This is a genomic window from Hydrogenoanaerobacterium sp., from assembly GCF_032017025.1.
Classification (GTDB): Bacteria; Bacillota; Clostridia; order Oscillospirales; family Ruminococcaceae; genus Hydrogenoanaerobacterium.
In genome coordinates this window covers 1-57,671 of the sequence record NZ_DALZQO010000018.1, presented here as the reverse complement: position 1 = coordinate 57,671, position 57,671 = coordinate 1, and the positions used below count along the sequence as shown (strand labels likewise).

At 46.8% G+C, this 57,671-nt stretch carries 57 protein-coding genes and 2 tRNA genes (1 of these 59 running past the window's edge); 23 read left to right on the top strand and 36 right to left on the bottom strand.

The window, feature by feature from the left end:
- A protein-coding gene (locus RTV33_RS11240) for a DUF2500 family protein (RefSeq protein WP_312644311.1) crosses the window boundary here: on the top strand, window positions 1-286 show its 3' portion. 38 nt of this gene lie to the left of the window's left edge; 286 of the gene's 324 nt are visible here — the last part of the coding sequence; its start codon lies beyond the left edge, outside the window; it ends in the stop codon at window positions 284-286.
- 53 nt (window positions 287-339) lie between these two features.
- Here the strand turns inward: RTV33_RS11240 and RTV33_RS11235 are convergent, their stop codons facing one another.
- The 10 genes from RTV33_RS11235 to RTV33_RS11190 all read right to left on the bottom strand — a co-directional run bounded on the left by RTV33_RS11235 (window position 340) and on the right by RTV33_RS11190 (window position 10,970).
- On the bottom strand, window positions 340-540 hold the full coding sequence (locus RTV33_RS11235; RefSeq protein ID WP_312644310.1) for a hypothetical protein: 201 nt from the start codon (window positions 538-540) through the stop codon (window positions 340-342).
- A 20-nt stretch (window positions 541-560) separates the two neighbouring features.
- Window positions 561-1,574: an ABC transporter permease subunit gene (locus RTV33_RS11230; protein ID WP_312644309.1), complete on the bottom strand. Its 1,014-nt coding sequence runs from the start codon at window positions 1,572-1,574 to the stop codon at window positions 561-563.
- A gap of 14 nt (window positions 1,575-1,588) precedes the next feature.
- A complete protein-coding gene (locus RTV33_RS11225; RefSeq protein WP_312644308.1) occupies window positions 1,589-3,097 on the bottom strand; it encodes a sugar ABC transporter ATP-binding protein in 1,509 nt (502 codons plus the stop codon).
- Window positions 3,098-3,189: 92 nt separating this feature from the next.
- The gene (locus RTV33_RS11220) at window positions 3,190-4,221 is read right to left on the bottom strand and encodes a galactose ABC transporter substrate-binding protein (RefSeq protein WP_312644306.1); all 1,032 of its coding nucleotides are present in this window, start codon (window positions 4,219-4,221) and stop codon (window positions 3,190-3,192) included.
- Window positions 4,222-4,509: 288 nt separating this feature from the next.
- Entirely contained in the window at window positions 4,510-5,499 is a 990-nt protein-coding gene (locus RTV33_RS11215) for a substrate-binding domain-containing protein (protein WP_312644304.1), read from the bottom strand.
- Window positions 5,468-7,252, bottom strand: coding sequence for a sensor histidine kinase (locus RTV33_RS11210; RefSeq protein WP_312644302.1), 1,785 nt, complete (start codon window positions 7,250-7,252; stop codon window positions 5,468-5,470). The genes RTV33_RS11215 and RTV33_RS11210 overlap by 32 nt, the downstream gene beginning before the upstream one ends.
- Before the next feature lie 120 nt (window positions 7,253-7,372).
- Window positions 7,373-9,007: a response regulator gene (locus tag RTV33_RS11205; protein WP_312644300.1), complete on the bottom strand. Its 1,635-nt coding sequence runs from the start codon at window positions 9,005-9,007 to the stop codon at window positions 7,373-7,375.
- A gap of 127 nt (window positions 9,008-9,134) precedes the next feature.
- Entirely contained in the window at window positions 9,135-9,488 is a 354-nt protein-coding gene (locus tag RTV33_RS11200; protein ID WP_312644298.1) for a hypothetical protein, read from the bottom strand.
- A gap of 51 nt (window positions 9,489-9,539) precedes the next feature.
- Complete coding sequence (locus tag RTV33_RS11195; RefSeq protein WP_312644297.1) at window positions 9,540-10,016, bottom strand: DUF4358 domain-containing protein; 477 nt, start codon at window positions 10,014-10,016, stop codon at window positions 9,540-9,542.
- A 45-nt stretch (window positions 10,017-10,061) separates the two neighbouring features.
- Window positions 10,062-10,970 carry a GDSL-type esterase/lipase family protein gene (locus RTV33_RS11190; protein WP_312644296.1) on the bottom strand — a complete coding sequence of 303 codons (909 nt, stop codon included), beginning with the start codon at window positions 10,968-10,970 and terminating at the stop codon, window positions 10,062-10,064.
- Window positions 10,971-11,427: 457 nt separating this feature from the next.
- Here RTV33_RS11190 and RTV33_RS11185 point away from each other — a divergent pair.
- Window positions 11,428-11,502, top strand: a tRNA-Thr gene (locus RTV33_RS11185).
- 102 nt (window positions 11,503-11,604) lie between these two features.
- A complete protein-coding gene (locus RTV33_RS11180) occupies window positions 11,605-12,081 on the top strand; it encodes a GNAT family N-acetyltransferase (RefSeq protein WP_312644295.1) in 477 nt (158 codons plus the stop codon).
- Window positions 12,082-12,205: 124 nt separating this feature from the next.
- On the opposite strand, the gene groL is transcribed toward RTV33_RS11180, so the two are convergent.
- Window positions 12,206-13,834, bottom strand: a complete 1,629-nt coding sequence (gene groL, locus RTV33_RS11175; RefSeq protein WP_312644294.1) for a chaperonin GroEL — start codon at window positions 13,832-13,834, stop codon at window positions 12,206-12,208.
- A 50-nt stretch (window positions 13,835-13,884) separates the two neighbouring features.
- Window positions 13,885-14,169 (bottom strand): co-chaperone GroES, encoded by a 285-nt coding sequence (groES, locus tag RTV33_RS11170; protein WP_312644292.1) that lies wholly within the window; start codon window positions 14,167-14,169, stop codon window positions 13,885-13,887.
- A 362-nt stretch (window positions 14,170-14,531) separates the two neighbouring features.
- Between groES and RTV33_RS11165 the strand changes: the two genes are divergently transcribed.
- The 3 genes from RTV33_RS11165 to RTV33_RS11155 are packed head-to-tail and all read left to right on the top strand — an operon-like array spanning window position 14,532 to window position 17,033.
- On the top strand, window positions 14,532-15,158 hold the full coding sequence (locus tag RTV33_RS11165; protein ID WP_312644291.1) for a trimeric intracellular cation channel family protein: 627 nt from the start codon (window positions 14,532-14,534) through the stop codon (window positions 15,156-15,158).
- Window positions 15,155-15,838, top strand: a complete 684-nt coding sequence (locus tag RTV33_RS11160) for a lysoplasmalogenase (RefSeq protein ID WP_312644289.1) — start codon at window positions 15,155-15,157, stop codon at window positions 15,836-15,838. The genes RTV33_RS11165 and RTV33_RS11160 overlap by 4 nt, the downstream gene beginning before the upstream one ends.
- Window positions 15,839-15,869: 31 nt before the next feature.
- A complete protein-coding gene (locus tag RTV33_RS11155) occupies window positions 15,870-17,033 on the top strand; it encodes an iron-containing alcohol dehydrogenase (RefSeq protein WP_312644287.1) in 1,164 nt (387 codons plus the stop codon).
- Between the two features lie 37 nt (window positions 17,034-17,070).
- Here RTV33_RS11155 and RTV33_RS11150 read toward each other — a convergent pair whose 3' ends face one another.
- Complete coding sequence (locus tag RTV33_RS11150) at window positions 17,071-17,724, bottom strand: hemolysin III family protein (RefSeq protein ID WP_312644285.1); 654 nt, start codon at window positions 17,722-17,724, stop codon at window positions 17,071-17,073.
- Window positions 17,725-17,894: 170 nt separating this feature from the next.
- Here RTV33_RS11150 and RTV33_RS11145 point away from each other — a divergent pair, with 170 nt between their 5' ends.
- On the top strand, window positions 17,895-18,437 hold the full coding sequence (locus RTV33_RS11145; RefSeq protein WP_312644283.1) for a DUF1836 domain-containing protein: 543 nt from the start codon (window positions 17,895-17,897) through the stop codon (window positions 18,435-18,437).
- A gap of 45 nt (window positions 18,438-18,482) precedes the next feature.
- Here the strand turns inward: RTV33_RS11145 and RTV33_RS11140 are convergent, their stop codons facing one another.
- A complete protein-coding gene (locus RTV33_RS11140) occupies window positions 18,483-18,707 on the bottom strand; it encodes a DUF896 domain-containing protein (protein ID WP_312644281.1) in 225 nt (74 codons plus the stop codon).
- 110 nt (window positions 18,708-18,817) lie between these two features.
- Window positions 18,818-19,201: a desulfoferrodoxin family protein gene (locus RTV33_RS11135; protein WP_396327379.1), complete on the bottom strand. Its 384-nt coding sequence runs from the start codon at window positions 19,199-19,201 to the stop codon at window positions 18,818-18,820.
- A 405-nt stretch (window positions 19,202-19,606) separates the two neighbouring features.
- Between RTV33_RS11135 and RTV33_RS11130 the strand changes: the two genes are divergently transcribed.
- From RTV33_RS11130 to RTV33_RS11105, 6 genes are all read left to right on the top strand, one after another.
- Window positions 19,607-20,242, top strand: a complete 636-nt coding sequence (locus tag RTV33_RS11130) for a cytidylate kinase-like family protein (protein ID WP_312644279.1) — start codon at window positions 19,607-19,609, stop codon at window positions 20,240-20,242.
- A gap of 308 nt (window positions 20,243-20,550) precedes the next feature.
- Window positions 20,551-21,747, top strand: coding sequence for an ABC transporter substrate-binding protein (locus RTV33_RS11125; RefSeq protein ID WP_312644278.1), 1,197 nt, complete (start codon window positions 20,551-20,553; stop codon window positions 21,745-21,747).
- Window positions 21,748-21,982: 235 nt separating this feature from the next.
- Window positions 21,983-22,867, top strand: coding sequence for a branched-chain amino acid ABC transporter permease (locus tag RTV33_RS11120; protein ID WP_312644325.1), 885 nt, complete (start codon window positions 21,983-21,985; stop codon window positions 22,865-22,867).
- Window positions 22,868-22,877: 10 nt separating this feature from the next.
- Window positions 22,878-23,963, top strand: a complete 1,086-nt coding sequence (locus RTV33_RS11115) for a branched-chain amino acid ABC transporter permease (RefSeq protein ID WP_312644277.1) — start codon at window positions 22,878-22,880, stop codon at window positions 23,961-23,963.
- Window positions 23,960-24,733, top strand: coding sequence for an ABC transporter ATP-binding protein (locus RTV33_RS11110; RefSeq protein WP_312644276.1), 774 nt, complete (start codon window positions 23,960-23,962; stop codon window positions 24,731-24,733). The genes RTV33_RS11115 and RTV33_RS11110 overlap by 4 nt, the downstream gene beginning before the upstream one ends.
- A 21-nt stretch (window positions 24,734-24,754) precedes the next feature.
- A complete protein-coding gene (locus RTV33_RS11105; RefSeq protein ID WP_312644274.1) occupies window positions 24,755-25,459 on the top strand; it encodes an ABC transporter ATP-binding protein in 705 nt (234 codons plus the stop codon).
- Between the two features lie 16 nt (window positions 25,460-25,475).
- Here the strand turns inward: RTV33_RS11105 and RTV33_RS11100 are convergent, their stop codons facing one another.
- Window positions 25,476-26,219 carry a DUF3298 and DUF4163 domain-containing protein gene (locus tag RTV33_RS11100; protein WP_312644273.1) on the bottom strand — a complete coding sequence of 248 codons (744 nt, stop codon included), beginning with the start codon at window positions 26,217-26,219 and terminating at the stop codon, window positions 25,476-25,478.
- A 228-nt stretch (window positions 26,220-26,447) separates the two neighbouring features.
- Between RTV33_RS11100 and RTV33_RS11095 the strand changes: the two genes are divergently transcribed.
- The gene (locus RTV33_RS11095; RefSeq protein ID WP_312644272.1) at window positions 26,448-26,717 is read left to right on the top strand and encodes a zinc-ribbon domain containing protein; all 270 of its coding nucleotides are present in this window, start codon (window positions 26,448-26,450) and stop codon (window positions 26,715-26,717) included.
- A gap of 101 nt (window positions 26,718-26,818) precedes the next feature.
- On the opposite strand, the gene RTV33_RS11090 is transcribed toward RTV33_RS11095, so the two are convergent.
- Window positions 26,819-27,925 (bottom strand): HD-GYP domain-containing protein, encoded by a 1,107-nt coding sequence (locus RTV33_RS11090; protein WP_312644270.1) that lies wholly within the window; start codon window positions 27,923-27,925, stop codon window positions 26,819-26,821.
- A 344-nt stretch (window positions 27,926-28,269) separates the two neighbouring features.
- Window positions 28,270-28,345, bottom strand: a tRNA-Ala gene (locus RTV33_RS11085).
- Between the two features lie 333 nt (window positions 28,346-28,678).
- Between RTV33_RS11085 and RTV33_RS11080 the strand changes: the two genes are divergently transcribed.
- Window positions 28,679-29,365, top strand: a complete 687-nt coding sequence (locus RTV33_RS11080; protein WP_312644269.1) for a VTT domain-containing protein — start codon at window positions 28,679-28,681, stop codon at window positions 29,363-29,365.
- Window positions 29,366-29,454: 89 nt separating this feature from the next.
- Here the strand turns inward: RTV33_RS11080 and adhE are convergent, their stop codons facing one another.
- Entirely contained in the window at window positions 29,455-32,076 is a 2,622-nt protein-coding gene (gene adhE, locus RTV33_RS11075; protein WP_312644267.1) for a bifunctional acetaldehyde-CoA/alcohol dehydrogenase, read from the bottom strand.
- Between the two features lie 285 nt (window positions 32,077-32,361).
- Window positions 32,362-34,164 (bottom strand): LTA synthase family protein, encoded by a 1,803-nt coding sequence (locus RTV33_RS11070; RefSeq protein WP_312644265.1) that lies wholly within the window; start codon window positions 34,162-34,164, stop codon window positions 32,362-32,364.
- Between the two features lie 355 nt (window positions 34,165-34,519).
- On the opposite strand from RTV33_RS11070, the gene RTV33_RS11065 reads away from it, so the two are divergent.
- Window positions 34,520-34,915, top strand: coding sequence for a hypothetical protein (locus RTV33_RS11065; protein ID WP_312644263.1), 396 nt, complete (start codon window positions 34,520-34,522; stop codon window positions 34,913-34,915).
- A 51-nt stretch (window positions 34,916-34,966) separates the two neighbouring features.
- Here the strand turns inward: RTV33_RS11065 and RTV33_RS11060 are convergent, their stop codons facing one another.
- Window positions 34,967-35,686, bottom strand: a complete 720-nt coding sequence (locus RTV33_RS11060; RefSeq protein ID WP_312644261.1) for a hypothetical protein — start codon at window positions 35,684-35,686, stop codon at window positions 34,967-34,969.
- A gap of 269 nt (window positions 35,687-35,955) precedes the next feature.
- Window positions 35,956-36,954 carry a hypothetical protein gene (locus RTV33_RS11055; protein ID WP_312644259.1) on the bottom strand — a complete coding sequence of 333 codons (999 nt, stop codon included), beginning with the start codon at window positions 36,952-36,954 and terminating at the stop codon, window positions 35,956-35,958.
- A gap of 335 nt (window positions 36,955-37,289) precedes the next feature.
- Here RTV33_RS11055 and RTV33_RS11050 point away from each other — a divergent pair, with 335 nt between their 5' ends.
- The 3 genes from RTV33_RS11050 (at window position 37,290) to RTV33_RS11040 (ending at window position 39,955) form a co-directional block, all read left to right on the top strand.
- Window positions 37,290-38,054, top strand: a complete 765-nt coding sequence (locus RTV33_RS11050; protein ID WP_396327374.1) for an ABC transporter ATP-binding protein — start codon at window positions 37,290-37,292, stop codon at window positions 38,052-38,054.
- A complete protein-coding gene (locus RTV33_RS11045) occupies window positions 38,047-38,853 on the top strand; it encodes an ABC transporter permease (RefSeq protein WP_312644257.1) in 807 nt (268 codons plus the stop codon). The genes RTV33_RS11050 and RTV33_RS11045 overlap by 8 nt, the downstream gene beginning before the upstream one ends.
- A 94-nt stretch (window positions 38,854-38,947) precedes the next feature.
- On the top strand, window positions 38,948-39,955 hold the full coding sequence (locus tag RTV33_RS11040) for an ABC transporter substrate-binding protein (protein ID WP_312644255.1): 1,008 nt from the start codon (window positions 38,948-38,950) through the stop codon (window positions 39,953-39,955).
- A 101-nt stretch (window positions 39,956-40,056) separates the two neighbouring features.
- Here RTV33_RS11040 and RTV33_RS11035 read toward each other — a convergent pair whose 3' ends face one another.
- Both RTV33_RS11035 and RTV33_RS11030 read right to left on the bottom strand, forming a co-directional pair.
- On the bottom strand, window positions 40,057-41,628 hold the full coding sequence (locus RTV33_RS11035) for a recombinase family protein (protein ID WP_312644253.1): 1,572 nt from the start codon (window positions 41,626-41,628) through the stop codon (window positions 40,057-40,059).
- Between the two features lie 21 nt (window positions 41,629-41,649).
- Entirely contained in the window at window positions 41,650-41,778 is a 129-nt protein-coding gene (locus tag RTV33_RS11030) for a hypothetical protein (protein WP_312644251.1), read from the bottom strand.
- Between the two features lie 158 nt (window positions 41,779-41,936).
- On the opposite strand from RTV33_RS11030, the gene RTV33_RS11025 reads away from it, so the two are divergent.
- Entirely contained in the window at window positions 41,937-43,217 is a 1,281-nt protein-coding gene (locus tag RTV33_RS11025; protein ID WP_312644249.1) for a glycosyl hydrolase family 18 protein, read from the top strand.
- Between the two features lie 49 nt (window positions 43,218-43,266).
- Here the strand turns inward: RTV33_RS11025 and RTV33_RS11020 are convergent, their stop codons facing one another.
- The 4 genes from RTV33_RS11020 to RTV33_RS11005 form a co-directional block, all read right to left on the bottom strand.
- Window positions 43,267-44,820 (bottom strand): ABC-F family ATP-binding cassette domain-containing protein, encoded by a 1,554-nt coding sequence (locus tag RTV33_RS11020; protein WP_312644247.1) that lies wholly within the window; start codon window positions 44,818-44,820, stop codon window positions 43,267-43,269.
- A 92-nt stretch (window positions 44,821-44,912) separates the two neighbouring features.
- Window positions 44,913-45,428 carry a hypothetical protein gene (locus RTV33_RS11015; RefSeq protein WP_312644245.1) on the bottom strand — a complete coding sequence of 172 codons (516 nt, stop codon included), beginning with the start codon at window positions 45,426-45,428 and terminating at the stop codon, window positions 44,913-44,915.
- 79 nt (window positions 45,429-45,507) lie between these two features.
- Window positions 45,508-47,658: a ferrous iron transport protein B gene (gene feoB / locus RTV33_RS11010; protein WP_312644243.1), complete on the bottom strand. Its 2,151-nt coding sequence runs from the start codon at window positions 47,656-47,658 to the stop codon at window positions 45,508-45,510.
- A gap of 114 nt (window positions 47,659-47,772) precedes the next feature.
- Window positions 47,773-48,012 (bottom strand): FeoA family protein, encoded by a 240-nt coding sequence (locus RTV33_RS11005; protein ID WP_312644241.1) that lies wholly within the window; start codon window positions 48,010-48,012, stop codon window positions 47,773-47,775.
- Window positions 48,013-48,117: 105 nt separating this feature from the next.
- Between RTV33_RS11005 and RTV33_RS11000 the strand changes: the two genes are divergently transcribed.
- Both RTV33_RS11000 and RTV33_RS10995 read left to right on the top strand, forming a co-directional pair.
- The gene (locus tag RTV33_RS11000; RefSeq protein WP_312644239.1) at window positions 48,118-48,561 is read left to right on the top strand and encodes an iron dependent repressor, metal binding and dimerization domain protein; all 444 of its coding nucleotides are present in this window, start codon (window positions 48,118-48,120) and stop codon (window positions 48,559-48,561) included.
- A 122-nt stretch (window positions 48,562-48,683) separates the two neighbouring features.
- Window positions 48,684-50,021, top strand: a complete 1,338-nt coding sequence (locus RTV33_RS10995; RefSeq protein ID WP_312644238.1) for a sodium-dependent transporter — start codon at window positions 48,684-48,686, stop codon at window positions 50,019-50,021.
- Between the two features lie 315 nt (window positions 50,022-50,336).
- Here RTV33_RS10995 and RTV33_RS10990 read toward each other — a convergent pair whose 3' ends face one another.
- On the bottom strand, window positions 50,337-50,912 hold the full coding sequence (locus tag RTV33_RS10990; RefSeq protein WP_312644237.1) for a uracil-DNA glycosylase: 576 nt from the start codon (window positions 50,910-50,912) through the stop codon (window positions 50,337-50,339).
- Between the two features lie 212 nt (window positions 50,913-51,124).
- On the opposite strand from RTV33_RS10990, the gene pduL reads away from it, so the two are divergent.
- A complete protein-coding gene (gene pduL / locus RTV33_RS10985; RefSeq protein ID WP_312644235.1) occupies window positions 51,125-51,700 on the top strand; it encodes a phosphate propanoyltransferase in 576 nt (191 codons plus the stop codon).
- Window positions 51,701-51,781: 81 nt separating this feature from the next.
- Here pduL and dhaM read toward each other — a convergent pair whose 3' ends face one another.
- The 7 genes from dhaM to RTV33_RS10950 form a co-directional block, all read right to left on the bottom strand.
- Window positions 51,782-52,159 (bottom strand): dihydroxyacetone kinase phosphoryl donor subunit DhaM, encoded by a 378-nt coding sequence (gene dhaM / locus RTV33_RS10980; RefSeq protein WP_312644233.1) that lies wholly within the window; start codon window positions 52,157-52,159, stop codon window positions 51,782-51,784.
- Window positions 52,160-52,795 carry a dihydroxyacetone kinase subunit DhaL gene (gene dhaL / locus RTV33_RS10975; protein ID WP_312644232.1) on the bottom strand — a complete coding sequence of 212 codons (636 nt, stop codon included), beginning with the start codon at window positions 52,793-52,795 and terminating at the stop codon, window positions 52,160-52,162. It lies immediately after the preceding gene.
- A 14-nt stretch (window positions 52,796-52,809) separates the two neighbouring features.
- A complete protein-coding gene (gene dhaK / locus RTV33_RS10970) occupies window positions 52,810-53,796 on the bottom strand; it encodes a dihydroxyacetone kinase subunit DhaK (protein ID WP_312644230.1) in 987 nt (328 codons plus the stop codon).
- Between the two features lie 32 nt (window positions 53,797-53,828).
- A complete protein-coding gene (locus tag RTV33_RS10965) occupies window positions 53,829-54,182 on the bottom strand; it encodes a DUF1667 domain-containing protein (protein WP_312644228.1) in 354 nt (117 codons plus the stop codon).
- Entirely contained in the window at window positions 54,179-55,447 is a 1,269-nt protein-coding gene (locus RTV33_RS10960; RefSeq protein WP_312644226.1) for an FAD-dependent oxidoreductase, read from the bottom strand. The genes RTV33_RS10965 and RTV33_RS10960 overlap by 4 nt, the downstream gene beginning before the upstream one ends.
- On the bottom strand, window positions 55,440-56,891 hold the full coding sequence (locus RTV33_RS10955; RefSeq protein WP_312644224.1) for an NAD(P)/FAD-dependent oxidoreductase: 1,452 nt from the start codon (window positions 56,889-56,891) through the stop codon (window positions 55,440-55,442). The genes RTV33_RS10960 and RTV33_RS10955 overlap by 8 nt, the downstream gene beginning before the upstream one ends.
- 109 nt (window positions 56,892-57,000) lie before the next feature.
- Window positions 57,001-57,669 carry an MIP/aquaporin family protein gene (locus tag RTV33_RS10950; protein WP_312644222.1) on the bottom strand — a complete coding sequence of 223 codons (669 nt, stop codon included), beginning with the start codon at window positions 57,667-57,669 and terminating at the stop codon, window positions 57,001-57,003.
- Window positions 57,670-57,671: the final 2 nt, after the last annotated feature.

Below are 57,671 nucleotides of genomic sequence, written 5' to 3'. Positions count from 1 at the left end.
CGCAGCTGTGGTGGTACTGCTTTTACGCAAGCGGGACGGAAAAGAACAGGTTGTGCAGGCTAAGGTATCGGCCAAACAAGCAGTGCCCCATAAGCCGCGCGGAAACGATGATGATTCGTTGCCTACCGATTATGTGGTAACCTTTCAAGTGTTGAACAAAAGCCTTCCCTTGATTGTCAACCGCTCTTTTTTTGATTCCGCTCAAATCGGTGCGCAAGGCAAATTAACCTTTAAAAAAGATGTTTTTGTTGAGTTTGAAGATGATAATCCAAGAATTTATCGCTAAATCATGTAAAAAGCCGTACCCTTTCTAAAAAGGGTACGGCTTTTCTTCTACAGTCAGGCGGTTCTTCCGGCTACTATGCCCAGAACCACAGTCACAACCACTACTGCAATCAGCAGCTTAATGATAATGTCTAGAGTTTGTACCGAAACAGGAATTTTGTCATAAAACCGCTCTTTGGCGTTTTTGAACTCCGGCCCAGACGTTGCTCTACCGCCGTCCTCCTGTTCTTCGGGCTTTGGTGTGTTCTCTTGCATTACCGCTCCGCCCTCCTGTATTATTTCTTCGCCAGGTATTTTCTCAGGTCAAGCGCAACAGCGATGATAATAACGAGACCCTGTACAATGTAGGTGTAGGATGTCTCCACGCCCATGAACTGCAGGGAGATCTTGAGCAGCTCAAACACCAGTACACCAATAAGAATACCCGATACTCTACCTACACCACCGTTGGTGGAAACACCGCCGATGGTACAAGCTGCAATTGCCTCGAGCTCGTAGCCCGCACCCATGTTAACCGAGGTACCACCTGATTTTGCAGCCAGCAGGAAGCCTGCCAGACCATAAAGGATAGCAGCGAGCATATAGATGAGAATTTTGGTTTTGCTGGTGTTTACACCCGCAACCTCAGCAGCATTCTCGTTACCGCCGATGGCATACATATACTTACCGTGGCGGGTTTTGTTGTAGAGAAACCACATAAAGCAGCCACACACTGCCGCAATGATGAGCAGGTAGGGCAAAAATTTAAGATTCAACAACTTGCCGGATGCAATTGCGGTATAATTTGATTTCAGTCCACCGATGGGCTTTGCCCCGGTGTAGACTAAGCAAATACCGTAAACCAGTGTCTGCATACCAAGGGTTGCGATAAACGGAGGTACCTTCAAAAAGCTGATAACCGAACCGTTTATAATACCGATGAGAGCACAAATAGCAAGCACAATAACGAGCACCACAGGAATGGGCAGGTCAGGCAGATTGGGGAAAAACCTGTCGCTGTAATCGGGCTTTTGCAGCAAAGTAGCCGCAATGCAAGCACCCAAACCAACAACACGTCCTGCCGAAAGATCGGTGCCTTTGGTAATCAGACAGCCGGAAACACCAAGAGCGATGATAAAACGCACCGCGGTGTTCACCGAGAGGTTTGAAAAGTTTGCACCGGAAATAAAGTTTGGCCGGAGAATACCAACCACAACCGCAACGCCGATCATTAAAATAGTAATCGCATTGTTTTCTAAAAACGCTATGACTTTTTTTCTGTTGTATACTTTTTTCTCTGTAGCATCCATATTTATGATCCTCCTTATGAAAACTTAGTAGCTAAGGCCATGATATTTTCCTGATTCGCAACATTTCCATCCACAAAGCCACTGACCTTACCGTCACACATAACCATAATGCGGTCAGACATGCCAATCAGCTCACTCATCTCAGAAGATATCATAATGATGCTTTTGCCCTGCTTTGCAAGCTCGGCAATAATGCAGTATATTTCGTATTTCGCGCCTACATCAATGCCTCGGGTGGGTTCGTCCAAAATCAAAACGTCGGGGTCGTTTGCCAGCCAGCGGCTAATAATAACCTTTTGCTGGTTGCCGCCGGAAAGCGACTGAATGAGCGTTTTGCTGCTTGGGGTTTTAATCGATAGCTTTGCAACATTATCTTTTACAAGCTGCTCGATCTTTTTGTTATTTAATACAAAGCCCATGTCCAAGTATTGGTCCAGCGAAGCAACCGAAACGTTATCTGCGATAGACAGTACACCGAAAATACCGGTTGCACGGCGGTCCTCTGTCAAAAGCGCAATGCCTTTTCGAATTGCATCCTGCGGGCGATTGATTTTAATTTCTTGATTTTTATAATGAATACTGCCCTTAGAATGGCAGCGAATTCCGAACAATGCTTCCATCAGCTCTGTACGCTGCGCACCTACCAAGCCGCCCACACCCAAAATCTCGCCTTTGCGAAGTGTAAAATTCACATCTCGGAACGACTTGGGGTTAATGGAAGTAAAGTCTTTAATCTCAAACACCACTTCAGCGGGTTTGTTTTCACGCGGCGGGTAAAGGTTGGTGAGTTCACGTCCCACCATTTTTGTAATGATCATGTCTGTTGTAAGGCTTTTCGCATCCCATGTACCGATGTACTGTCCGTCACGCATAATGGTGACTTCATCGGAAATACGAAGAATCTCGTCCATCTTATGAGAAATATAAACGATTGATACACCCTTGGCCTTCAAGGTTGCAATAATGTCAAACAGCGCTTCCACTTCATTCGCTGTCAGGGAAGATGTCGGTTCATCCAAAATTAAAACCTTACAATCTGCCGAAACTGCCTTCGCAATTTCAACCGATTGCATTTGTGATACCGAAAGGCTGCCAAGCTTTGCTTTAGGGTCAAAGTTCATTTTGACCTCTTTGAGTAGCCTTTCTGTATCTTTGTACATTTTGTCGTGGTCAATTACAGGGATGCCAAGCACCCTCTTCATAGGGTAGCGCCCCACAAAAATATTCTCAGCCACACTTCTCTCAGGAATAGGCTGTAACTCCTGGTGCACCATGGCAATACCGCGGTTCAGCGCATTCATAGGGTCAGAAATGGTAATCTTTTCGCCCTCATAATACAGCTCCCCACTGTCCATTTTGTAAATACCGAACATGCATTTCATCAAGGTGGATTTACCCGCGCCGTTTTCCCCCATCAACGCATGAACTGTACCTGGCTTCAGTTTGAGATTTGCGCCGTCCAAAGCCTTAACACCAGGGAAGGTTTTGACGATATTGCGCATTTCCAAACGATACTCCGACATAAACCGGCCCCCTCATCTTTCAATCTTAAAAAATTGCGTGTGCGCTTATAACGCACACGCAATCCTCTAAATACCAATTTGTAAAGCGATGATTATTTCACAACTTTTACGTAGTCTACTGTGTAGTTTTTATCCAATTTCTCACCGGCAATTGCTTTAACAGCAACGTCAGCTGCAGTGTGAGACTGGCCAATGTGGTCGTTCAGAACAGTACCGGTCATGGTGCCGTCTTTAACCATCTGCTGGCACTCTTCAAGAGCGTCAACGCCTACCAGGTAGATATCTTTGCCAACGGTGCGGCCGTTTGCTTTGATAGCCTCAGCAGCGCCGAGAGCCATGCCGTCGTTGTTACAGAAGATAACATCAACTTTTGCGCCATGCTGTGTCAGAGCTGTGTTAGCAAGCTCCTGACCTTTTGCCTGATCCCAGTCGCCGCGCTGCTCAAACAGTTTCTCAACTTTAATGCCAGCATCGGTAAGCGCTTTGATGGAGAACTCAGTTCTGTACTGAGCGTCAACGTTCTCAGGGTCGCCCATGATCATAACATAGGAAACAACGCCGTCGCCGTTCATATCGCCTTTGTTCTCGGTAGCAGCAATGATCTCGCCCTGGAAGGTACCGGACTGACGAGCATCTGCGCCAACGTAAGCGATTTTATCCCAGAGACCGAGGTCGTCAGCGGTAGGCTCACGGTTGATGAACACTACAGGGATATCAGCTGTTTTGCACTTCTCGATAACAGTTGCAGCGGAAGAGGACTGAACCAGGTTGCAGATGATGACATCTACTTTGTTTGCGATAAAGGTATCGATCTGGTTGGTTTGCTCTGCCTGATCGCCTTTGCCGTCAACAACGGTTACATTGTATTTTACGCCGTCTTTGCTCAGGTCTTCTTTCAAGTATCTTTCCAACTCTGTGCGGTACAGGGTCATAAAGTTATCATCGAATTTGTAGATTGCCACACCAACGTTGACCTCTTTTGCAGCGGGAGCTTCGGAGCCCGCAGAGGAAGCAGCTGAGCTCTCAGCTGGAGCAGAAGAAGATGCAGTGCCTCCGCAAGCAGCAAGAGACAACATCATTGTCAGTGCGAGAACCAATGCCAATACTTTAGTAAATTTTTTCATTGGAAATACTCTCCTTTACGATTTCATTCTATCGATCCTAAATCCTCCATAGGTTAAAATACTGAAACGGGATTTTGACTCTTCCCGAGGCAGTTCTATTTTCAACCTACGTGTCCATTATAGCAGGCAAAAAGCTCGAAAAGAAGTAAATTTCATTCTCATTGTGTTAGAAATCATACGATTCTATTTACAAAATAATCTTTTACGCCCTTATTTTGTTACCATTTTTTAACTATTGTATTAATTCCTGTCTAAAAAGGACGAACGGCAAATACAAAATAGTCTCTGTTATTTTGTATTACTAAACGGAAACAGCAGCTTTTGATTTTCGGTATTGTACATATTTTCGGCGGTTATTACTTTCGTGGCGGTATCGATGAATGCCTCGTGCTGTTTGCTTTTTTTGTAGCCGATCGCTTTCTGTACACCAATATAACCCATAGCAAACGGATTTTGCACAATCAGACCGTCAAAGGTGCCACGCTCCAGCTGCTCAATGGACTTTAGGTTGTTGTCAAATCCAATCACCGCAAGCTTCGCAGCATCCACTTTCAGTTCTTCCAATGCCTCACCTACACCCAAGGTCGTCCACTCGTTGAAGGTGGCAATTGCATTAATCTCAGGGTGTTCGGCAAGCATTTCAATCGTCGCCTGTTTCGGGCTCTCAATATTGGAAAGGGTGTAGCGAATCTGAACAACCTCCATGTCGGGGTACTTAAGAATTGCATCAAGGCAACCGCGCTCGCGCTGCATGCCGTTGGCACTGCCCTCTTCAAAGTTGATAATGCCTACCTTGCCCTGATAGCCGGTCAGCTCCGCAAGCTTTTCGCCCGCCTGTACACCCGCCAGAGTATTATCTGTGCCAATCATCATAATATTCTTATCCGAGTTGATGGGGCTGTCGATACTGATGATGGGAATACCCGTGTCTATCACGCGTTCCGCCGCCTTTACCGATTTATCAAAATCACAGGCCGAAAATACCACTGCATCCATTTCGTTGTCAATGGCCCATTGCAGCATCGCGTTTTGTGAGTTGTAGTCCTCCTCGGTTTCTGGGGCCTTTATGGTCACATTTACGTTATATTCATTCGCAGCGGCCTGTGCACCCCGAAATGCCGTCTTCCAAAAGTTGGATTGACTGGATTTTGCAATAAACATAATGTTCATTTTGGAATGATCGCTTTGCGTAAATGTGGATAGAGTGAACATGAGGAAGGCAATTATAACCACTGCCGACACTGTTTTAATGAATAGCCTCATTGGTTTGCTGTTCATTTTCGTCCCCCCTTATTTTTGGAATGCGGATATTAACCGTGGTGCCCTCGTCCAGCTCACTTTCAAACGACAGACCGTATTCCCTGCCAAAGTAGATTTGGATACGATGGTGCACATTTTTAACACCGATGCCATAACTGTTGGATGATTCAGATTCGAGTATGTTTTGCAGCACCGACTCCGGCATGCCCAAACCGTTGTCGATAACCTGCATGAGAATGGTTTCACCGCAATCTTTGATGCGGATGGTGATCTTGCCCTTGTCCACCATCCGATCAATACCGTGGTAGATGGAGTTTTCAATCATCGGCTGCAAAATGATTTTAAGCGATTTGCAGCTTTTAATATTCTCGTCGGCCTCAATCGAGTATTCGAACTGGTCCTTGTAGCGAATCTTCTGGATAATCAGATAGCTTTCGGCATGCTGCAGCTCATCTTTGATGGTAATAATCTCATTGCCCTTGCTGATGCTAATGCGAAACAGATTGGCAAGCGCCTGTACCATAATCACCGCGCCCTTGCCATCATTCCGTTCGCACATCCATAAAATAGAGCCGAGGGTGTTGTATAAAAAATGCGGGTTAATCTGCGCCTGCAATGCCTTAAGCTCGCTTTTGCGCAGCTCCTGCTCCTCCGACTTAATGCGCTCCATCAGCTCGTTGATACGGTCGATCATATGGTTAAAGCTGTGCCGCAGGCGGCTGACCTCATAGAAGCTGTCCTCGTAGGAATGTATGGTGAGGTCGCCCTTCTCCACCTTATCCATCGTCTCGGTAAGGCGCACAAGCGGCTTGGAAATGCGCCTCGACATCACAACTGCAATCATAATAACGAGTATGATCGCAATGACAAACAGCCTGCCGAGAAACCCGATTACCTCGATGCGCGTTGCTTCCGCATCCTCTAAAAAGCTGATACCCACCAGCTTCCAGTCGGTATGCTCAAGCGAGCGGATAACCACAACGCTGTTGTTTTCCGCCTGCACATATTCACCGTCCGCCTTGCCGCTGATGAAGCTGATATCTTCATTCTTGATATTGGAATAGATCATCTGCTGCTGCGGGTGATAGATGATATTATCGTTCTCGTCCAGAATAAACACATAGCCGCGCGAACCAATGGTGATGCTACTGCAGTTTTCTTCAATGGAGTTGAAGTTCATATCAATGGTAAATACCGCATTGCCGGTAATGTTGCTGTTGTAAAGGTCTACCTTACGGCTAAGGGTTACTACCCAGTTGTACTTGCCTTTATAGATGTTTTGCACATGGGGCGGTGAAAAGGTATACGGTGTGTAAGACTGCATTGCCGCGCGATACCAATCTTGCTCGGTGATGTTAATGTTGTTCTTTACCTCAAGCCCGTGCGGGGCTGCAGCAACCACATTGCCGTTTTCGTCAAATACGGTCATCGAGACTATATCGTCGCGAAGCTTATATGCGGTATTCAAGGTATCTACCACAGTTTGCTTGTCCGAAATAAAATAGGTGTTCATATCCGTAATGATACGGTCCGAAACATCCATGGTGTTGTTGATGTACGAGTTAAGTGTCATCATCACCTGATCTACCACCTGTACCGAGTTGGTGATGACGTTTGCTGTAAGGGTATTATTGAACTTGATAAACATCACGATAGCAACGGTAATCATCGCAGCAAGTGCAAAAAGGCTAATCCAAAAGCTCAGTACAAACTGAACACTGGAAAGGCTGTTGGAAAACAGTTTCTTAATCTTTTTTGCCGACAGTTTCACAGCGCCACCCTTTCTTATCCTACTAATTTGCAATAACAAAGTCGTTTATCGCTTTTTACTCCGCAACCGTTTTGCCGCGCCCGAAAAAACCTACCTTGTCGTTCGCACTCTATCTGCGGTTTACGGTGCATTTGAACCGCCCGATGAGGCTTCCGCAATACCACGGCGCATTTCATTGGGGGAAATTTGAAAATACCGCTTAAAGCAGTAACTGAAGTAGTGCTGGTCGGTGTATCCGGTTTCCTGAGCAATCTCAAATATCTTTTTGTTGGTGGAAAGCAGCAGTTCCTTTGCATTCTCCATACGAATTTTAATTAGCACATTCGTGAAAGAGTCACCGGTTGATTTTTTGAAAATAGAACTAAAATAACTTGGGCTGATGTGCAGCTGCTCACTGACCGATTTAAGCGACAGGTCGGATGCCTGATAGTTTTTTTTGATGTATTCGTAACCCTTGCCCGCCAAAATATCGGCGCTGTCCTGCCGCTGCAGGTTGATGTATTCCATCACACGGTGGCACAGACGCTCAAACCACAATTTCACATCATCAATGCTTTCGTGGGTAAAAATATCGGTGATAAAGTTCAAGTTATTCCCCACGTTGAGGTCAAAATCCGGAATCAAGCTTTTGGCGGTTTTCACCACCACCGAGAACATCTCGATGATATAGATCTGATAATCGGAAATGGTAGCCTTATGACGGCGCATGTTTTCAAACATCCTGTTGATAAACTTCGATACCTGCTCCTTTGTTCCTGTTTTAAGGATGGACTTCAAGGTGGTCTCGTTGCTTTCATCAAACAAGAAGCGCACCTTGCTGTCCGGCTCAATGTCGCCGATATGAATAATTCTGTTTCTGCCGAGTATCAGCCGGTAATCCAGCGCGGAGAGCGCACTTTCATAAGCCAGCCGAATTTTGCTTACCTCGTCAAATTTTTCGCTGACGCCAATGGTAGAAGAAATACCGTAAAAATGTTCCATATTCTGCTGAATTTCCAACATCAGCATATCACTGTTTGCGTCAATTGTTTTGCGGTTGTCTGAAAGTATCGTAACAATATGGTCCAAATGCCAAAAGGTTTCATTGTGTGCATAGCGGTCTGCTATCTGCGTAATGAGCTTCGATATCGATGACATCAGCAAATCGGTGTCATCAACGCCCAATGTATTGGTTTCGAGCGAATGCCTGCTGGGCTTGGTAACAAAAACAAGATTGCATTCGCCGTCAAGTTGCAGCCCCAGCTTTGGGAAAGTGACTACAATGTATTCTTTGGTGAGTCCGCCCGCCACCAGCGCATGCAAAAAGCCCATGCGCATAATTCGCCGATCGGTTTCGTAGTTTTTTTTCATTCGCTCAATATCACGCAGGGCATCGCGCTCTTCGTCGAGTTTTTTGCGGATAGAGGTAAGCGTTTTGCTGAGGTTGTCTGCCGAAATAGGCTTGAGCAGATATTCCATAACATTAAACTGAATTGCGGTTTTCGCATATTCAAAATCGTTAAAGCCGGTGAGAAAAACAATTTTGGTAATTGGGTTTTCTTCTCGCAGCACTTTCACAAATTCAATGCCATCCATGAACGGCATTTTAATATCGGTAATAATCACATCGGGATTCAGGCGCTGAGCAACATCCAGTGCTTCGCGGCCATTTTCAGCCTCGCCGACCACCTCAAACCCAAGCTCGTTCCAGCAGATGGTTTCAAGGATCGCCTTGCGCACATCATATTCATCATCGACAAGCATCAAAGAATACATAAAATCCTCCAATCACTGTTCCACTATGGAATCAGATAAATCTTACTGTAACAACGCAGGGTTGTCAACCGGCAGAATAAAAAAACAGAGCGGACATAGCAGTCCGCCCCGGTTGTTTCGAGGTGTATTATAAGGGCAGAATATGGTTTACCAGTACAATGGTGAGCAGTGCACTGAAGGTGCCGCATAAAATCATATACATGCGTCTGCCTCGCTGCGACCCCATGTTGCCCGCAAGCAGCCCGTACAGTACACAGGCAATCACGAGCCCCGCTACATCAAACGAGACATGGAACAGGGAGCTTGACAAGGTGGGGAACCAACTATCCAGCAGGCGCGAAAGCGGACTGCCAAGCAGATGAAATATAGGAACCGTTATCAGCGGGAGCACGGCCACCGCCTGCCCGGTTTTGCCTGTCCTAAAAATGATGTATCCCATCAGCAAAATTAAAACAACAATTACCCAGCATTCCACTACCATACTCTTCGCCACCTCCCTTTATAGTCTCTCATTCTTTGTTCTATTATAACATCAGCGAAGTTGTTCGTCTACAATCTTCTGTGCCGCTGCCGCGTCATCTGCAACAACCAGTACCACTACATTGCCGCTTGTTTCCGTCACAGCATCGGTAATTTTTTTCACCTCAGCGGGGACATAATCCTCAAACTGCAGCTTTAAATCTTCAAGGCGGGTTTGAATGGCTGTTTCAATTTCTTTTACGCTGGCTGCGTCTTTCGCCTGAAACACTGCAATTTCCTCAGCGGTTGCACCGGAAGCACCTTTGTACATTTTAAAGCCATTCAGCGTGCTTGCATCAATGGTGGGGTAAAAATCACCCAGACGCGATTCGGCAATCTCATTCATCTCGTCCTGGAACGTCAGCCCGCTTTGCAGTGCCTGTGCCACGGCCGATACATCAACCTCTGCCGCTGCTTGCTTGCCGCAGCCCGAAAGCACTGCCCCTATCGCTAAAATTACTGCTAAAACGGTTGTAAATGTTTTTTTCATCGTTATGTTCTCCTTATGTCTGCGGCGGCAAAACGCCGTTGTAATTTAGCCCTGTACCGTATGTGTTTTGAGATAATCGAACCAAACCTGATAATATTTTGAGGTAAAATGCATGCCGTCGTTTGGGCTTGCCTCGTTTGGCAGCGCACCGTTTGCATCTTTAAATGCCTCGGCAACATTCAAATAGTGCAGCCCCAGCTTTTCGGTAAGTGCCAGAATATCGGCATTGTATTTGTCGATCTTGCTGTTAGCATAGGCGGCATCTGAGTCGGACTTCGCCTTGGTAACCGGCAAAATCGACTGGATATAAATAGTTGCATTGGGATGCTGCGCCATCACGTCGCGTAGGAACTCCTCGTAGTACTCAATGAACAATTCCTGCTCGATCCATGCAAGGCCGTTGGAGCCAAGCATAATATAGATTTTCTCTTTATCGGGGTAAGCTTTCATTGCATCCAGAATGGTAACCAGTTCGCCTGAACTGTCGCGATATACCTTTTTGTAGCGTATGGTATCGGGATTGATACCGGTATGAGAAATTACCGTGGTGTTCTGCATAATCTGGTAAGACAAAATACCGTTGGTAATGGAGTCACCCACAAACATCGCGTCATCAAAATAAGAGCTGTTCACACGCTCGCTCTCGGGTACCATAACCGATGAATCGAGCTCAGGTACCGACTCGGGCTCACTGCTTGTTTCTTCCGGCTTAGACGAAGCTATCTCCTCCGTACTGCTTGGCTGCGAAGAAGATGATACTGCAGATGATGAGCTTGATGATGGCTGATTGGATTGTTTTGCCTCAAGCTTTGCCTGATCTCCGCTAAGTGTTTGCCATGCATACGCTCCTGTAAACGCGATTAACGCCGATATTACAACAATCACCAGTGCCGCTGTAACAGCAGATGGTTTTTTCCGATCTCGATTTACAAATACTTCGCGTTTTTTTGCCATAGTTCTTCCCCTTTGTAGTTCGTGCTAAACCAGTCTGCATTTCGGACTGAATCGATTATTTATTATACTACAACTTCATAAGCTTTACCATTGATTTTTTGTAAATTCGTTCGGTTAAAAGATTTTTTTGCATTGTTGCTTAAAATTGCACTTTCCACCAGTTTTCCACAAAAACAAAATTATACGCATAGTAATCCACTTTTTCCACTGCTTTTTTAACCGGGAGCTGTTGATTCCTGTGGAAACGCCCAAGCTATAACGTTTTTTCGGTGGAAAGAACGGTGGAAAGGGTTGAAAGTGTAAAGTCTCAGAAATACAAAATTTACATTCTGTATTTAATTTTTACAACTTTGTTTTGGCTAACTACTAAAATAATCTTGACTGAATATAAACAGACAGGTATAATATATGGTACGTGTTAATATGGTAGCGCCGCAAAAGCGGAGCAACTTAATACGCTGGTGTGGCTCAATGGCAGAGCAGCTCATTCGTAATGAGCAGGTTGTCGGTTCGATTCCGACCACCAGCTCCAAAATTATCAGGTTAAAAAAGATGCAGTTTATGTCTTTTTAACCTGATTTTTTTATATCATACTGAATAAAGGCTATTTCTATTTGTTGGGAGATTACTGCATATGAATCAAACAATAATACTGCGGGAGTTCTGTGATGAAGATGTACCGTTGTTTAAAAAATGGCTCTATTTGACTCATGTTGCCGAATGGTATCATGACCCACTGGATTGGATTGACGAAATTGAAAAAAGAAATAGTGATTATACGTGGCTGCACCATTTCATTGTTGATGTTGATGGAAAACCTATCGGTTTTTGCCAGTATTACGAGTACTGCAACAGCGGTGAGGATTGGCATGGAACTATTGAAATTGAAGGCGCCTATAGCATTGATTATATGATTGGTGATACTTCTTATCTGAAAAAGGGTCATGGAAAAGCCATTATCAAGCAACTAATTGAAATGATTCGCTCCTATGAAAACGCCAAACGTATCCTTGTACAGCCAGAGCCTGAAAACAAGCCATCCTGCAATACGCTATTGTCCTGTGGTTTTTGTTTTGATGAAACAAACGGAATTTATATCATGGACTTGTGAATCGGATGAGCATACACCCGCCTGCATCTATTTTGACCTAATGACACAAGCGAAAAGACCATCCGCCTCGGGGCAGATGGTCTTTTGTTGTGTGTTGTGTCTGTTTTGCACTCGGTGCTTTATTTTAGTACATACCGCCCATGCCGCCTGCCGGCATTGCAGGTGCGGGGTTTTCCTCTTTGATATCAGTAACCAGGCTCTCGGTGGTGAGAACCATTGAAGCAACGGAAGCTGCATTCTCCAGAGCAGAACGTGTTACCTTGGTCGGGTCGACAATACCAGCGGGAATCATGTCACAGTACATCTCGTTGTAAGCATCGTAGCCGTAGCCAACTTTGCGGGAGCGTTTGATTTTGTCAATGATGACAGAACCGTCAACACCTGCGTTGACTGCAATCTGGCGGATAGGCTCCTCCAGCGCTTTTGCTACAATTTTAACACCTGTTTTCTCGTCACCGTCGCAGTTGTTGAGAACCTTTTCAACAGCCGGGATTGCATTGATGAGTGCTACGCCGCCGCCTGCAACAATGCCCTCTTCAACCGCAGCCTTGGTTGCGGCTAGAGCATCCTCAATGCGGAGTTTCTTCTCTTTCATTTCAATCTCAGTAGCAGCACCTACTTTGATGACAGCTACGCCGCCAGCCATTTTTGCAAGACGCTCCTGCAGTTTTTCTTTGTCAAACTCAGAGGTTGTGGTCTCGATCTGAGCACGGATTTGAGCAACGCGTGCTTTGATTTCGCCCTGATCGCCGGCACCGCCAACGATGATGGTGTTCTCTTTCTGAACCTTAACCTGACGGGCACGGCCAAGCTGATCCATGGTGGTTTCTTTCAGCTCCAGGCCCAGCTCCTCACTGATAACCTGGCCGCCTGTCAGCGTAGCGATATCAAGAAGCATCTCTTTGCGTCTGTCGCCAAAGCCGGGTGCTTTTACTGCAACACAGGTGAAGGTGCCGCGCAGTCTGTTGACGAGCAGAGTGGTGAGAGCCTCTCCCTCAATGTCCTCAGCGATGATAACCAGTTTTTTGCCGGACTGTACAATCTGCTCAAGCAGGGGAAGAATCTCCTGAATTGCAGAGATTTTCTTATCTGTAATGAGAATGAGAGCGTCGTCGATGACCGCTTCCATCTTATCGGTATCGGTAACCATGTAGGGCGAAACATAGCCGCGGTCAAACTGCATACCCTCTACAACTTCGCTGTAGGTTTCGGCAGTTTTGGATTCCTCAATGGTGATGACGCCGTCGGCAGAAACCTTGTCCATAGCCTCGCTAATCAGGGTGCCAATGGTCTCATCGCCGCAGGACACGGTAGCAACTCTCGCAATGTCTTCCGAACCGGAAACCATTTTGGAGTTTGCAATTACAGATTCAACAGCAGCGGTAACTGCTTTTGCCATGCCTTTTTTAATAACCATAGGGTTTGCACCGGCAGCAACGTTTTTCATGCCCTCGCGAACCAAAGCCTGTGCGAGCAGGGTTGCGGTTGTGGTACCATCACCGGCAGCATCGTTGGTTTTGGTAGCAACCTCTTTCACAAGCTGTGCACCCATGTTCTCAAATGCATCCTCAAGTTCAATCTCCTTGGCGATGGTTACACCGTCGTTGGTGATGAGAGGAGCGCCGAATTTTTTATCAAGAACCACGTTGCGTCCTTTGGGGCCAATTGTAATTTTCACAGTGTCAGAGAGCTTATCAATACCGGCCTGAAGCGCTTTTCTAGCCTCTTCACCGTAAATAATCTGTTTTGCCATTGTAAATTCCTCCTAATAATGTAAGTATGTTGTTGGTTTGGGGGTTCTGCCTACTCTACAATTGCAAGAATATCGTCCTGACGAAGAATGGTGTACTCAACACCGTCAACTTTAACCTCGGTGCCGGAGTATTTGCTCATCAAAACCTTGTCGCCCGCCTTCAGGTACATTTTTACTTCTTTGCCGTCTACGACGCCACCCGGGCCAACTGCTATAACCTCAGCCACCTGTGGTTTTTCTTTTGCTGCGCCGGCAAGAATAATACCGCTCTTGGTGGTTTCTTCTGCCTCAACCATTTTGATTACAACTCTGTCTGCAAGAGGTTTAATTGTCATTGTTTACTCCTCCAATTATATAAATTATTTTTAAGACAAACTATTTAGCACTCTTTATATCTGAGTGCTAAATACTATTCTAATCATTTTTATGGAAAATGCAATAGGTAAATCGAATTTTTCAAAAAAAACTTAGATTGTTTACATTTCTGTAAACAATTCAGGGGTTTCTGCAAAAAAACAACCGCTGTCTGTAAAAAAACGAACCTTGTCTGCAATTTTTACACGAGGTACGGAAATCGGGTTTCATTCCGATTGCACTTCCTTTTTGGAAAGTTTACGGCGGTGTATCGAATTATATTGCATTTTTGCAGGTTATGTGATGAAATAGAAGTAGGTTTTTTTGAAGGATGGAAAAGTGAATGGATGTTTTAACAGTACTGGAAAGCATTGGCATATTTGCCTTTGCAATGTCGGGCGGATATGTGGCAATACAAAAGAACATGGATTTGTTTGGTATTTACCTGCTTGCCATTATTACCGCAATGGGCGGCGGTATCACCCGCGACGTGGTAATGAGCCGTGGAGTACCGGTGTTTTTTTCAAGCTATCGGTCGTTCTTTATCATACTAATCGCTGCGACATTGGTTATCTTTCTAAAAAACTATTATAAGTGGTCGTTTGTCATTACTATTATGGACGCAATTGGTCTAGCGGTATTCACGGTAGATACCTGCGTGAAGGCAATTGCCTCGCATTATAATCTGCTTGCTTTTGTGTTTGTGGCGGTGATTACTGCAGTTGGCGGCGGCGTGATACGCGATGTACTATGCAGCCGCGTACCGGTGATTTTGCGCAAAGAGATTTACGCGACGGCATCGCTGGCAGGGGCGCTGCTGTTCTGGGTTTTGTACCGTTTTGTCGGTGTGCTTATCGCATGCTACATTTGCATTGCGTTTATTATTGCATTCCGGCTTGCAAGCGTATATTTTCGCTTTAATCTTCCTAAAATCAAGCAAAAAGCTTCTGAAAGGAACTCGGTATCATGATCACCTACCTACTTCTACCGGTGATGCTGGTCAGCCTGAGTTTTTACATCTATTCGGTTTACCGCTGCCGCTTGCGCACCCGTGTGATCTCCAAAGCAATTACCAGCACTGTGTTTATTGCTGTCGCGGTGCTTGCTTGCTGGGCCGGCAACAGCAACCGCAGCTATTTTGCGTTTATTCTTACGGCGCTGATCCTGTGCACATTTGGCGATGTGTTTCTTGAAATATCCAAACACGATGCTCTCGGTATCAACTACTTTGTTTATGCGTTGAGTGCATTTTTTGCAGCGCACGTCGCTTTTTTGTTCTTGTTCTGCCGCTTTACGGGGGTATACCCGCTTGATTTTTTTGCAACCGCAGCAATCTTGATTGTACTGGTGGTTGCAGCCAAGCTGATGCGCCTTGATTTTTTCAATATGGAAAGCTACGTGTTTGCTTATGCAATTGTGGTGACATTCATGTTCGTCAAATCACTGTCGCTGATCTACGGCGGGCACTCCTATTCGGTACGCAATGTACTGGTGGCATCGGGCGCAGGGCTTTTTCTGCTTTCCAACGCGGTTTATTCACTGGTTCTGTTTCGCAAAAAATCACATCCCGCGCTGCGCGCAGTGAGTGCGGCGGTTTATTACACCGGCCAGACACTGATTGCGCTGAGCGTGCTGTTTGCGGGCGGATAATATTATTTTATATATAAAGGAGTATTTTGCAATGATCAACTTTACTTTTTACAACCCTGCACGTATCATCTTCGGTAAAGGAACCGAGGAACAGGTTGGCAGTGAAATGAAAAAACTCGGCAGCCGCGTGCTGTTTGTTTATGGCGGCGGCTCCATCAAACGCATTGGCCTGTACGACAAAACAGTCAAAGCTTTAAAAGATAACGGTATTTTCTTTGCGGAGCTTGGCGGCGTACAGCCCAACCCGCGCCTGGGCCTTGTAAAAGAGGGGATCCGCCTGTGCAAAGAACATAATCTGGATTCCATTCTGGTTGTCGGCGGCGGCAGCGCTATCGACACCGGCAAGGCGGTAGCAGCAGGTGCCTTGTATGACGGCGACGTGTGGGATTTCTTTGAGGATAAAGCAAACGTACAGCAGGCGCTGCCGATCGGCGTTGTGCTTACCATTCCCGCAGCAGGCAGCGAATCGAGCAGCGGTGCTGTTATCACCAAAGAAGAGGGTCTGCTCAAGCGCTCCTTCGGAGGCGAGTGCCTCATCCCCAAATTTGCAATTATGAACCCCGAATTCACCTATTCCCTGCCCGCCTACCAAACCGCCTGCGGTGCATCGGACATTCTCGCCCACTTGATGGAGCGCTACTTTACAAAGGTGGATCATGTAGACTTCACCGACCGCTTGATTGAGGCAACGATGAAAACCATCATCAACAACACCCCGCTGGTGCTGGCAAACCCCACCGATTACAATGCACGCGCCGAAGTGATGTGGGCAGGTACCATCGCACACAACAACCTGCTGAACACAGGGCGCATTGGCGACTGGGCTTCGCACAACATTGAACATGAGCTGAGTGCAATTTACGACATTGCGCACGGCGCAGGGCTTGCCATTGTTTTCCCCGCATGGCAGAAGTATGTGTGCCACGACGATATGGATCGGTTCGTGCAGTTTGCGGTTCGCGTATTTGATGTTGACTTTGCCTTTGGCGACAAAGAGCTGATTGTTGCAGAGGGCATCCGCCGCTTGGAGCGTTGGTACAAAGAAATTGGCATGCCAACCCGCTTAAACGATGCTTCGATTGATGACAAAAACCTACGCGTAATGGCTGAGAAATGCTGTGCAAACGGGCTTCAGGGCAACTTTAAAAAGTTGACCGCCGATGATGTTTATGAAATTTATAAGCTTGCCTTGTAGCAGGCACAAAAAAGAGGACGCAATTGCGTCCTCTTTTTTATGCGATATAGAAATACACGAGCAGAAAATGAAAGATGCTGCCAACCAGCACGAAAATATGAAAGAGCTCATGAAAGCCAAAACGCTGTGAGATGTTCGGCTTTTTGATCATATAGATAATGCCGCCAATCGTATAGCTTACACCACCGAGAATGAGCAGCAGCAACGCGCCCGGGCTCATACGTGTAAACACCGAGACATCAATGAGTATTGCCCAGCCCATTACGAGGTACATTGCTGTTTGCAGCCAACGCGGTGCGCCGAACCAACACAGCTTAAGGATAATGCCAACCGCCGCAAACGCCCAGATAAACACCGTAAACGCCACATTGCGTGGGCTTGGTAAAAAGTTCAACATAATTGGCGTATAGGTACCTGCAATCAGCACAAAGATCATAGAATGATCTAGTTTTCGCAGTACCAGCACTGTTTTACCGCTGGCGTTGGAAAAGTGATAGACGGTGCTTGCGGTATACAGTGCGATCAGAGATAAGCCAAACAACGCTGAGGATAGAATTTTCATCAGCGAAATTTCCGAAAGCAGGGTGGTTTTCACTAACAGCAATGCTAGCCCCAGCCCTGAAATAATTGCCCCCAGTAAATGCGTAAAGCTACTGATCGGGTCTCGCGCTCTTTTTAAGTAGTTTGTCATATTACAGTCACAACCTTACAATTTTACTATATAGTTATTATAACTACCTAATATCTATAATAATACCACTCAATGCAGAAATATCAAGCTCATGTTGAAAAGTTTACAATTATGCTGTAAACTAAAAGTTAATAAAAGCTGTTTTGCACCCAGCTGGAGGAGGAATTAAAGTGGAGCTACAAAACATCAATCTCGACAGTCTTATCGATAAGGTTCTGCAAGACAGCGACATCCGCGCTGACGAGATACCCGATATCGACCTGTATATGGACCAGATCATCACCTTGTTTGAGAATAAAGTATCGGGCAATAAACGCCGCCCTGAGGACAAGCTGCTCACAAAAACTATGATCAACAACTACAGCAAAGAGGGGCTGCTGCATGAGATTAAGGGTAAAAAATACTCGAAAGAGCACATTATTCAAATGCTGCTGATCTACAATTTGAAGCAGACACTGTTGATACAGGACATTAAATCGGTGTTAGGCGCGGCAAGCAGCAACGGGCAGATTCCCGAGCTGTACAGCCGTTATCTTTCTATTAAAGAAAACCTACGCAAAGAAACACCTGCACTGCTGCAAAAGCTTATGGTGGAAAGCGAATTTGACGGGCTGGATGAAACACAGAAAAAGCTTCTGCTGGTGCTGGCAATGTCATCTGTCGGCAATTACATGAAGCGTCTCTCTGAAGGGATTATTGACAATTGCTTTTAATGTATGCATGCAAAAAGCCCCGCGATGTTGATCGCGGGGCTTTTCTCAGCTGTGTGGGGTATTTGATTTTTTAGGTGATATTTTTGTTTTATTGCCATGCTCGTCTACTACTACAATGCTATCAAGCTGTACTTTCAAGCTTTCGCGATAGGCTTCAATATACTTTTGCCGCAGCACCTGCTGTTCGTTCTTTTCCTGCTCAGTCAGGTCTGTTTCGCGCGCCTTGCGTGCCAGCTCATTAATACGGTCAATCATTTTTTGATCAATCATGTGCTTTCTCCTAAACGATATTGATTGCCTTTAGTATACCACGCAGTATGCTTTTGAGCAATAAAAAGCAGCCGCCGAAAAAACCGGCAGCTGCCCTTTGTAAGTCAAAATCAGATCTCTGCTTTCCACAAGCCATGAAGGTTGCAGTATTCAAATGCTGCTACGGGCTTGTCTCCTTCAACCAGGGCAAAGGTTGCCTCCGGTGCGCCGCCTACCTTGAGCTCTTTACGCTGTCCTCCCTGCTCGGTCTGCAGGTAAATCCAAGCGATGTGGTGCTCCTCCAGCATGGGGTGAGCCACACTGCCAACCTTAACTGTTACTAGATTGCCACTTACCTCTACAACAGGAACATGTTTTTCCTGAGCCGCATCAACAGTGTTCGGCTTTAGTTCGTCCATCTGCTCGCCGCAGCAAACCATTCTAACACCCGAATTGTTGATCATACCAACCAAATTTCCACAATGTTTACAGATAAAAAATTTGTGTTCACCCATGATAAGTTCCTCCTTAAAATTTCATATTATTGCTCTATGTTTGCAAACAATACTAAATTGATGCTCATTTATAGTATAACAAATATATCACAGAAATGAAAGATAAAAAATATAAATTTTATGCATCTTCTTAATTTATTGTACATTTTACTGCTTTGTGCCGGCGCAGGTATCCTGTGCCATGGCATTCTGCACCTCTTTTTTTGTATATTGAATCAAGCGCTACACGTATCACAAGGCTTCGGTTGGCCCACAATAGGCACGCTGCATAAGTTGTTGCTTATTGCTTGCAATTTCTGTAAATATCAGTTTCGCATTAGCAAATGATTGTGCAAGCTACCCTTGATTTTTCTTTAAAAAAGGGTACAATAAAGATAAGAAAATACTTTGAAGGGCGGGGATTTTATGAAGCACAATACCATCATCACCATCAGCAGACAATTTGGCAGCGGAGGCAGAGTAATTGGCAAAATGCTTGCAGAACGTCTCGGTATTCCCTTCTATGATAAGGAGCTCATTTCGCTTGCCGCAAAGGAGAGCGGCTTTGATGAGGATGTGTTTGAAAACGCGGATGAGCAAGCGACCAGCAGCTTACTCTATTCGTTATCGCTCGGCATGTATTCCTCTGCAGCGGGGCGCGCAGATGGACTGAGCGGTATGACGCTCAACGATCGTGTGTATGTTTTTCAATCCAAGGTAATACGTGAAATCGCATCAAAGGGGTCTTGTGTGATTGTAGGGCGCTGCGCCGATTATATTCTGGCCGATAACCCCGATGCAATTCATGTGTTTATTCATTCCAATTTGAACAGCCGCGTAAAACGCGTCATCGATCGCTATAATGTTCCTGCGGATAGAGCAGAGCATATCGTGCTAAAAACCGATAAGCGCCGTGCCACCTACCACGATTACTATGCGGGTGCCAAGTGGGGGCGCGCAGAGAATTATCACCTTGCGTTGAACAGCGATTTCATAGGTTTTGATAATGCTGTTGAAATTATAGCATCTTTTACCGAGTACCGTGCACGCCGTGGTGAGTAAATACAAAAAATGATATTTTTCGTCAGACAGTCCAAAAGACTGTCTGATTTTTTGTTTATAAGTGTAAAAAAGCGCCATCTGTTATAAATCTTTGTTAAATTTTTGTGCATTTTATGAATATACCTAAAAAAGCACAATGAAAGCAGGATATGATTAGACAAATAAGATATTGTTTTCTCACTTCAATTGCTCTATAATACTAACAAGCATTACGCTTTATCACTGTAATGTGCGCAACTGTTGAAGTTTAACTCATGAAAGTGATACCGCATAGAGCGAATACGATCGAAATAAGGAGGATCTCAGACATGAAAAAGTTATTAGCAATGGCGCTCGCCACTGTTATTGCCGCAGGAATGTTTACCGGCTGTGCTCCCAAGCCCGCCGAAAGCAGTGCTGATTCCGCCGGTACTAACAACACAGAATCTTCTGCTCCTGCCTCTGGCGAAGCAATTAAATTGGGCGTACTTGCCCCCCTCACCGGCGAGGTTTCTGTTTACGGTGTTGCAGCCAAAAACGGTATTGAACTTGCTGTTGAAGAAATCAACAAAGCAGGCGGCGTATTGGGCAGCCAGCTTGAGCTGATGATTGAGGACGAAAAAGGCGATGTTTCTGAGGCTGTAAACGGCTACAACAAACTGATGAGCAAGGGCATGGTTGCACTGCTTGGCGACGTTACCTCTAAACCCACCATGGCAGTTGCAGAGCTTGCTGCCGCCGATGGCTTGCCGATGATTACCGCCACCGGTACCGCACTTCCTATTACCACCTATGGCCCTAACGTTTTCAGAACCTGCTTTACCGACCCGTTCCAGGGTAGAATTATGGCGAAGTTTGCCGCTGAAAACCTAAAGGCAAAAAATGTTGCTATTGTCTACAACACCTCCGATGACTACTCCACCGGTTTGGTCGCTGCTTTCGAGGAAATGGCTGCTTCCAAAGGCGTTACCATTGTGGCAAAAGAAGGCTACGGCGCTGATGACAAAGACTTTAAAGCGCAGCTTACAAAAATTGCAGCTGCAAAACCCGACGCTTTGTTTGTACCCGACTACTATACCAAAGTTGCTCTGATTGCTACTCAGGCCCGTGAGGTTGGTTTTACCGGCCCAATGCTGGGTGCTGATGGATGGGACGGCGTTCTTGGCACGCTCGACGAGGCCAACCAATCTGTCGTCAACGGCTGCTACATCTCCAACCACTACTCCGCGCAGGATACCGACGCGAAGGTTGCCGGATTTGTAAAAGCCTACACCGAAAAATACGGCGAAACCCCGAACGCCTTTGCTGCCCTTGGCTACGACACCGCTTATATGATGGCGCAGGCAATTACCAACGCCGGCAATACCGATGCACAGGCAATTGTTGATGCAATGAAAGCAATTGAGTTTGACGGCGTGACCGGTCACATTACCTTTGATGCAGACAACAACCCCATTAAAGATGCTACCATTCTGAAGCTTATGGATGGTGCGGCTAACTTTGATTCCAAAGTTGCTGCCGAATAATCATTCTTTAACACAATGCAGATGGGGCAGAGCAAAACATGCTCTGCCCCATACTTGTATTTATTCCGGTTTTAGTATAATTATTTTGAATATACTATTTTTGACTAATTTTTAACTTTTTATGGAGTTTTGCATTAAAAAGGTGTAAAATAAAAGTTACGACATTGTTTTGTCACAATGTAGAAATATTTTAAACATCCTGCATGGAAAGGTAAGGTGCCAAATGGACGACTTAATTTTATTTATCAACCAAATCATCAATGGAATACAGGTTGGCAGCATCTACGCTCTCGTCGCATTGGGCTATACGATGGTATACGGCATTGTAAAGCTAATAAACTTTGCGCATGGAGATTTTATTATGGTAGGTGCCTATGTCTCTCTGTTCTCCATCCCGCTGCTTCTTGGTATGGGGCTGCCCGCGTGGCTTTGTGTTATCTTTGCTGTCGTCACCTGCTCCCTGCTGGGTGTTGTCACAGAGCGTGTGGCCTATAAGCCGCTGCGCAACTCACCGCGTATCACCGCACTAATCACCGCAATCGCGGTAAGCCTGCTGTTACAGAACCTGTTTATGCTAATATTCTCTTCTTCTCCCAAGCCATTCCCCGCAGTATTTGACAAAAACCAGTTTAACTTAGGCGGTGTTCAGTTCAGCGGTGTAACGGTCATCACCATTGTGGTTTCGATTGTCACCATGCTTGCCCTGCAGATGTTTGTAAAAAACACCAAAACGGGCAAAGCAATGCGCGCGGTGTCTGAGGACGGCGGCGCATCCATCCTGATGGGCATCAACTCCAACACCACCATCTCGGTTACCTTTGCTATCGGCTCGGGCCTCGCTGCAATCGCGGCAGTAATGTACTGTTCAGCCTACCCTCTGGTAGACCCTTACATGGGCTCTATGCTGGGGCTTAAAGCGTTTATCGCGGCGGTACTTGGCGGCATTGGTATTATTCCGGGCGCAATGCTCGGTGGCTTTGTGATTGGCCTTGTCGAGAGCATGACCAAAGCATACATATCCTCCCAACTGGCAGACGCTGTCGTGTTCGGTATTCTGATTATTGTGCTTTTGGTAAAGCCGACCGGAATTCTGGGCAAAAACGTTGGAGAGAAAGTGTAGGTGACCACCCATGAAAACAAAAACTGAAAGGCCTGCTTTGGGGCAGGCATTAAATCGAAAACAAACTTATCAATCGTATTTGGTGAACTTGGTTGCGGTAGCTGCGCTGTTCGTAGTGATTTCCTCTCTCATTTCCACCGGTATTATTGATAAATACATATCCGGCGTAATTATGCTTGTGATGATCAACATCATCCTTGCCGTTTCGCTCATCATCGCCACCGGCTTGCTGGGACAGATTGCACTGGGGCATGCAGGGTTTATGTCGGTTGGTGCATATTCTGCCGCACTTTTCGTAAAGTACGTGCAAAGCACCGGAATTGTACTGATTGATAAAGCGACCAAATCGCCTACTGCTGCCGGCTTTGGCTTTTTCCTGCTTTCGCTGCTGATTGGCGGGCTTGTCGCCTCCGTTTTTGGTCTCATTGTCGGTATTCCGGCACTGCGCCTAAAGGGCGACTACCTTGCTATTATTACACTGGGCTTCGGCGAGATCATCCGCGTTATTATCGAAAATGTATCGTTCACCGGCGGCGCACAGGGGCTGCGCAGTATCCCCCGCCTTGCAAGCTTTAACAGTGTGTACTGGGTAACAGCCGCTGTTATTGCCATCATCTTTGCATTTGCACGTTCTCGCCATGGCAGAGCCATCAAGGCGATTCGCGAAGACGATATCGCGTCTGAAGCGTGCGGCGTTTCCAACACCTACTATAAGGTTATGGCGTTCACCATGTCTGCCTTTTTCGCAGGTATTGCAGGTGCTATTTACGCACAGCAGATGGCAGTTTTGGGCGCAAAAACCTTTAATTTCTTAAAATCCATCGATATTCTCGTTATCGTTGTGCTCGGTGGTCTGGGCTCGGTTACAGGCTCTATCGTTGCAGCACTTGGCCTTACCGTACTGCCCGAGGCACTGCGCAGCTTCTCGCAGTACCGCATGCTGGTGTACTCGCTGGCACTTATTGTTGTCATGATCTTTAAGCCCTCCGGCTTGTTTGGCACCTACGAGTTCTCGCTCTCTAAGCTGCTCAAACGCCTGAGCGGCAAGGCACAGCCTAAAGAAACGAAAAACAGAAAGGACGGTGCTAAGGTATGACAGATGCAGTATTAAAGGTAGAACACCTCGGCATCACCTTTGGCGGACTGAAAGCGGTTGAGGATTTTCATGTTGAAATCGGCAAAAGCGAACTGGTGGGGCTTATTGGCCCCAACGGCGCGGGCAAAACCACTGTGTTCAATCTGCTCACCGGTGTATACCATCCCACCGAAGGGGCTATCTATATCGACGGTAAATCTATGACCGGCAAAAAACCTCACCAAATGGTTGCCGCAGGAATCGCAAGAACCTTCCAGAACATCCGCCTGTTCAAAGAGCTTACCGTACTGGAAAACGTCAAGGTGGCGTTTAATCAGAACATGAAATACTCCGTTTTGCAGGGCATTCTGCGTACCGCTGCCTACTGGAAAGAGGAAGCCGCTGTGGACGAAAAAGCACGTGAGCTGCTTCGTGTGTTTAAGATGGAATCATATGCCGACCATGTTGCCGCTAACCTCCCTTACGGGCAGCAGCGCAAGCTGGAGATTGCACGCGCACTGGCAACAGGTGCAAAGATCTTGCTTTTGGATGAGCCAGCAGCGGGTATGAACCCCACTGAAACCGTTGAGTTAATGGACGCTATCCAAACGATCCGCGAAAAGTTCCAAATCTCTATTTTGCTGATAGAGCACGATATGAGCCTTGTTATGAGCGTGTGTGAGCGCATCGTGGTAATCGACTACGGTCATATCATCGCAACAGGCACACCGTTTGAAATCGCGAACAATCCCAAGGTGATCGGAGCCTATCTGGGCGCTGATGATGAATAGAGAAAGGGGCGGTGATATCGTATGCTGAAGGTTGAAGATTTAAACGTGCATTATGGCGCAATCCATGCAATTCATGGGGTAAGCCTTGAAGTAAACGAAGGTGAGATTGTCTCACTGATTGGTGCGAACGGTGCGGGTAAAACCACCGTTCTGCACACGATAACAGGGCTGAAAAAGCCTACCTCCGGTTCGGTGGTGCTCGAGGGGAACGATTTGTTTGCCATTGAGCCACAAAAAATTGTAAAGCTTGGTATGGCGCATGTACCCGAGGGTAGACGTATTTTTGCCCAGATGACGGTTGTAGAAAACCTTGAAATGGGTGCTTTTATCCGAAATGACAACGCTCAGATTGAAATGGATATGGAGGCTGTGTTCCTGCACTTTCCGCGCCTAAAGGAACGTGCCAAACAGCTTGCCGGTACCCTTTCGGGCGGTGAGCAACAGATGCTGGCAATTGGGCGTGCACTGATGAGCAACCCAAAGATTTTGCTGATGGATGAGCCCTCTATGGGGCTTTCGCCGCTGCTGGTAAAAGAGATCTTCCATATTATTCAGGAGCTCAATGCGGGTGGCATGACCATTCTGCTGGTGGAACAAAATGCTAAGATGGCGCTTTCGATTGCGAACCGCGCCTACGTACTGGAAACCGGCCATGTTGTTATGAGCGGTGATGCAAAGGAAATGCTGCAAAACGATAAGGTTCGCAAAGCTTATCTTGGTGCTTAAAGCGCGTATATACGTGTTAAAACGGGCTGTAACCAGAAGGGTACAGCCCGTTTCTACCGCCCGGGTATGCGGAAAATTTTCGGCATCTGGGACGCAGAACGACTCCCCTGTAATATGGAATGGTAAACCTGGGGATTCCACTTGAGTACGGTGCAATGTCATATTGCTGAAAGTAAATAACAACACCTTTGTTGGTGAGGTAAAAGCTGTCCTCATCAAAGGTGTTCGCAACATTTTCTTCGTAGTTCTCAAAATAATAATTTTCGCCGTTCGCAATTTGTTGGGCAATCTGAAGGTTTATCTGTGTTATTATGTAGTGCCTGTAGTTCACGGCTTGAGTGAATAGCTGCCAAAGCATAATGCGGTGGGCACTCTGCAGGTTCCATGAGTCGGAGTACTGAATTGTGTTGCCATGCGCGCCGCCCGTATACTCATACTGCTGAAAATACATACTCACTGTGCAATCGTGGTTGTAGGTTACGGTATAATTCAAAATCGCCTCATACCCCATAAAGGGAAATCCGTTTTCAACGGAATATTCATATTGCTCTACCGCCATTTTAAACAGCTTTTTTTGGCAATGCTTTTGAAATTCCAGCGCCTTCGTTTTGTACCTCAGGTTCATTCGCCTTACCGCCGATTGAAATTTCATGGATGCAAACTGAGGATACTCAATTTTGTAGCTTAGCATCAGCTGCCCATTGTAATACAGTTTTTGCTGAATGATAATACTGTTAATCTCAACGCTATCGTACATCATGATACAATCCCTCCTACCAGTAACATATGCCGTATCGGGAAAGATTGATAGTAAAAACAAGCTGTTACCCTAAGTTTTAAATAAAATCGGCTTATCCGGCTTCTCTGCAGCAATACATAGCATTTCATTTAATTTTTCACTTGACAAAGGCTACATTTAGCTATATACTCAAAGATAGTGCTGAACTATACAATCAGCATATATTTTAAAAACGAGGTATATCATTTAATGAATCAAGACAAAACCTTGACCTGTAAAGATTGTGGCGCAGAATTTATCTTCACTGCCAGTGAGCAGGATTTTTATGCTGAAAAGGGTTTCACCAATGAACCCCAGAGATGCAAACCTTGCCGTATTGCTCGCAAAAATGGCGGAGCTCCACAAAAAGAAATGTTTACAACCAGATGCGCATCCTGCGGCTGCGAAGCAAGAGTTCCTTTCCAGCCCAGAGAAGACCGTCCTGTTTATTGCAGCGACTGCTTTTCAAAGCAAAGATAATTTCTGCCTTAAATAAGAACTAAAAAATCCACCCCTATGGGGTGGATTTTTATTTTGTAAACCATACCTTGTGGCCTATAAAACAGATTTTCTGCTCGTGGCTAAACAAAAAGAACCTCGGGTATTTCCATTTCATCATCAGCCACACCGCTGATCGTTACATTTAAATAGGTGTTGCCTATGTCGGCAAGGTCAATTTCTGTACCCGTATATTCTTCGGGAAGCAGCACACGCACTTTAGGACGTAAAATATTCTGAGACGAATTCTGTATCACAACAGCCAAAAATCCATTGCTCAATTTTACAACTGTTCCCAGCGGGTACACTGCGATTATTTTTAAGAAAGACTGTAAAAGCTCAAAATCAAAATGAGTATCTGCGCAGCCCATCATATATTCTATCGCATCGCCGGAGGTCCACGCCTTGCGGTAAGATCGGTGCGAGGTGAGCGCGTCATATACGTCCGCCAACGCCACAATCCTCCCATATAGAGGAATCTTCTCCCCGCTAAGCCCCTGTGGGTAGCCGGTTCCGTTAAACTTTTCATGGTGGCTTAAAATCCCTCTGAGCACCGATGAAGATATTTGATGGCAGGGGCTCAGCCGGATAACCGCTTTATCGGGATGGGTTTTCATCAATTCAAATTCCTGCGGTGTAAGAACACTCTTCTTATTGATGATTTCCAGCGGAATATCCGTTTTACCAATATCATGCAGCAACCCGCACATACCCAGTTCTGTCAATATCGAACGGGAAAAACCTCGCTGAATACCAATTAGGATGCTTAAGATACATACATACAGGCTGTGATTATAGGTATATGTATCATAATCCTGAACATCAATAATATTAATTAGGCACTCACTTTTAGAAAGAATATGCTCGACAAGGTTATCCACCGTACTTGATATAGATTTAAGTGAAGCGGGAGAAATGGGAGCATGGCTCTCATAATCTCTATAGAAGCTCTTTAGTTCTACTATCGTTTTTTGCCTAAGCTCAGGAGCAACTATCTCTTCAATCTCCACATCACCGCACAGGCTGCTTTCAATGTATGCACCAGAAATATTGTTTTTTTCAAACTTTGCAATGATAGAAACAGAAAGTTTTTGCCCGGCAACCAGCAGTGGGAATAAGGATGAGCCACAGGCAATATCTCGTGCAAGGGTCATCCCCGGTCTTAAGTGTTTTAAAGGAATATAAATCATTTCGCAGTTCCAACTATTAATTTATTTTGGTAAGCTCGGCAATCCACAATTGTCATAACAATATAACACAATCTTACATAATTTTACTATGAAATAGAAAATATGTCAAATAGTTATCTATTTTGTTTTTATTTGGTACAATAAATTTAATATAGTTTCAAAAAAGAGAAAAACGCCGAACTTTTAAACAAGAACGACGGCTAATTTTAAACTATTCGCTGCAGAATGAATGGTGTAAAAATACACATTTTGAAAGCCAAATTCAGATATTGAAACTCATTGTACGGAAAAAACAAAAAGCCTATAAACCGCTTAACAATACGATTTTATAGGCTTTTTGTTTTTGGTGGAGACGAAGAGGATCGAACTCTCTACCTCTTGACTGCCAGTCAAGCGCTCTCCCAGGTGAGCTACGCCCCCAAATTTTATTTCCGACTTTGATATTATAGCATATCATTTTCCATTTTTCAAGAGTTTTTTGCCACATTGTAAACAGATTGCTAATTTTCGGCCAATCCTCTGTGATTTCTATTTTTCATGATATAATAACCGTATTGCGGTTATTATATTTTATTGAAATGCCTTTGGCTCTCCCCTTACGGGGCAACCGCCAAAACGGCGAATTATATCGTATTACATTTTATCACATCAGAAACGGTTTTGTGCACCCTGCGTGCAAACTTATACAATGCATGAGTAAAAACTGCGTTTCGAAACGATTTGTGATCTAACAGGGAATGGACTGGTGAGTGCTTGAACGAAAAAACAAAAAAAATATTTAAATTGGTCATGGCATCGGCTATTATTTTCGGCTCTGTTTACTTGGTTGTAAAACTATTGCCATGGTTTATTTCCCTTACCGACCCTGTCGTGCGTGATGAGCTGAAGGTATCTATTTCTTCGCTGGGGTGGAAAGGCGTATTCTTTATGCTGGGCGTGCAGATACTTCAAGTGGTTGTCGCCGTGCTGCCCGGTGAGCCTATCGAGTTGCTTGCAGGCATCATCTACGGCACCTGGGGCGGGCTGCTGATTTGTATGCTGGGGCTGCTGATCGGAACCTCCATAGTCTTCTTTACGGTTCGTGCACTCGGTAAAGGCTTTGTAGAGTGGATGTTCAGCAAAGACAAGGTGCGAAAACTTTCTTTTTTGAACAACAGCAAAAAACTTGAAATGCTCACCTTTATCCTTTTCTTTATCCCCGGCACACCAAAAGATATTCTTACTTATGTGTCCCCACTAACAAAGATTCGCCCTCGCGATTTTTTGTTTATCTCTATCTTTGCACGCATTCCGTCGGTAATTACCTCCACCTACGCGGGACAGACTATTATAGACGGCGAATGGTGGAAAACCGTGGCTATGTTTGTGCTGATGGGCATCATTGGAATTGCCGGCATTTTAGTGAACAATTCTATTATTGATAAAAATAATAAAAAATGATTTAACACGGCAAGAAACGGCATCGACTAAATTCGATGCCGTTTCTTGTTGTGTGTTGGAGTATTTAAAACTGAGAAGTTTGGCGAAAATTATTTTGCTTCACCGTAGTAAGCTTTTTTATAGATCTCTTTGATTTCGCTGACCAAAGGATATCTCGGGTTTGCTGTAGTGCACTGATCCTCAAATGCTTTGTACGAGAGATCCTCCAGCTTGCTGTTGAACAACGCTTCATCCACGCCGCACTCTTTGATAGAACCGGGTCTATCCAGGTCGTTCATCAGCTCTCTGATCGCTTTTATCAATGAGGCAACGCCTTCTTCGGTGGTTTTTGCGGGCAGACCGAGGTATCTTGCAATCTTCGCATATCTTTCGTCTGCAATAAATTTTTTGTATTTGGGGAACGAAGGGAACTTGGTAGGCTTCTGCGCGTTGTACTCTATCACGTATGGCAACAGAATCGCGTTTGCACGTCCGTGAGGAATATGGTACTCGCCGCCCAGCTTATGGGCCATAGAGTGGTTTAGACCAAGGAATGCGTTGGTGAACGCCATACCTGCAATGGCAGAAGCATTGTGCATCTTCTCTCTTGCCTCTCTGTCCTCGCTGCCGTTGTTGTACGCACGGCGAAGGTTTTCGAATACCAGCTCAATCGCCTTAATTGCAAGGCCATCGGTGTAATCGGAAGCCATGACCGAGACATAGGCCTCAATCGCGTGTGTCAAAACATCCAAGCCGGTATCGGCGGTAATGGATTTTGGCATTGACATACAGAACTGCGGATCGATGATTGCAACATCGGGGGTAAGCTCGTAGTCAGCCAGAGGATATTTGATGTTCCCGTTCTGCTTATCTGTGATAACCGAGAAGCTGGTAACTTCAGAACCGGTACCGGAGGTGGTGGGGATAGCGACAAGCTGTGTGCGTTTGCCAAGCTTCGGGAATTGGAAGGTTCTTTTTCTGATATCGAGAAAGCGCATTCTCAGCCCATCAAAGGAAGTGTCGGGGTGCTCATAGAACAGCCACATACCTTTTGCAGCGTCGATAGCGGAACCGCCGCCTATGGCAATGATAACATCAGGCTGGAAGGTGTTCATCGCTTCTACGCCCCTCATAATGCACTCTACAGACGGATCGGGCTCAACATCGGAGTAAATCTCACTGTGGCAGTATTCCTTACGTTTTCTGAGGTAGTAGAGGATTTTGTCGATATTGCCGAGCTTCACCATCATCGGATCTGTAACGATAAATGCTCTGGTGATGTCGGGCATTTTTTCCAGATACTGAATGGAATCCTCCTCGAAATAGATTTTCGGCGGAATCTTAAACCACTGCATATTGGTTCTCCTCTTGGCAATCCGTTTTTTATTGATTAGGTTTACGGTAGAAACGTTCTGCGAAACAGAGTTTTTACCGTAAGAACCACAGCCAAGGGTGAGTGACGGGGTGTTGGTGTTGTAAATGTCGCCAATCGCACCCTGCGAGGACGGCGAGTTTACGATGACACGGCCGACCTTCATCTCGGTGCCGTATTTCTCAGCTAAATCATTGTCGGAGGTGTGGATGACCGCAGAGTGACCCAAGCCGCCCAGCTCCAGCATTTTAGCAGCATATGCAAAGCCCTGTTCCCTGCTGTTCGATACAAAGTATGCGAGTACCGGGCTTAACTTTTCAAGGCTCAAAGGGTAGTCAAGGCTTGGCTCAGGCAGCGGCGCAATGAGAATTTTTGTTTTCTCGGGAACCTTTATCCCCGCCTGCTCTGCAATCCAATAAGCGGATTTACCCACAACTGCTGCATTAACCGCCATTTTCTCGGTGTTGATTACATAGTTTGAAATCTTTTGGGTCTCGTCTTTGTTTAAGAAATAGCAGTTGTTGGCTTTCATGTAAGCCTCAAATTTATCTTTGATCTCTTTGTCGACGATAACCGCCTGCTCAGATGCACAGATCATTCCGTTATCAAAGGTTTTGGACATCATCAAGTCGGTGCAGGCTCTCTCAATTTCCGCGGTTTTCTCGATGTAACACGGTACGTTGCCGGGGCCTACGCCCAGTGCGGGTTTACCGGCCGAGTAAGCAGCCTTTACCATGCCGGGGCCACCTGTTGCCAGAATGGTTGCGACGCCGGGGTGGTTCATCAACAGGTTGGTAGCCTCAATGGAGGGGTGCTCAATCCACTGAATGCAGTCTTTGGGTGCGCCGGCTTTTACTGCAGCCTCGTAAACTATGCGCGCAGCTTCGGCAGAGCATTTCTGAGCGGAGGGATGGAAACCGAAGATGATAGGGTTGCGGGTTTTTACCGCGATAATACTTTTAAACAGTGTGGTGGAGGTGGGGTTGGTTGTGGGCGTAACACCGCAGATAACGCCGACAGGCTCTGCAACCTCAACGTAGCCCTCCATTTCGTTCTCGTCGATAACGCCAACTGTCTGCTGGTGCTTAATACTGTGCCAGATGTATTCGGTAGCAAACATGTTTTTGATGACTTTATCCTCATAAACGCCTCTGCCGGTTTCTTCAACTGCCATCTTGGCAAGCAGTTCGTGTGCATCCAAGCCTGCAAGAGACATTTCGTGAACAATGGCATCCACCTGTTTTTGATCAAGCTGCATAAACTCATGCAGTGCAACATTTGCCTTTGCCACTAAAGTGTCGATCATCTCTTTTGTTTCAACAGGTTTTTCCGGTACGGTTTGAACTTTTTTCTCTGCCATAATCTTTTCCTCCTAGCACTATTGTAAGCGTTCTGCATCTGCAAAACTGATTTTCATTCGTTTGGGAATCAACACTTGTTTGTTAATTCTTTAACAATATTATACCCTGCTTTCGTTGCCGCGTCAAGGGTTATTTGATATTATTTTAACAATCTTTTTAACGATATTTACTAAACAAAATTTTAAAAATATGTGCACATTCACCCTTTCAGGCCTATTCCATTATTCTATGCCGAAAACCACAAAAAAAGCGGGCACATGCCCGCTTTTTTACTGATACATTATTTAATTGCTGCGCGCACTCGCTGAATAAGCTTCACCCTGCGTACGGTCATACGTAAACTCCTGCAATGCTTGTGCATCTGGGCTGTTTTCCCCCAGGTCAAAGCTGTATTGCGGGGTCGTCCTCATCATCTGCTGCATATCGGTCAAAAAACGGTCCTTCGGCAGATTGATATAGTCGCCAAGAATATGTGGTAGATAAAATGCAGATACACGCTCCTGCGGCAAAGCATAGTCATGGCGGTAATTGCTCCACAGCAGGTAAGGCTGCTGGTAAAGGCTGTAGCCGCTCACCGATTTGGTAAGCTTTTTATACAGTGCCCCCTGCTTACCAAGATAAGGATAATGGTCGCCGATAAACATTAAAACCGTAGGCTTACTGCGCGTTTTCAGGTAAGCAGTCAGTTCGTTAAGTGCCTTATCTGTTTGGCCGATACCATACAGATAGCGCCCAACCTCAGCCTGCTCTTCCGCAGTAAGGCGGCTGTCTTTTATCGCGTATTTGTTTGTATCGGTGTACGGCCCGTGATTTTGCATAGAGACTGCAAAAATAAAGTTGGGCTTGTCGCCGCCCTGCTTAAGCGTTGCTTGAATCTGACGCACCAGCGTGCTGTCGTCAATGTATCCGCCAAGGCGAGTTTGCTTTACCGTAAAGTCATTTTCAAAATACAAGTTGTCAAAGCCATAGCTTTTGTAGGCCTTGTCGCGGTTGTAAAAGCTGGCAGAAAAGGGGTGCAGAAAACTGGTGGTATAGCCCCGTTTCTTAAGATACGACGCAAACGTGGGGCGGGGTGAGCCATCGGTAAACAGCTGATGCGGAATATCTTCGTTGCCGATGCCTTTTACCGGCAGCCCGAACAGCAGTTCAAATTCGGTTTTACAGGTATAACCTCCAAAGGTAGGCACCAGCGCTTTCCCCTTGTAGCCCTCGCGCGAAAGCCGGTCGAAGTTGCTGTAAGTATCTTTTGGTACCGAAAGACCGTCAAAGCGGCGGAAATCGGTGTATGCCTCCGACATAATGAGAATCACATCGGGAGACTGAAAATCGCCCCCCTGCGACTCACTCTTCTCCGGCAGCAGCGCTTCTATCGCATCCTCCGAATAGTTTTGCGGTTTTGAAAGCTTCTGCGTAATCCTTTCGGAAATATTCTGGCTTAAAAATGCAATCTGCATATTGTTTTGAAACACTTCGTCGCTGCTGTAGGGGCTGTAGGTGGGCTGATAATCGATGCCGCACAGCTTGTACACCGAGGTGTAAATTGCAGGTACTGAAATGACTGCCGTAAGCAGCGCCAGCGTTCCCGCGCCAAGCGAAAGTGATTTCATCACCGGCAGATTGACGCGTATGCGCAAAAACGCTGTCCATAGCACATATAGAATCAAGATGGTAAGGTTGATTACCATAACAAAGTTGATGTCAATCTTTGTAAAGCGAGCAATATCGGACACTTTGCCCGCCATAACCAAATCAGCAATGCTGAAGTGCGTGCCGTTCGCATCAAACTTAAAATATTCTACCAGCGACAGCGAATAGAGCACACAGCCCTCTACAAACATTGCAAGCCATACCTGCCTTAGGATCAGCGCAAGCCCCGCAAAGATGATAGCTACAAAGAAGTAGTCGTACACCAGCACACCAATCGACCCGCTCATAAAGCGCAGCAAAGCGGGCAAGCTTTGCAGGTGAGTATTTTCCACCACCAAAACCAACATCAATGGGAAAATTCCCACCGTAAGAATGGTAAGTGTAATGTCTAGGCTGCGGTCTGCCTTTATTCGATTGTAAATATACTCTACAAAATTCATATTAGCCTCCTGCCTGTATCTTTTTTACGTCCGCCATCTACTATAACGAATCAATCTTAAAAATTACTACAAAATATTGTTAGAAAAAATTTACATAGGTAATAAATAAACGTAAACAACACAAATTATTGGCAACGATACCTATTCTTTCTTATTCCGTAACCGAAAGTCTCTTTTTTATTGCGTCTTTACGAATTCGATTTTAACACGCCTCTATAAAAAAGCAATAGAAAATAATTAACATTTTAGCGAATTCATCCAAATTCTGTAAATAAGACAATTGCGGAATGAAGTACGGTATGATAAACTGGAACAGTATACAAAACATTGAACTATAGAAAGTGAGATAAATTTTATGACTGATCTGGAACAGCAACTTTTAGACACCTTGAAGGCAGAAGGCAGGTTGCCGATAGCACGATTTGAACTGAGAAATTCTAAAGAGCGTGATATTGCCTCCACCGCGCTGAACTATGTATGGATTACCGATGTTGCCGACTTGATGGAGCTTGTAAAGGCGCGTGGTGCTGCATTGCAGCATCTCGCCGAGGAAAAACTGATTGCAATTGATTATGCACTGGTTGTAACCGCTGCCTCCGACTATAAAATCTACGCAGACAGTGCAATTTACGCTTTGCTGTGTAGCATGGTGGAGGATGGTAAAAGCAAGTCCGGCTTTTTATTTGATACCCCTGCAATAAAACGCGGTGAAGTAAAATTAACGGAAAAAGGAAAAAAACTTTGCCGCTGATTCCGCAATCAAAAGCCCTCACGGATTATTGTATCTGTGAGGGCTTTTGCTCTATTTTTTAGGCTTGCACATACTGACAAAGGTTTCAATAATTCGAGCTGATTTTTCATTTACCTTGTCAAAGTCCATATGTACGGTATAACAGGTTTCAAGCTCGTCGTGGATATCTTTTGCCTCGGCAAGCAGCCGGCTGGCTTCACCAAGCAGTTCACCAATTGCTTTGCGGTTAAACGAAAGCCGTTGCTTTTTGCTCCGCAGCCCTTCGGCGTTCATAAAACGTTTAGCGTGAATGCGGCGGAAGCAATCGATATCAAACGGATGGTAGCGATTGGCCGTTAAAAAGCCTACACCGATTTCGGGGATAAGAATATGCTCCAGCTTTTCAAAAGGCGAAGAAATGCAGTAGCAGGATATAATATTCAGCCCTGCTGCCAATGCATGAGAACGAATCGCGTTCATCAGCAGCCGCGACACTGCTCCATAATCGTCCTCTACAAGGTAGATACGCTCACACAGCACCTTAGGGGTGTTTGTGTAGGAAGTAATCCCCTGCGCCGTCACTGCACTCAGGAAGCGTATGGCCTCATTTCCCCTGCCCTCTTTGCGTTTACGAAACTCTTTACCAGCCAAACGGGTTGCATATCGTGCAATTTTGCCTGCGTCCACATATTCTGCCGTGATACGGTAGCTGTCGTTGAGCAGCGAACCCGCAGCGGCAAGAAAACGACAGCAGCGCTCATGGCAGCGCAAATTCTGCGTAGAAAGCTCCATAATCCGCGCACGCTCCGCCTGCAGCGCGTCTTCGTCCCAGCAATCGCTGAGGCAGACTGTTGTTTCAAACGCCCCCGGATATTTAGGCTCGATGACATGGGGCAGGAGTTCATAAACAACATTACAGTGCCAGCTTTACCAGTTGCATGTTGGCGTTAACCTGTTTTCAGAACCCGTAAAATCAAGAAGCTTACAACTGATACCCCTGTTAGCAAAAGAGAGCTGTTCCCTTCCCTCTAGGGCAGCTCTCTTTTTTGCTCTTCCTGCTGTTACAACATTTTAAACGACACATCATCCAAATCTACGGAATGATCCTCATTGGAAGAAACCACAAATTGAAGCTTAAGCCGTTTGATGTTATTCGGAGTTGCACTTGTAAGCACTCTATAATACCCAAAATTTCGGCTGCCGCTTATCATATCCTGTTTTCTGACGGTGAGGCAGCCGCCGAGAACGTCTCCAACATCGGTTTCATAAATAACGAATGCTTTGAGACCGGCTTGCTCTCCCTCTCCGTGAGCATAAAACGACAGTTCATAGAAATTACCGCCGGCTACATCCTCAAACGTTTGAACCAGATGAGCACCATTCCCAAGATTAACCGATGAGTTTCCCGAATGAACACGACCCTGGCTGGTTTTCTTTTCTACCGCCAAAGGAGTGGTTGTTGTCCAGCCGATTGGCACATTACCATAAAACTGTTCCATTCCACCGTTTATAATAATTTCGCCTGCTCGAGGGTATGCACGGGCAACGGGCACCTGCTTGCCATCCAACAGTTTTTGATCTTCCGGTGTTGTTGTAGTTTGGGGTGCCTCTTTATGGTACATTTCGTTTAGAATATCGGCTAAATCTATATTTTCCTCTGCTACCGTATCATCCGTTTTCATTATTTTTTCTATTGTGTCAAAAAAATTTACTAAAGTGGATAGTCCCTGATTCGGTAACATACCTTTTTCGCCAAAGAGACTCATGATATCCAATATGCTTGGCTCAAAAATATTGGATTTTGCTGCTTTCTCTGTACTGGCATCTGTATCGTATTCTGAATCCATATCATATTTTGCGCTTGCATCGTATTCTGAGCCCATATCGTATTTTGCACCTTTGTCATACTTTACGCCCGCATCATATCTTAATTCTGTTTTATCTGCAATATCCTTAGCGTCGTTAAGCTGCAAATCACGGAAAATTTTGAAATACGGATTATATTCTACGCAGTTTGCACATTTTCTAACGTTCATCGCTAAATCAAATTTATTACGCATTTTGTACCCCCTAAAAAATAATGGATACTAGTATCCGATATTATTTTATGCCCCAGCAGCAAATCTGCTCATAAAGTTGTGGTGCGAATCATCACCCTTTAGGGGGATGCAAATAAATGAAAAGCTATGATTTAAGCAGAAGCACCCCCATGCAGTGCGGCATATATTAAGTAGGAAGGCTCTTTGTGGTTTCACCAATAAAAGTGTATCCACATACTATAATTGTAAAAGGTGCTCTGCCGCTTTGGCGTAAGAGTTTACACATCTTTCAGCTACAGCAAAGAGCCGTCAGCAAGATCTTGCAAAAGGAATTAGTGAATGAAGAGGTGATACTGTTGGACGTACTTAGAGTACAGGATATAGAAGAAAAATACCAAGCAGAAAACGGAGAGATAACGGCACTAAAAAACATCAGCTTTTCAATGAAAAAAGGTGAATTCATTAGCATTGTCGGGCCCAGCGGCTGTGGAAAATCCACCCTGCTTTCGATTATTGCAGGGCTGCTTAAACCAACAGCCGGTCAGGTTTTTGTAAACGGCGAAAAAGTGACGGGGGTTTCAACACACATCGGTTATATGCTGCAAAAGGATAATCTTCTGGATTGGCGAACCATCTACAGCAATGTGATGTTCGGGCTGGAAGTACGGCATAGAATGACCCCTGAAAATGTGCAGCGGGCAACTCAGCTTTTAAAAACCTATGGTTTATATGAATTTAAGGATAAATACCCCTCACAGCTGTCCGGCGGAATGAGACAGAGAGTCGCGCTGATTCGAACTCTGGCAATTAACCCGGATCTTTTGCTTTTAGACGAGGCTTTTTCCGCTTTGGATTATCAAACCAGATTGAATGTAACCGATGACGTTTACCGCATTTTAAAGCAGGAGCAGGTCACAACCATTATGGTAACCCATGATATTCCCGAAAGCATCAGCATGGGTGACCGGATTATGATACTCACCGCCAGACCTGCAGAAATTAAGGAGATACTGGAAATTAATTTTGAAGACAGCAACCGAACTCCTTTATCCTGCAGAAACAGCCCTAAATTTGGCAAATATTTTGATCATGTATGGAAAGAACTGGGGATGAATGAATAATTTACAGACTTCGCAAGAACGCATTCAATATTTAAAAAGAAAAAAACAACGAAAACGAATCATTCTTTTCTGCCAGATTGGCATTTTGGTTTTATTCCTTGCTGTTTGGGAGATTACAGCAAGGCTAGGCATTATAGACAGCTTTATTTTAAGCCAACCTTCGCGAATATTGCAAACCTACATTAATATGGCGCAAAACGATTTACTGATGCATGTTGGTGTGACGGTGTACGAAACGCTGGTGGGCTTTGTACTCGGCGTTATTCTGGGCACGCTGCTCGCCGTAATTCTTTGGTGGAGCAACTTTATTTCAAAGGTCAGCGAGCCGTATCTGGTTGTGCTGAACAGCCTGCCAAAGATCGCGCTTGGCCCTGTTATCATCATTCTTGTCGGCGCGGGCACCGAGGCTATCATCTTTATGGCGCTTGCTATTTCACTTATCGTTACCGTGCTGGAGATGCTCAACGGGTTTCGAAATACCGATAAGGAGTACATGAAAATGGCCGCCACCTTTGGCGCCACGAAAAGCCAGATCTTTACCAAAATTGTTTTTCCCTATAACATCTCCACACTGTTCAATTCGCTAAAAATCAACATTGGTCTTTCTTTGGTGGGTGTTATTGCAGGTGAATTTTTGGTATCAAAGGCTGGTTTGGGCTACTTAATTGTTTACGGCGGGCAGGTATTTAAGCTTGACCTGGTTATGGCAAGTGTTATTATTCTTTCTGCGGTTGCAGCACTGATGTATGAAGCAGTGGTAATGCTGCAAAGGCTTGTCATGAAATGGTATAGCCACTAGGGGCATTCTGAAAACACCTACCTCTGCCTATTTACGCTGTTTTTGTTTTCAGTGAAGCTCTAAAACAATACAATTTTTGAAAGGGGCAATGACTATGAGAAAATGGTCGAAAATTATTTCTGCTGCAATGTGTCTTGTACTGCTGCTTACCCTGTTTGCAGGCTGTGCGAAGAAAGGAACAAAGGATAAAGTAACGGTATGCGAGGTAACCCATTCTATCTTTTACGCACCTCAGTACGCTGCAATCAACTTAGGCTTCTTTGCAGAGGAGGGCATCGAGATTGAGCTTTCCAACGGTCAGGGTGCGGATAAGGTAATGTCCGCTGTATTATCGAATAACATCGATATCGGTTTTGCAGGGCCGGAGGCTTCGATTTATGTTTACAACGAGGGTAAAGAAGACCACACACAAGTATTTGCACAACTGACACAGCGCGACGGTTCTTTTCTTGTGGCACGCGAACCCGACCCGAATTTCACATGGGATAAACTCCGCGAAAAAGTAGTGCTCCCCGGGCGCAAGGGCGGTGTTCCGTATATGGCATTGGAGTATGTCATCCGTAAAAACGGTTTAGACCCCCAAAAAGACACCACGCTTGATAACAGCATTCAGTTTGCGCTGATGGCAGGCGCATTTACCAGCGGTACCGGGGATTATGTAACATTGTTTGAACCCACCGCCTCTATGCTGGAAGCTGAGGGCAAGGGCTACATAGTAGCTTCCATCGGTAAAGAATGCGGTGAACTCCCCTATACCGCTTATTTTGCAAAAAAAAGTTATATTGAAAAAAATGCCGGCCTAATTGAGCGCTTTACTCGCGCAATTTACAAAGGTCAGCAGTGGGTAGAGCAGCACAGCGCAAAAGAGATTGCAAAGGTTGTTGCCCCCTCGTTCCCTGATACGGATGCGGCACTGCTCGAAACCGTTATCCAGCGCTACAAAGATATTAATGCTTGGAACAGTACCCCCGTACTGACACCGGAATCATTTGATCTTTTGCAAAAGGTAATGACGGAGGCAGGCGAACTGACTCAAACTGCCCCGCATGATAAAATTGTAAACAATACCTTTGCCGAAAAAGTTATCTCCTCAACAAAATAGTATACTTCTCCTCTTCTTTGGTGCTTTCCCGGCTTTACGGCAGAGAAAGCACCTTTTTTTACACGATTATCTATCCATTCTGTGCATTTTCGCCCCGTCTTTTAAAGCAGCCAGTTGATTCGGATGTACTGTTCATTCGTCTGCGGGTCGCGTGCTCCAATCTCAATGGTATCAATACAGTCGACAACCAGCTCCCGCGGGGCTGTATCAAAACAAAGCCAACTCTGTACTCTTGTGCACAAAACGGTTTTATCGGTCTTATCCTCTGCCTTATCTGCTTCTTCTATAAGCAGTTGCTGCTGTTCTTGTAGCTTCGCCTTTTCCGTAAGGTAAGCTTTGCTGAGCTGTGTAAACTGCTCTGCCCCAATCACCCCCGCCGATTTATCAAGGTACAGGTCTTGCAGGGCCTTGTCGCGGCGCCGCGCCTCAACTTGCAGAATGCTGATCTGCTTTTGCAGGCTTGCTCTGTGTTTATCTCCCTCATCGGCATCTTCCAGCAGCTTACTGTAATTTGGCACATAACCAAGCTGTATGTAGCGTTGCAGCTGTTCGCTCACCAGTTTCTCCAGTCGGTCCAGCCGGATGGAATGGTTGGAGCAGCGGCTTTTGTCGGTCGCATACAGCTTACACCGTAGGTAGCAACGCTCGCTGCCCGCAGCACCGTTTGTCACCTTGAGCATACTGCTGCCGCAATCCATACACCGCACCTTGCCCGCAAGCAAATGCACGCTACCGCTGCCGTCGCTTCGGGTGCGCTCACCGAGCAAAGCCGCAACCGCCGAAAATGTTTCGCGGTCAATGATTGCTTCGTGAGTATCCGGCACGATAACCCAATCCTCTTTAGGAACCGTAACCAAATTCTTCGACTTATAGCTGATTTTTTTGCGCGTGCCCTGCACCAGGTCACCGGTATACATTTGGTTTTTGAGGATGCGTCCCACCGAGGTTTTGCTCCACAGCCCCAAATCACTGCGCTGCGCGCCGTTCACATAGTTCCAGCCCTTGCTTTGCTTATATTTTGTGGGGTTGGGTACGCCCCACGCATTCAGCATGGACGCAATTTGCTGTTTGCCGTTCCCCGCAAGATAAAGTGAAAACACTTTGCGAACCACCTCAGCTGCTTGTTCGTCAATCATCAACCTGTTTTTATCGGTAGACGATTTTTGATAACCATAAACAGGAAAGCCGCCGATGTATTGCCCCGTATTGCGTTTATGGCGAAATACCGCCTTGATGTTCTCTGACAAATCTTCAAGATACCATTCGTTGATGAGCCCGTTGATTTGGCGGGCTTTCTTATTCCCCTGTACGTCGGTGTCAATGTTATCCACCACCGCAACAAAGCGGATTCCCCACACCACAAAGCGGTTGTGAATGTAGTGCTCCACCAGCTCCATATCGCGGGTAAAACGCGACTGGGTTTTACAGAGGATAACATCAAACCTGCGCTGCTCGGCATCGGCAAGCAAGCGGCAAAACGCAGGGCGCTCCCGATCGATTCCCGAGTAGTCTTCGTCGCAGTAGATATCATAGATTTGCCACCCCTGTTCGGCAGCATACTCGGTGAGCAGTGCTCTTTGGTTTTGGATGCTCTCACTCTCCTGTACCACTTCTTCGCATCCCAACAGAGCGGTATCCTCTTTGCTTAAACGGCAATAAACGGCGGCTAGCATGCACTACCCCTCCAAAAAACATTATCGGCTCTGCGATGATTTAAGCTTGTTTTTGAGATATCGGTCCAGTTTTTTTTGCAGCAGCTGTTTTCGCTCCTGTTCATTTTTGGAATGAAAGGTTTCGAGAACGATAATCTTTGACTGCTTCATAAAAGTACCCCCTAATGAATAAAAGCACATAGAAATAAATCAGAAAAAGCCTCTGATCTATTTCTATGTGCAACGGGTTGTACTTTATTTTTGGTAACGTCTGCCCAGTACATTTCATATCATGGTAAAGAAAAATTTTGTATAAAGGTGTGATTTATTTGGTTATATACACAATACGGCCGGGTGACAGCGTTTATTCGATTTCACGGCAGTTTGGGGTATCACCACAGCAAATTATTGCTCTCAACCAGCTGCAAGATGTACAACGCTTGATGATTGGGCAGTCTCTTGTTCTTCCGGCAGAAAGTTCGAGCCATGTTGTAACGCTTGGGCAATCGCTTTATTCCATCGCACAAAGCTACGGTACTACGGTTGAGAAAATTCTTGCGGCGAACCCGGACATTACCGACCCTAACCGTATTTACCTCGGGCAGATTATCATCATTCCCCTTCCTTCTCAAAAGCTGGGCAATATGGATGTGAACGGTTACGCGTTGCCGGATATTGAAAACAGCGTTTTGCAGGCCACCCTGCCCAACCTCACTTACATTAGCATTTTCAGCTATCAGGTAAAACCCGATGGCAGTCTTATCTCCATACCGGATGAAACGATTATTGCAAGGGCTTTGGAGGCAAGGGTTGCACCGATGATGGTTATCACCAACATCAAAGAGGGAGGCAAGTTTGACAGCGGCATTGCACATACCATATTAAACGATGAGAAAGTACAAAACGTAATGATTGAGAATATCATTAAAGTACTTAATGAAAAGAATTACTTCGGGCTGGATATTGATTTCGAGTATGTGCTCCCCGAAGACCGCGAGGCATACAATCAATTCTTACGTAAGATTACCAAACGGCTGCATGAATTGGGATACATTGTCACCACCGCCGTTGCTCCCAAGCTAAGTGCCACACAGCAGGGCGTGCTGTACGAGGCGCATGACTACGCGGCACATGGCGAAATTGTAGACCATGTGATCATCATGACCTACGAGTGGGGGTATACCTACGGGCCGGCTATGGCAGTCGCCCCTATTGATCAGGTAGAGCGCGTGCTGCAATATGCGGTCTCGGTTATCCCCAGTGAGAAAATTTTAATGGGCATGCCCAACTACGGCTACGACTGGACACTGCCGTTTGTGCAGGGCACTGCCGCGCGTATTCTCACCAACCTTGAGGCGGTCAACCTCGCGTCGCGTGTGGGTGCACAGATTCAGTACGACACCACCGTACAGGCGCCATTCTTTACCTATTACGATGATAACGGGAAACAGCATATTGTGTGGTTTGACGATGCACGCAGTATTGCGGCACGGTTAAGCCTTGTAGATAAATACAATCTCGCCGGTGTAAGCTACTGGAACATCAACTCGTATTTCCCGCAAAACTGGCAGGTGCTTCAGGCTATGTACAATGTAAACAAGGTAATCTAATAACGCTATTTACAATAAAAAAGGCAGAGAAGCTATCTCTGCCTTTTTGTTATACCACTTTCGTTGTCCACTGCTCAAGGTTCCATACATCGGTTGCCACGCCCGAATAGAACTCGGGCTCATGGCTTACAAGCAGCACTGTGCCTTTAAAATCTGCCACGGCGCATTTCAGCGCATCCTTCGCGTCGGTGTCGAGGTGATTCGTGGGTTCATCGAGCACCAGTAGGTTTATGCTTTGCAGCATCAGCCTACACAGGCGCACCTTGGCGTTTTCACCGCCGCTTAGTACCTTTAGCTGGCTCTCGATATGGTCGGTGGTGAGCCCGCATTTCGCCAGCGCACCGCGCACCTGAGCATTGGTCATGCCGGGGTACTCACGCCAAATCTCTTCCAGAGCTGTGTGGCTGCCCGCCGCATGCTCCTGCTCAAAATAGCCGGTTTCCACATAGGGGTCAATCTCCACCGTACCGGAAATAGGCGGTTGTATGCCGAGCAGGGTTTTGAGCAGGGTTGATTTACCCAAACCGTTGACACCCTTGATTGCAATCTTTTGCCCTTTTTCAAGCAGCAGGCTTAGCGGAGCAGTGAGCGGCTCGTCATAGCCGAGCACAAGGTCTTTGGTTTGTATGACGATTCTGCCCGTAGAGCGCGCCGGCGTAAACGCAAAAATGGGTTTTATCCTCTCCCTGCCCAGTTCAATGACATCCATTTTATCGAGCTTTTTCTGGCGGCTCTTTGCCATGTTGGTGGTGGCCACCCGCGCTTTATTGCGGGCAATAAAGTCTTCAAGGTGTGCAATTTCCTTCTGCTGCTTTTCATACGCCTGCTCCAGCTGGCGCTTTTTCAGCTCATACATCGCCATAAAGTCGTTGTAATCACCTTTGTAGCGCGTCAAAACAGCATCCTCTACATGGTATACTACGTTAACCACTGAGTTAAGAAATGGGATATCGTGCGACACAAGGATAAATGCATTCTCATAATTTTGTAAAAAGTTCTTCAGCCATGCAATATGGTTTTCATCCAAAAAGTTGGTGGGCTCGTCCAAAATCAGAATCATCGGGTTTTCAAGCAGCAGCTTGGTCAGCAGTACCTTGGTTCTCTGCCCGCCGCTAAGCTCCCCCACATCTCTGTCCAGGCCGATTTCACCCAGCCCCAAGCCGTTGGCATACTCCTCAATGCGTGAATCCAGCACATAAAAGCCGCCGTGCTCAAGCATGTCCTGTATTTCACCCACGTCCTCCATCAGCTGTGCCATTTCCTCATCGGTACAGTCGGACATACGCTCATACATCCCCAGCATTTCCTGCTCCATTTGGTACATATGCGCAAAGGCCTCGCGCAGCACCTCGCGAATCGTTTTGCCCTTGGTAAGGGTACTGCTCTGGTCAAGGTAGCCTGTGGTGATGTGATTGCACCAGCTCACCTTGCCTTCATCCGGCATAAGCTGGCCGGTAATGATATGAAGGAACGTGGATTTTCCTTCGCCGTTTGCGCCGACAAGCCCAACATGCTCACCTTTCAGCAGGCGAAACGATGCATTTTCTAAAATTCTTCTCGCACCAAAACCGTGCGTTACATTTTCTACATTTAATACGCTCATGGAACCCTCCGAAAACAATCTTGCTTTTTCTGCCCGGTACATGCGGTAAACCGAAGACAGTTACTAAAAGTATAATAACCGCAACCGAATTATTATACCACAAACGCGCGGCGTTTGTGGTATAATTGCCCTTCTTCGGCGGTTGCCGTGTAAGCGGCGAGCCGAAGGGGATTAGAACAAGTATAATAAACGCTTTTGCGTTTATTATACCACAAGTAACACCGTGTTTGCGACATGTTTCGTTGTTTTGGTGATGTACAACAATTTAGAAATCTGCTAATTTGTCCGGCAGGTTTCTTGTGTGTATCTGTCTCCCGCTCATGTGGCGCGGTACCATCCGCGATAGAAGCTTTGATGTCCGGAACAATAACCGCATCCAGTGAATTTATATCAGATGCACAGTGGATCAGCTCCAGATGATTGCAGCGATGTGAAAGCTCCGCTGCCAGCCTTTTCATAAGTCCGCTTTTTCCCGTGCCGGGCCCACCTTTAAGGATGAACTTACGCCATCCGTCGGCAGGGTCTGCCAATTGGTCGAATCTAGAAACAAAGCCTTGCGGTGTGTTTGCGCCTAAAAAGAAATCCACCGCGTATTTGCCGTTTTCCATAAGACAATTCCTCCTGCAAAATATTAGTATCATTCCGCTTTATCCTATGTGAAAACGGCCTTGTTTGACACAAAAGCTGCTATGCAAACCCCAATAAGCGCATTGTGCCGGCAAATACAAAACAAACTAAAATTCCCGTAACTGTGGGTACCAAAAATGACACCGCGGTCCATTTCAGGCTCTGAGTTTCTTTCTTAATGGTCAGGCAGGTGGTCGAGCAGGGCCAGTGCATTAACGAAAACAACATAGTACATACGGCGGTAAGCCACGTCCAGCCATTGTTTACCAGCAGTGCCTTCAGCTCGGAAAGGTTGTCGAGCTCCAAAATGCTGCCCGTCGCCATATACGCCATAATGATGATGGGAATGACGATTTCATTCGCGGGAAAACCGAGGATAAATGCCATTAAGATAACACCGTCCAGCCCAAGCAGGCGCGCGAACGGATCCAAAAAGTTTGCGCAGTGTGAAAGCAGGCTTGCATCTCCGATCATAACATTTGCCATAATCCAGATGATGAGACCGGCGGGTGCAGCAACAGCAATCGCTCTCCCTAGTACAAACAGGGTTCGGTCAAAAATAGAGCGCACAATCACCTTGCCAATTTGCGGGCGTCGGTAGGGCGGCAGCTCGAGCGTGAATGACGAAGGAATCCCCTTAAGAATGGTTTGTGAAAGCAGCCGCGAGATGATAAAGGTCATCAGTACGCCCAGTACAACTACACCTGTGAGCAGCAGGGTGGAAAGCAGCGACCGCCCCACCCCGCCTGCTGTACCCACAAAGAACATGGTGATAATTGCAATCAGGGTTGGAAAACGCCCGTTGCAGGGCACAAAGTTATTGGTAATGATGGCGATAAGGCGTTCGCGTGGGGAATCGATGATGCGCGCCCCCACAATTCCCGCCGCATTGCACCCGAACCCCATACACATTGTAAGCGCTTGTTTGCCGCAGGCACAGCATTTTTTAAAGCTTTTATCGAGGTTAAATGCCACACGCGGCAGGTAACCCGAATCTTCAAGCAGCGTAAACAGCGGAAAGAAAATTGCCATAGGCGGCAGCATAACAGCCACTACCCATGCTAAAACACGGTAAACACCCAGTACCAATGCACCATGCACCCACTCCGGCGTGCCCAGCCACACGAAAAATTCTGTCAGCCGATCTTGTAACCAGAACAGCCCATTGGACAGCATCTGAGATGGATAATTGGCTCCCGTAATCGTAATCCAGAAGATCGCAAGCAATAGAATCAGCATAACGGGGATTCCCGTCCATTTGCTTGTAAAGATACGGTCGAGCTTGCGGTCGCGCGCATTGTAATTACAGTTTTCAAAGCAAACCGCATCACCACAGACACTCTCTGCCATAAGTACGATGCAAGAAACAATGCTGTCGCGCAGTTTATCTTCAGTCAGCCCGTTTTCGGCAAGATGCTTCCGCGCTTCATCAATCTTTTGCACCACCAATGGGTCATCCAGTAGGCTGCAGCCGAGGTAATCGGCAAGCGTACCTGCCAGTGTTTCATCATAATCAATCAGCTTAAGCGCTACCCAGCGCGGGTTTAGGCGCCCATTCAGCTTTTCGGTAATCACCGGCTCCACCAGTGCAATAGCCGCTTCTATGGGTTGGTTGTAGCGAATGTGAACGTGGGCAACCGTTTTTTTGCCTGTGGTAAGTTCAGAAACACGGTCCATCAGCGCATCAAGCCCCTTACGGCTGCGCGCACTGGTTCCCACCACCGGTACTCCCAAATTTTCTTCCAGTTGTTTAAAATCAATTTGTATGTTTTTTTTCTTCGCCTCATCCATAAGGTTGACGCATACCACCACGTTTGACATGATTTCGATGGTTTGCAGCACCAGATTCATATTGCGTTCAAGGCAGGTTGCGTCACACACCACTATCACCGCATCCGGGTTGCCAAAGCAGATGAAGTCGCGCGCGACCTCTTCCTCTGCAGAGTGTGCCATCAGCGAGTAAGTACCCGGAATATCCACCATGACATAGCCGTCATCTTTATGTACATACCGCCCCTGTGCGTTGGTAACGGTTTTGCCCGGCCAGTTACCGGTGTGCTGCTTTAATCCGGTGAGTTCGTTGAATACCGTTGATTTGCCTACGTTTGGGTTTCCCGCAAGGGCAATCACCTTATCTGTAGGGTCTTCCTTTTGTATGACAAGGCCGTTGTCCACCGCCTTGATACCGGTTGAATCCGCTGTTAAGCCCATTGTTCTTTTCCTCCAATAAATAGTTCTAAAAATAATATATAGCTTGATAAGCAGGCGAGGCACTGCGTTTTATTGCCTCACCCTGCTTATCTGCAGGCTCTGCCTGCCAAACATTTAGCTACATGTAACCATGATTTTAGACGAATCTTCCGATCTCAGTGCGATGACCGCACCTCTGATTAAGTAGGCAACAGGGTCACCCGACGGGCTTTTTTGCAGGCACTCTACCTCGGTGCCCTCAATCAGCCCAATATCCTGCAGCCGTCTGCGCATACTGCCTGTGGCAAGCAAATAATTCACTTTTGCGGTTTTTCCCTCAGGAACCGTATATAAAGTCGATGTATTTTCATTCATAATCGTTGTCTCCCGTTAATATTTTAGTATAGGGCAATTTTGTTTCCCTGTACTAATTTATTCCGGCAACTGCCTGTGTGCTACAACTTTTTTGGAGATGATACCATGGAAAACAATGAGTATCGTACACTCAAGGGATACAAGCTTAAGAACAACCGCCAAATTACCGATGCAATGGAGGATTATCTTGAGATGATTTGCCGTTATGCCAAGCGGGATGGATACGCACGCATCAATCACATCGCCTCTATGCTTGGTGTGCGACCGTCGTCCGCATCAAAAATGGTGAGTAACCTCAAGGAGCTGGGGTATGTGGATGCCGAACCCTACGGCATTATTAAACTGACCGAAAAGGGTTGGAAACTGGGAAACTATTTGCTGTATCGGCATGAGGTGCTACACGAATTTTTATGCCTGGTCAACCACACGGAAGATGAAATTGAACAAGTGGAGCAAATCGAACATTTTTTTGATGAAAAGACAATTGAAAACCTGGAGCAACTGGTAAAACAACTCAGGGGCCTTGCCCTGTTCACCCAAACCCCATAAACTATGGCTTGCTAAAAGACTCAAACTAATATACAATAGAGACAGATTCTGTATTTGCTTTAAACCGTAACGGTTTAAAGCAAATATCGAAGCAGAATAATTACAATGATTGAGGTGTAGGCATGGGGCATACTGATCGTCAAAAGCCAGCGCTGGAGAGCGGCAGCTTTAACAGCAGAGTTGGCTTTATTCTTGCGTCTGTCGGGTCGGCCGTGGGTATGGGCAACATTTGGATGTTTCCTTACCGCCTGGGCTCTTATGGCGGTGCGGCATTTTTGATTCCATATTTTTTATTTGTTGTTTTGTTTGGCATTGTAGGGCTTTCGGGCGAATTCGGTCTCGGGCGTTTAACCGGAACCGGCCCGATCGGTTCGTACGACTACGCAATGAAAACACGCGGCAAAAAAGGCGGAGCATTCTTGGGCTCTATTCCATTATTCGGCAGTCTCGGCATCGCCATTGGATATGCCATTATCGTAGGCTGGGTGCTGCGCTCGGTATGGGGCTCGGTATCCGGTTCGATCATCACCACCGATTCGGCAGAGTATTTTTCACAGATGACCGGTGCGTTCGGCAGCGTGCCATGGCATTTTGCAGTAGTGGCACTTACGGTATTTATCCTGCTTGGCGGCGTCCTCAAGGGTATTGAGAAGGTCAATAAATTTATGATGCCTACCTTCTTTATTCTATTTCTTATCCTTGCGGTTCGTGTGGCATTTCTACCCGGTGCGGTGGACGGTTACCGCTACCTGCTTGTACCGGATTGGAACTTTTTGCTGAAGCCGCAAACCTGGATTATGGCAATGGGACAAGCCTTTTTCTCGCTTTCGATTACCGGCTCGGGCATGATTATCTACGGCAGCTACCTGAGCAAAAAGGAAGATATCCCCCATTCTGCGGGTATGACGGCATTGCTCGATACCTGTGCCGCACTGCTCTCCGGTTTTGCTATCATCCCTGCGGTGTTTGCGTTTGGAATGGACCCATCTGCAGGCCCGCCGCTGATGTTTATTACCCTGCCGAAGGTATTCGCGCAGATGCCCATGGGCAGGCTGTTTGCAACACTATTCTTTATTTCGGTACTTTTTGCCGGTGTAACCTCACTGGTGAATATGTTTGAGGTGTGCGCGGAAGCCGCACAAAAAAAACTGAAGCTCACCCGTACCCCTGCAGTTTTGCTGGTAGGTGCTTTGGTGTTTGCAGTGGGGATTTTCATTGAATATGAACCTTATATGGGCGCATGGATGGACGCCATTACAATCTATGTGGTGCCGTTTGGCGCACTGCTCGGTGCTGTAATGATCTTTTGGGTGCTTGGCATCGAAAAGATTGGCGCGGAGTTAAACCTTGGGCGCAAAAAGCCCATTGGCAAGGTGTTTGCATTCTTCGCAAAATATGTGTACATCATTCTTGCCGCGGCAGTGTTTATTTTAGGCATTGTATACGGCGGAATCGGATAATAAATTGCATAAAAAAAGAGCGGACTCTGTTTTGCTTAGCACCAAGAAAAATGGACATTGAATAAAAAGACCTCCAATCGTAGAATAGAAATACGATAGGAGGTCTTTAACATGTCAGGAAGAAAAGGGATGAAACACTATACAGAAAGCTTCAAAGAGCAGATTAGGCGGGAGTACAAAGAAGGGTGTAGTGTACATAGTTTGCAACGAAAATACAAGGTAAGCTATTGGTCTGTACACTGCTGGTGTGGGTTATTTTACTGTCTATTTTCCATGGAGCGGTTCAGTTTAGAGTCCGCTCTTTTTTTATATTGATTACTCAAAAATTTCAGGGCAAAGCTCCATCGCCTTGGCTTTTACCTTAAGTAAATCGTCCAGCCCACCGGGCTTGTTGTTGGGGTTGCGCAGCAGTGCGGCGGGGTGGAATGTTCCCATCATCAGCACACCGTTTCTTTCAAACCACAGCCCGTGCTCTTTCGTCACCTTGAAACTCGGGCTGATGATCTTCATTGCACTCACCCTGCCAAGGCACACGATGATTTTAGGCTTAATCAGAGCCACCTGATTGCGCAAATAGCCAATGCAGGCTTCGGTTTCTTCCGGCTTTGGGTCGCGGTTTTGCGGCGGGCGGCACTTTACCATATTGGCAATGTAAATGTTCTTGTCGCGGGAAAGATCCGCCGCTTTGAGCATTTTATCGAGCAACTGGCCCCCGCGCCCAACAAACGGTTCGCCCTGCAAATCCTCATTTTCACCAGGCCCTTCGCCAATCAGCATAATTTTTGCGTGCGGCACACCAACGCCAAACACCACATTGGTTCTGGTTTTGCAAAGCTCGCATTTTTCACATTGCATAGCCGTTTCACGCAGTGTCTCCCATGAATTCAGCATTTTCTGCCACAACCTTTCATCTTTTTTACTTCTTTCGCACTACAATTATATCATAATTTAAAAGTAATTCCGATAGGTTTGCAAGAGTTTACAATATTCTCATTGATTTCCCTTGCGGAGCAGGGGTTCTTTTTGTATAATGAAGGGTAGAGTTCAGCACATTTGACAAGAAATTGCTTTGTGCGAAAAAGATATTATGGAGGGACTTACTTATGTCTAAAAAAATTCTGATTGAAACCTCTGCACGTCACATCCATGTGGCCGAAGCAGACCTGGAAACCCTATTTGGCAAAGGCGCCAAACTCACACCGAAAAAAGATTTGTCTCAGCCCGGTCAATACGCCTGTGTGGAGAGACTTGATATCGTAGGCCCGAAGAAGACTATCCCCAATGTTTCGATTCTCGGCCCCACACGTCCCGCCACTCAGGTTGAGGTTTCTTACTCCGATGCAAGAACCCTCGGTCTTACCGCCCCTGTCAGAGAATCCGGCGATGTTGCAGGCAGTGCAGGCTGTAAGCTGGTTGGCCCCTGCGGTGAGGTTACCCTTACTGAGGGCGTTATCGTTGCTAAGCGCCACATTCACCTCACTCCGGAAGCTGCGGCCGAATTTGGCGTAGAGGATAAGGAGATTGTCTGTGTAAAATGTGAAGGTGCTGATAGAGCACTTACCTTTGGCGACGTTGTTGTGAGAGTATCCCCCAAATTTGCGCCTGCCATGCACATTGATACCGATGAAGCGAACGCTGCGGCTACGTTCGGCGAGTTTTACGGTGAAATCGTAAAATAAAATCATTTATTTTTTAAGCATCATAGAAAAGCACAGGATACAGCAAGTATCCTGTGCTTTTTTGTGCCCTTTTAAATGGGATTACAATTTGTCTTCCCTTCTGCTTAGAAGCGCGGCAAGTTCCACCTGCGAAATTGGGCAACCGATAGAGGACTGAATTGCCGCCAGAACCGCACCCTCCACAAGGGGGCTGTCTGCAATTCGAATGTTACCGCCGTGCTTTTCTATCGCCATTTCCGCGGTCATTACAGCACTGCCCATATCCAGTAGGATCAGCACGCCATCTTCACTGTACACCGATTTTATAGCCTCGTAAACCCGCTCAAAACTGGTTCCAAGGCTGCCGTCGGGCATGCCGCCCGCCACGGCTATGGGGGTTTCTTTCGCCATTTCATGCGCTAGTTCAGCTACACCCTGTGCAAGCTTTTCGCTGTGCGATACAATTACAAGCCCTACCATTTACACGCCCCCCACTACTGAATTTTGAATGGTTTGCAGCAAAAGCGTTGCCGATGTTGCACCGGGGTCTTGGTGACCAAGGCTACGCTCGCCAAGGTAACTGGCTCTGCCCTTAGTGGCAATAATCTGTTTGGTATACTCCACGCCCTCTTCTGCAGCTGCCACTGCTTTTTGCATTGCTGCCGCAAAATTCTTACTTTGGGTGTATTCCTCGGTCAGTGCCTCATAAGCGGGAATCAGTGCATCCAGCATTGTCTTTTCGCCGCGCTGAGATTTTCCGCGGTACCGGATTCCGTCAATGGCAGCACCCAGCATTTCGATAAAGCTTTGAGCCTCGATGCCTGGCTGGTTCTTGGCCACCGCCGCCGCCTTTAAAAAGGCGGTGCCGTAAAGCGGCCCTGACGCGCCCCCTACCGTGGAGATGAGTGTCATGCCAACGGTTTGCAGTATGCTGCCAACGTCGCTGCTTTCGAGTGTGCGCAGTTTTCCGGCTACCGCCTGAAAGCCGCGGTCTAAATTAATGCCATGGTCGCTGTCACCGATTGCGCTGTCGAGCTCGGTTAGAAGCTCCTTGTTTTCGCTTACAGCCTGTGCAATCGCTTCCATCACCGAAATAAGTTTCTTTGCATCTGTCATAATAATTCCCCCGGTCAGTGGTAGGCAGGTGTATCGGCCGGAGCATCAAGCAGCTCTTTGAGTTCTTCGTCCAGCCGCAGTAAAGAGAGTGAGAACCCCGACATCTCAATCGAAGTCATGTAGTTGCCCACGAGTGTTTTGTAGATTGAAATACCCTTTTCCATAAGGACATCGTGCACACGGTTGTTGATGACGAGAAGCTCCATCAAGGGGGTTCCGCCCGCTCCGTTTACCAGTACCGCAACCTCTTTGCCGCTGTAGTCGATATCCGCCAGAATCTTTTCCAGCAGATGATCTACGATTTCATCCGCGCTCTTCAGCGGCTCACGGTGTGTACCGGGCTCACCGTGGATACCGATGCCGATTTCCATTTCATCTTCGCCGAGCTCAAAGCCAGGCTTTCCTGCTGCGGGAACAATACATGGGGTAATGGCCATACCCATTGTGCGTACGTTATCGATTGCCTTTTGCGCGGCGGCTTTTACCTCCTCGAGCGAAGCACCTTGTTCGGCTTTCGCACCCGCAATTTTATGAACCAGTACGGTACCTGCCACACCGCGCCGCCCTGTGGTGTAAAGGCTGTCTTTTACGGCAACGTCGTCGTTTACCACTACATAGTCCACCGGGATACCGTCCATTTGGGCAAGTTCACTTGCCATTTCGAAGTTCATCACATCACCGGTGTAGTTTTTTATAATCATCAGCACGCCCTGCTCGGTTCCGATTGCCTTAATACCCTCATAAATCTGGTCGGGGGTAGGTGAGGTGAATACAGCGCCCGCCACGGCGGCGTCCAGCATTCCGCAGCCCACATATCCGCCGTGTGCCGGCTCGTGCCCGCTGCCTCCGCCGCTGATGAGCGCAACCTTATCGGTCTTTTTCTCAACACGCACAACCACGCCTGTTCCCTTAGCTCTCCGCAGATATCGGGGGTACGCCTTGCATAGTCCATCCAGCATTTCGGTTTCTGCATTTGCAATATTGTTAAGCAGTTTTTTCATATCAATTCCTCCAAATAAAAATTTATCGGCAGCTACCAAATCTCTTTGGTTGCTATCACATCAACCCCGGTGCTGCACACGTTTGGTACAATCACATCCCCAATGTATACCGGCGGGGTCATGCGCACCTGTGCAATCTCCTGCAGGCTGTCAAACACCCTGCTTTTATCGATGGGGCGTGCAGTCTTTACCGAGAGTGGCAGCTCTCTTCCATTCACCTTAACCAGTGAGGTGACCATGCGGGTAGGCAGGGTAAGCTCCTCCCGTGCGTATTTCTCACCGATTTTGCACTCCCAACCGGTGATAGAGAGGATTTCGCCGTCTATAACCTCTGCGCTGATGCGACACCCCTTGGGGCAGCCGATGCATGTCAGCTCCATTTTCATTTTGCCACCTCCACCCGTACGGTGATCTTGTCGCCCTGTGCCGCATGTGCCAGATATTCCGGTTTAAACTTAACGCTTACCATCTCACCCGGAGCCAGAATGCGGACAGACTTGGACAATACATTTTTCTCACCCACATCAATGCAGACGCGGCTCTTTTGGTAGATGGCTTTGGGGCGGAACATCAGCATAAGGTCTTCTTTGGTTTCCTTATGGATCAGCTGCGGCACGGTGCCGCTCACGCCAAATCCGTCTACGATTTCAAGCAGTTCTGTTTTTTCGCAAGCGCCTTGCGACGCTGTATATTGATAGGCGTTGCGCCCCGCTTTTTGTGCTTCTTCCGACACAAAGTCGACCAGATCATGCACATGCAACACATTGCCGCACGAGAAGATTCCGCTGACCGAGGTTTCTAACGTTTCATCTACGATCGCCCCGCTTGTCGCGCCGGAAAGCTCTACCCCTGCCATGCCGGAAAGCTCGTTTTCGGGTATTAGCCCTACGGAAAGCAGCAGCGTATCGCATGCGAAATCCTGTTCTGTGCCCGCAATTGGTTTTAGCGTTTGGGGGTCAACCGCCGCAACCGTTACGCCCTCAAGGTGCTCTTTACCCTTGATATCGATCACCGTATGGCTGAGCAGCAGGGGGATGTCGTAATCATCCAGACACTGCACGATATTGCGTTTAAGCCCCGACGAGTATGGCATAAGCTCGACGCAGGCCTCCACCTTAGCCCCCATAAAGGTCATGCGGCGTGCCATAATCAGCCCGATGTCGCCCGAACCCAAAACCACAACCCGTTTGCCGGGCATAAGCCCTTTCATATTCACAAATTTTTGTGCCGTGCCCGCGGTGTAAATGCCTGCACAGCGCCATCCCGGAATCCCCAGAGCGCCACGTGGACGCTCCCTGCATCCCATAGCCAAAACGATTGCCTTAGCCCGAAATTGCTGTAATCCCGAGGAACGGCTGACCGCAGTAACACATTTTTGCGGTGTAATATCAATCACCATCGTGTCGCACTGATAGGGAATGCCGTAGTTGATCAGCTTTTTGATGTATCGGTCTGCATATTCCGGCCCTGTAAGCTCCTCACCGAACATATGCAGCCCAAACCCATTGTGAATGCACTGCTTTAAAATTCCGCCGAGGCTGCCCTCGCGCTCGAGCAGCAAAAGGCTGCGGCACCCGTTTTCATAAGCTTCTATCGCGGCTGCAAGCCCTGCGGGGCCTCCGCCGATGATGAGGACATCAATATCAGTCACAACGGGCACCTTCTTTCTCAAACAGCATATGGTCAAGCAGATAGGAGTTTCCGCCGAATTTGCTTGCCTCAAGCGGTGATATGCCCAGCTCGTCGCAAAGGATGTCCACCACCAGGGAAGTACAGAAACCCGCCTGACACCGCCCCATACCTGCTCTCGTACGCCGTTTTACACCGTCAAGCGTGCGTGCACCCACAGGGCGGCGGATGGATTCGCGAATCTCCGCCTCGGTGATGGTTTCGCAGCGGCAGATGATCTTTGCATAATCGGGGTTGGAGCAGATAGCAGCAGCACGCTGAGCGTTGGTCATCTCCCTAAACTTTGGTATGGGTTTGCGGATGGGATTGAAAAATGGCTTTTGCTCTGCGCCAAGTTTGTGTGCAATCTCCTGTGCAAGGTGCAAGGCGATGGCGGGTGCGGAGGTAAGCCCCGGAGATTCGATTCCCAGTGCGTTGAAGAACAGCGGAACATCATCCGCTTCGCCGATTACAAAATCGTCGCGGTCACAGTGCGCGCGAATACCCGAAAACGTGGTGATAAAGCTGCGATTGGGAATGTTCTCCCAAGTGAGCGAGCCCACGCGCAGCGCTTTATCAAGCCCTTCGCGGGTGGAACGGGTGTCGTCCTTGTTTTCAATATCCTCCGCGGTGGGGCCGATGAGGAGTGTACCGTCCACCGTCGGTGCAATCAAAATCCCTTTGCCCATTTCAGTGGGCAGCTGAAAAATAGCAGAGTTGAATTTTCCGGCGTAAGTTTTATCCACAATGTAGTACTCACCGCGCCGCGGGTGAATGGTAAACTTATTTTCCGACACCATGTTGTTGATCGCATCGGAATATAAACCTGCCGCGTTTACCACCGCTTTTGCACAAAACACCCCCGCAGTTGTGGAAACTTTAAACCCGTTATCATTTTTTGCAACCCCTGTAACCTCGGTACCACGGCGGAACACAGCCCCATTTTGTGCTGCGTTTTCGGCATAGCCCACAGTAAGCTCATAGGGGCAGACGATGCCTCCTGTTTCCACCACCAAAGCCTCATAGGCGTCTTTTCCAATGCTTGGCTCACGCTTTCTCAGCTCGTCCTGTTCAATGAGATAAAGCCCTGAAACCCCATTGGCAACCCCCTGCTCCAGCAGCTTTTGCAGCTTCGGTCTGCCATCCTCTGAAAAAGAGACCACCAGCGATTGGTTGCTCTGAAACGGCACTCCCAGCTCTGTGCAAATATTCTCCATCATCCGGTTGCCCAGCACATTAAATTTCGCCTTTAGCGTTCCCGGTGTTGCATCGTATCCGCCATGTACAATGGCGGTATTGGCCTTGCTCTGCCCATTGCAGACATCATCTGTTTTTTCCAAAACCATAATATTCAGGTCATATCTCGCCAGTTCTCTTGCAATGGAGCAGCCAATCACACCGCCGCCAATCACTAATACATCGAGCATATTACCTCGCCCTTTCTCGATTGTCAGATTATTATCCAAGTTTTTCTTTTGAATAGAAGCGGAACTGAAACAGCTCCGCTTCTTGCCCTATTCGATACTGTTCTACTGTTTAGAATACCAGACCAAAAGCTACAGCAGCCAGTGCGCCGCCGATGATTGGCCCAATAACAGGAACCCAAGAGTACTGCCAGTTGGAGTCGCCCTTGTTCTTCATAGGGATAACTGCATGCGCAATACGGGGACCGAGGTCGCGTGCGGGGTTGATGGCGTAGCCGGTGGTTCCGCCCAGCGACATACCAATGGAGGTAATGATGCCGAAGGTGTAAAGGTTACCAACGCCTGATGCCGCTGCGCCTGCTACGTTGCCAAAGCCGAGCAGTGCGAATACCAGTACGAATGTGCCAACTGCTTCGCAGAACACGTTAACAATTTTGTGGTCAACTGCCGGTGCAGTAGCAAAGCAACCGAGCTTTGTTCTGCCGTCTTCCGTTGCGTCAAACTGGTCTTTGAAGAACAGGTAGACAACGATAGCGCCGAAGAATGCGCCCAGCATCTGTGCAGCAATGTAGCCGGGAACCAACGCCCAGTCAAAATTGCCTGCAATTGCCATTGCAATGCTGACGGCAGGGTTCATATGTGCGCCGCAGGCAGCACCGAAGATGCACGCCGGAACCAGAACCGCAAGACCCCACGCGATTGTAATCTGGATGGAGCCCGCACCTTTCATGCCCGATTTGTTCAAACAAACGTTGGCTACTACGCCATCACCCAATAAAATCA

Coding starts and splice junctions, on each gene's coding strand:
- RTV33_RS11235 (WP_312644310.1), bottom strand. CDS start 540: ATGCAAGAGAACACACCAAAGCCCGAAGAACAGGAGGACGGCGGTAGA.
- RTV33_RS11230 (WP_312644309.1), bottom strand. CDS start 1,574: ATGGATGCTACAGAGAAAAAAGTATACAACAGAAAAAAAGTCATAGCG.
- RTV33_RS11225 (WP_312644308.1), bottom strand. CDS start 3,097: ATGTCGGAGTATCGTTTGGAAATGCGCAATATCGTCAAAACCTTCCCT.
- RTV33_RS11220 (WP_312644306.1), bottom strand. CDS start 4,221: ATGAAAAAATTTACTAAAGTATTGGCATTGGTTCTCGCACTGACAATG.
- RTV33_RS11215 (WP_312644304.1), bottom strand. CDS start 5,499: ATGAACAGCAAACCAATGAGGCTATTCATTAAAACAGTGTCGGCAGTG.
- RTV33_RS11205 (WP_312644300.1), bottom strand. CDS start 9,007: ATGTATTCTTTGATGCTTGTCGATGATGAATATGATGTGCGCAAGGCG.
- RTV33_RS11200 (WP_312644298.1), bottom strand. CDS start 9,488: ATGGTAGTGGAATGCTGGGTAATTGTTGTTTTAATTTTGCTGATGGGA.
- RTV33_RS11195 (WP_312644297.1), bottom strand. CDS start 10,016: ATGAAAAAAACATTTACAACCGTTTTAGCAGTAATTTTAGCGATAGGG.
- RTV33_RS11190 (WP_312644296.1), bottom strand. CDS start 10,970: ATGGCAAAAAAACGCGAAGTATTTGTAAATCGAGATCGGAAAAAACCA.
- RTV33_RS11180 (WP_312644295.1), top strand. CDS start 11,605: ATGAATCAAACAATAATACTGCGGGAGTTCTGTGATGAAGATGTACCG.
- groL (WP_312644294.1), bottom strand. CDS start 13,834: ATGGCAAAACAGATTATTTACGGTGAAGAGGCTAGAAAAGCGCTTCAG.
- groES (WP_312644292.1), bottom strand. CDS start 14,169: ATGACAATTAAACCTCTTGCAGACAGAGTTGTAATCAAAATGGTTGAG.
- RTV33_RS11165 (WP_312644291.1), top strand. CDS start 14,532: ATGGATGTTTTAACAGTACTGGAAAGCATTGGCATATTTGCCTTTGCA.
- RTV33_RS11160 (WP_312644289.1), top strand. CDS start 15,155: ATGATCACCTACCTACTTCTACCGGTGATGCTGGTCAGCCTGAGTTTT.
- RTV33_RS11155 (WP_312644287.1), top strand. CDS start 15,870: ATGATCAACTTTACTTTTTACAACCCTGCACGTATCATCTTCGGTAAA.
- RTV33_RS11150 (WP_312644285.1), bottom strand. CDS start 17,724: ATGACAAACTACTTAAAAAGAGCGCGAGACCCGATCAGTAGCTTTACG.
- RTV33_RS11140 (WP_312644281.1), bottom strand. CDS start 18,707: ATGATTGATCAAAAAATGATTGACCGTATTAATGAGCTGGCACGCAAG.
- RTV33_RS11135 (WP_396327379.1), bottom strand. CDS start 19,201: ATGGGTGAACACAAATTTTTTATCTGTAAACATTGTGGAAATTTGGTT.
- RTV33_RS11130 (WP_312644279.1), top strand. CDS start 19,607: ATGAAGCACAATACCATCATCACCATCAGCAGACAATTTGGCAGCGGA.
- RTV33_RS11125 (WP_312644278.1), top strand. CDS start 20,551: ATGAAAAAGTTATTAGCAATGGCGCTCGCCACTGTTATTGCCGCAGGA.
- RTV33_RS11115 (WP_312644277.1), top strand. CDS start 22,878: ATGAAAACAAAAACTGAAAGGCCTGCTTTGGGGCAGGCATTAAATCGA.
- RTV33_RS11110 (WP_312644276.1), top strand. CDS start 23,960: ATGACAGATGCAGTATTAAAGGTAGAACACCTCGGCATCACCTTTGGC.
- RTV33_RS11105 (WP_312644274.1), top strand. CDS start 24,755: ATGCTGAAGGTTGAAGATTTAAACGTGCATTATGGCGCAATCCATGCA.
- RTV33_RS11100 (WP_312644273.1), bottom strand. CDS start 26,219: ATGATGTACGATAGCGTTGAGATTAACAGTATTATCATTCAGCAAAAA.
- RTV33_RS11095 (WP_312644272.1), top strand. CDS start 26,448: ATGAATCAAGACAAAACCTTGACCTGTAAAGATTGTGGCGCAGAATTT.
- RTV33_RS11090 (WP_312644270.1), bottom strand. CDS start 27,925: ATGATTTATATTCCTTTAAAACACTTAAGACCGGGGATGACCCTTGCA.
- adhE (WP_312644267.1), bottom strand. CDS start 32,076: ATGGCAGAGAAAAAAGTTCAAACCGTACCGGAAAAACCTGTTGAAACA.
- RTV33_RS11070 (WP_312644265.1), bottom strand. CDS start 34,164: ATGAATTTTGTAGAGTATATTTACAATCGAATAAAGGCAGACCGCAGC.
- RTV33_RS11065 (WP_312644263.1), top strand. CDS start 34,520: ATGACTGATCTGGAACAGCAACTTTTAGACACCTTGAAGGCAGAAGGC.
- RTV33_RS11060 (WP_312644261.1), bottom strand. CDS start 35,686: ATGGAGCTTTCTACGCAGAATTTGCGCTGCCATGAGCGCTGCTGTCGT.
- RTV33_RS11055 (WP_312644259.1), bottom strand. CDS start 36,954: ATGCGTAATAAATTTGATTTAGCGATGAACGTTAGAAAATGTGCAAAC.
- RTV33_RS11045 (WP_312644257.1), top strand. CDS start 38,047: ATGAATAATTTACAGACTTCGCAAGAACGCATTCAATATTTAAAAAGA.
- RTV33_RS11040 (WP_312644255.1), top strand. CDS start 38,948: ATGAGAAAATGGTCGAAAATTATTTCTGCTGCAATGTGTCTTGTACTG.
- RTV33_RS11035 (WP_312644253.1), bottom strand. CDS start 41,628: ATGCTAGCCGCCGTTTATTGCCGTTTAAGCAAAGAGGATACCGCTCTG.
- RTV33_RS11030 (WP_312644251.1), bottom strand. CDS start 41,778: ATGAAGCAGTCAAAGATTATCGTTCTCGAAACCTTTCATTCCAAAAAT.
- RTV33_RS11020 (WP_312644247.1), bottom strand. CDS start 44,820: ATGAGCGTATTAAATGTAGAAAATGTAACGCACGGTTTTGGTGCGAGA.
- RTV33_RS11015 (WP_312644245.1), bottom strand. CDS start 45,428: ATGGAAAACGGCAAATACGCGGTGGATTTCTTTTTAGGCGCAAACACA.
- feoB (WP_312644243.1), bottom strand. CDS start 47,658: ATGGGCTTAACAGCGGATTCAACCGGTATCAAGGCGGTGGACAACGGC.
- RTV33_RS11005 (WP_312644241.1), bottom strand. CDS start 48,012: ATGAATGAAAATACATCGACTTTATATACGGTTCCTGAGGGAAAAACC.
- RTV33_RS11000 (WP_312644239.1), top strand. CDS start 48,118: ATGGAAAACAATGAGTATCGTACACTCAAGGGATACAAGCTTAAGAAC.
- RTV33_RS10995 (WP_312644238.1), top strand. CDS start 48,684: ATGGGGCATACTGATCGTCAAAAGCCAGCGCTGGAGAGCGGCAGCTTT.
- RTV33_RS10990 (WP_312644237.1), bottom strand. CDS start 50,912: ATGCTGAATTCATGGGAGACACTGCGTGAAACGGCTATGCAATGTGAA.
- pduL (WP_312644235.1), top strand. CDS start 51,125: ATGTCTAAAAAAATTCTGATTGAAACCTCTGCACGTCACATCCATGTG.
- dhaM (WP_312644233.1), bottom strand. CDS start 52,159: ATGGTAGGGCTTGTAATTGTATCGCACAGCGAAAAGCTTGCACAGGGT.
- dhaL (WP_312644232.1), bottom strand. CDS start 52,795: ATGACAGATGCAAAGAAACTTATTTCGGTGATGGAAGCGATTGCACAG.
- dhaK (WP_312644230.1), bottom strand. CDS start 53,796: ATGAAAAAACTGCTTAACAATATTGCAAATGCAGAAACCGAAATGCTG.
- RTV33_RS10965 (WP_312644228.1), bottom strand. CDS start 54,182: ATGAAAATGGAGCTGACATGCATCGGCTGCCCCAAGGGGTGTCGCATC.
- RTV33_RS10955 (WP_312644224.1), bottom strand. CDS start 56,891: ATGCTCGATGTATTAGTGATTGGCGGCGGTGTGATTGGCTGCTCCATT.